The sequence below is a fragment of the Tsukamurella sputi genome (assembly GCF_007858445.1).
Taxonomy (GTDB): Bacteria; Actinomycetota; Actinomycetes; order Mycobacteriales; family Mycobacteriaceae; genus Tsukamurella; species Tsukamurella sputi.
Map to the genome: position 1 here is coordinate 627,562 of NZ_VIGV01000002.1, position 55,525 is coordinate 683,086.

General features: G+C 71.7%; 60 protein-coding genes (1 of these 60 cut by a window edge). 14 read left to right on the forward strand and 46 right to left on the reverse strand.

What is annotated here, in order from left to right; genetic code table 11:
* The 10 genes from FK268_RS08205 to dxr form a co-directional block, all read right to left on the reverse strand.
* A protein-coding gene (locus FK268_RS08205; RefSeq protein ID WP_146432954.1) for a cobyric acid synthase crosses the window boundary here: on the reverse strand, window positions 1-1,015 show its 5' portion. It extends 509 nt beyond the left edge of the window; the window shows 1,015 of its 1,524 coding nt (coding positions 1-1,015); its start codon is at window positions 1,013-1,015; its stop codon lies off the left edge, out of view.
* The gene (gene map / locus FK268_RS08210) at window positions 1,016-1,882 is read right to left on the reverse strand and encodes a type I methionyl aminopeptidase (protein ID WP_146432956.1); all 867 of its coding nucleotides are present in this window, start codon (window positions 1,880-1,882) and stop codon (window positions 1,016-1,018) included. It lies immediately after the preceding gene.
* A gap of 55 nt (window positions 1,883-1,937) precedes the next feature.
* A complete protein-coding gene (locus tag FK268_RS08215) occupies window positions 1,938-2,495 on the reverse strand; it encodes a GNAT family N-acetyltransferase (protein WP_146432958.1) in 558 nt (185 codons plus the stop codon).
* Window positions 2,496-2,664: 169 nt separating this feature from the next.
* On the reverse strand, window positions 2,665-4,491 hold the full coding sequence (locus FK268_RS08220) for a penicillin-binding transpeptidase domain-containing protein (protein ID WP_146433470.1): 1,827 nt from the start codon (window positions 4,489-4,491) through the stop codon (window positions 2,665-2,667).
* 119 nt (window positions 4,492-4,610) lie between these two features.
* The gene (locus FK268_RS08225) at window positions 4,611-5,342 is read right to left on the reverse strand and encodes an SDR family NAD(P)-dependent oxidoreductase (protein ID WP_146432960.1); all 732 of its coding nucleotides are present in this window, start codon (window positions 5,340-5,342) and stop codon (window positions 4,611-4,613) included.
* Window positions 5,343-5,379: 37 nt separating this feature from the next.
* Window positions 5,380-5,856 (reverse strand): DUF456 domain-containing protein, encoded by a 477-nt coding sequence (locus tag FK268_RS08230; protein WP_231706983.1) that lies wholly within the window; start codon window positions 5,854-5,856, stop codon window positions 5,380-5,382.
* A gap of 6 nt (window positions 5,857-5,862) precedes the next feature.
* Window positions 5,863-6,696: a GNAT family N-acetyltransferase gene (locus FK268_RS08235; RefSeq protein ID WP_146432962.1), complete on the reverse strand. Its 834-nt coding sequence runs from the start codon at window positions 6,694-6,696 to the stop codon at window positions 5,863-5,865.
* Between the two features lie 45 nt (window positions 6,697-6,741).
* A complete protein-coding gene (gene ispG, locus FK268_RS08240) occupies window positions 6,742-7,890 on the reverse strand; it encodes a flavodoxin-dependent (E)-4-hydroxy-3-methylbut-2-enyl-diphosphate synthase (RefSeq protein ID WP_146432965.1) in 1,149 nt (382 codons plus the stop codon).
* Between the two features lie 17 nt (window positions 7,891-7,907).
* Window positions 7,908-9,152 (reverse strand): M50 family metallopeptidase, encoded by a 1,245-nt coding sequence (locus FK268_RS08245; RefSeq protein WP_146432967.1) that lies wholly within the window; start codon window positions 9,150-9,152, stop codon window positions 7,908-7,910.
* Between the two features lie 22 nt (window positions 9,153-9,174).
* Window positions 9,175-10,317, reverse strand: a complete 1,143-nt coding sequence (dxr, locus tag FK268_RS08250) for a 1-deoxy-D-xylulose-5-phosphate reductoisomerase (protein WP_146432969.1) — start codon at window positions 10,315-10,317, stop codon at window positions 9,175-9,177.
* A 102-nt stretch (window positions 10,318-10,419) separates the two neighbouring features.
* Between dxr and FK268_RS08255 the strand changes: the two genes are divergently transcribed.
* Entirely contained in the window at window positions 10,420-12,246 is a 1,827-nt protein-coding gene (locus FK268_RS08255; protein WP_146432971.1) for a siderophore-interacting protein, read from the forward strand.
* A 179-nt stretch (window positions 12,247-12,425) separates the two neighbouring features.
* On the opposite strand, the gene FK268_RS08260 is transcribed toward FK268_RS08255, so the two are convergent.
* The gene (locus FK268_RS08260; protein ID WP_146432973.1) at window positions 12,426-12,743 is read right to left on the reverse strand and encodes a DUF952 domain-containing protein; all 318 of its coding nucleotides are present in this window, start codon (window positions 12,741-12,743) and stop codon (window positions 12,426-12,428) included.
* Between the two features lie 119 nt (window positions 12,744-12,862).
* On the opposite strand from FK268_RS08260, the gene FK268_RS08265 reads away from it, so the two are divergent.
* Window positions 12,863-13,126 carry a DUF2631 domain-containing protein gene (locus tag FK268_RS08265; RefSeq protein WP_146432975.1) on the forward strand — a complete coding sequence of 88 codons (264 nt, stop codon included), beginning with the start codon at window positions 12,863-12,865 and terminating at the stop codon, window positions 13,124-13,126.
* A gap of 1 nt (window position 13,127) precedes the next feature.
* Here FK268_RS08265 and rlmN read toward each other — a convergent pair whose 3' ends face one another.
* Complete coding sequence (gene rlmN, locus FK268_RS08270; protein WP_146432977.1) at window positions 13,128-14,240, reverse strand: dual-specificity RNA methyltransferase RlmN; 1,113 nt, start codon at window positions 14,238-14,240, stop codon at window positions 13,128-13,130.
* Window positions 14,241-14,343: 103 nt separating this feature from the next.
* Between rlmN and FK268_RS08275 the strand changes: the two genes are divergently transcribed.
* Both FK268_RS08275 and FK268_RS08280 read left to right on the forward strand, forming a co-directional pair.
* Window positions 14,344-14,778, forward strand: a complete 435-nt coding sequence (locus tag FK268_RS08275; RefSeq protein ID WP_146432979.1) for a LapA family protein — start codon at window positions 14,344-14,346, stop codon at window positions 14,776-14,778.
* A gap of 49 nt (window positions 14,779-14,827) precedes the next feature.
* Window positions 14,828-16,087, forward strand: a complete 1,260-nt coding sequence (locus tag FK268_RS08280) for an MFS transporter (protein ID WP_146432981.1) — start codon at window positions 14,828-14,830, stop codon at window positions 16,085-16,087.
* Window positions 16,088-16,100: 13 nt separating this feature from the next.
* Here FK268_RS08280 and FK268_RS08285 read toward each other — a convergent pair whose 3' ends face one another.
* The 9 genes from FK268_RS08285 to FK268_RS08325 all read right to left on the reverse strand — a co-directional run bounded on the left by FK268_RS08285 (window position 16,101) and on the right by FK268_RS08325 (window position 23,195).
* Window positions 16,101-17,009 carry a phosphatidate cytidylyltransferase gene (locus FK268_RS08285; protein ID WP_438695972.1) on the reverse strand — a complete coding sequence of 303 codons (909 nt, stop codon included), beginning with the start codon at window positions 17,007-17,009 and terminating at the stop codon, window positions 16,101-16,103.
* A gap of 2 nt (window positions 17,010-17,011) precedes the next feature.
* A complete protein-coding gene (gene frr, locus FK268_RS08290; protein WP_146433477.1) occupies window positions 17,012-17,569 on the reverse strand; it encodes a ribosome recycling factor in 558 nt (185 codons plus the stop codon).
* A 46-nt stretch (window positions 17,570-17,615) separates the two neighbouring features.
* Window positions 17,616-18,389, reverse strand: a complete 774-nt coding sequence (pyrH, locus tag FK268_RS08295) for a UMP kinase (RefSeq protein WP_146432983.1) — start codon at window positions 18,387-18,389, stop codon at window positions 17,616-17,618.
* Between the two features lies 1 nt (window position 18,390).
* Complete coding sequence (locus FK268_RS08300) at window positions 18,391-19,314, reverse strand: SGNH/GDSL hydrolase family protein (protein ID WP_146432985.1); 924 nt, start codon at window positions 19,312-19,314, stop codon at window positions 18,391-18,393.
* Between the two features lie 10 nt (window positions 19,315-19,324).
* Window positions 19,325-20,125 carry an AraC family transcriptional regulator gene (locus FK268_RS08305; protein ID WP_146432987.1) on the reverse strand — a complete coding sequence of 267 codons (801 nt, stop codon included), beginning with the start codon at window positions 20,123-20,125 and terminating at the stop codon, window positions 19,325-19,327.
* Window positions 20,098-20,493, reverse strand: coding sequence for a VOC family protein (locus FK268_RS08310; protein WP_146432989.1), 396 nt, complete (start codon window positions 20,491-20,493; stop codon window positions 20,098-20,100). Before FK268_RS08310 ends, FK268_RS08305 begins: the two co-directional genes overlap by 28 nt.
* 120 nt (window positions 20,494-20,613) lie before the next feature.
* Window positions 20,614-21,438, reverse strand: a complete 825-nt coding sequence (gene tsf, locus FK268_RS08315) for a translation elongation factor Ts (RefSeq protein WP_146432991.1) — start codon at window positions 21,436-21,438, stop codon at window positions 20,614-20,616.
* Window positions 21,439-21,482: 44 nt separating this feature from the next.
* Window positions 21,483-22,334 carry a 30S ribosomal protein S2 gene (gene rpsB / locus FK268_RS08320; RefSeq protein WP_146432993.1) on the reverse strand — a complete coding sequence of 284 codons (852 nt, stop codon included), beginning with the start codon at window positions 22,332-22,334 and terminating at the stop codon, window positions 21,483-21,485.
* Window positions 22,335-22,598: 264 nt separating this feature from the next.
* Window positions 22,599-23,195, reverse strand: a complete 597-nt coding sequence (locus FK268_RS08325; RefSeq protein WP_146432995.1) for a TetR/AcrR family transcriptional regulator — start codon at window positions 23,193-23,195, stop codon at window positions 22,599-22,601.
* A gap of 94 nt (window positions 23,196-23,289) precedes the next feature.
* Between FK268_RS08325 and FK268_RS08330 the strand changes: the two genes are divergently transcribed.
* Window positions 23,290-24,774, forward strand: coding sequence for a carboxylesterase/lipase family protein (locus FK268_RS08330; protein ID WP_146432997.1), 1,485 nt, complete (start codon window positions 23,290-23,292; stop codon window positions 24,772-24,774).
* Window positions 24,775-24,792: 18 nt separating this feature from the next.
* A complete protein-coding gene (locus FK268_RS08335) occupies window positions 24,793-25,602 on the forward strand; it encodes an alpha/beta fold hydrolase (RefSeq protein ID WP_146432999.1) in 810 nt (269 codons plus the stop codon).
* On the opposite strand, the gene FK268_RS08340 is transcribed toward FK268_RS08335, so the two are convergent.
* On the reverse strand, window positions 25,591-26,220 hold the full coding sequence (locus FK268_RS08340; RefSeq protein WP_146433001.1) for a TetR/AcrR family transcriptional regulator C-terminal domain-containing protein: 630 nt from the start codon (window positions 26,218-26,220) through the stop codon (window positions 25,591-25,593). The genes FK268_RS08335 and FK268_RS08340 overlap by 12 nt on opposite strands.
* A 57-nt stretch (window positions 26,221-26,277) precedes the next feature.
* Between FK268_RS08340 and FK268_RS08345 the strand changes: the two genes are divergently transcribed.
* Window positions 26,278-27,183 carry a zinc-binding dehydrogenase gene (locus FK268_RS08345; RefSeq protein WP_146433003.1) on the forward strand — a complete coding sequence of 302 codons (906 nt, stop codon included), beginning with the start codon at window positions 26,278-26,280 and terminating at the stop codon, window positions 27,181-27,183.
* Here FK268_RS08345 and FK268_RS08350 read toward each other — a convergent pair.
* Entirely contained in the window at window positions 27,173-28,555 is a 1,383-nt protein-coding gene (locus FK268_RS08350) for a dicarboxylate/amino acid:cation symporter (RefSeq protein ID WP_146433005.1), read from the reverse strand. The genes FK268_RS08345 and FK268_RS08350 overlap by 11 nt on opposite strands.
* Before the next feature lie 225 nt (window positions 28,556-28,780).
* Here FK268_RS08350 and FK268_RS08355 point away from each other — a divergent pair, with 225 nt between their 5' ends.
* From FK268_RS08355 to zwf, 6 genes are all read left to right on the forward strand, one after another.
* A complete protein-coding gene (locus FK268_RS08355) occupies window positions 28,781-29,977 on the forward strand; it encodes a multidrug effflux MFS transporter (protein WP_146433007.1) in 1,197 nt (398 codons plus the stop codon).
* Between the two features lie 10 nt (window positions 29,978-29,987).
* Entirely contained in the window at window positions 29,988-31,055 is a 1,068-nt protein-coding gene (locus tag FK268_RS08360) for a M48 family metallopeptidase (RefSeq protein ID WP_146433010.1), read from the forward strand.
* The gene (locus FK268_RS08365) at window positions 31,052-32,035 is read left to right on the forward strand and encodes a hypothetical protein (protein ID WP_146433012.1); all 984 of its coding nucleotides are present in this window, start codon (window positions 31,052-31,054) and stop codon (window positions 32,033-32,035) included. The genes FK268_RS08360 and FK268_RS08365 overlap by 4 nt, the downstream gene beginning before the upstream one ends.
* 1 nt (window position 32,036) lies before the next feature.
* Window positions 32,037-33,359: a methyltransferase family protein gene (locus FK268_RS08375; RefSeq protein WP_158636072.1), complete on the forward strand. Its 1,323-nt coding sequence runs from the start codon at window positions 32,037-32,039 to the stop codon at window positions 33,357-33,359.
* A gap of 102 nt (window positions 33,360-33,461) precedes the next feature.
* Window positions 33,462-33,965 carry a M23 family metallopeptidase gene (locus FK268_RS08380; protein ID WP_146433018.1) on the forward strand — a complete coding sequence of 168 codons (504 nt, stop codon included), beginning with the start codon at window positions 33,462-33,464 and terminating at the stop codon, window positions 33,963-33,965.
* 60 nt (window positions 33,966-34,025) lie between these two features.
* Window positions 34,026-35,585, forward strand: coding sequence for a glucose-6-phosphate dehydrogenase (gene zwf, locus FK268_RS08385; RefSeq protein ID WP_146433020.1), 1,560 nt, complete (start codon window positions 34,026-34,028; stop codon window positions 35,583-35,585).
* Window positions 35,586-35,589: 4 nt separating this feature from the next.
* Here the strand turns inward: zwf and FK268_RS08390 are convergent, their stop codons facing one another.
* Together FK268_RS08390 and FK268_RS08395 are read right to left on the reverse strand one after the other, a co-directional pair.
* Window positions 35,590-36,486: a tyrosine recombinase XerC gene (locus FK268_RS08390; RefSeq protein ID WP_146433022.1), complete on the reverse strand. Its 897-nt coding sequence runs from the start codon at window positions 36,484-36,486 to the stop codon at window positions 35,590-35,592.
* A gap of 66 nt (window positions 36,487-36,552) precedes the next feature.
* Window positions 36,553-37,836 carry an MFS transporter gene (locus FK268_RS08395; RefSeq protein WP_158636073.1) on the reverse strand — a complete coding sequence of 428 codons (1,284 nt, stop codon included), beginning with the start codon at window positions 37,834-37,836 and terminating at the stop codon, window positions 36,553-36,555.
* Between the two features lie 239 nt (window positions 37,837-38,075).
* Here FK268_RS08395 and FK268_RS08400 point away from each other — a divergent pair, with 239 nt between their 5' ends.
* Complete coding sequence (locus FK268_RS08400) at window positions 38,076-38,624, forward strand: YdeI/OmpD-associated family protein (RefSeq protein WP_146433026.1); 549 nt, start codon at window positions 38,076-38,078, stop codon at window positions 38,622-38,624.
* A gap of 68 nt (window positions 38,625-38,692) precedes the next feature.
* On the opposite strand, the gene FK268_RS25270 is transcribed toward FK268_RS08400, so the two are convergent.
* The 21 genes from FK268_RS25270 to rpsP form a co-directional block, all read right to left on the reverse strand.
* A complete protein-coding gene (locus tag FK268_RS25270; protein ID WP_205124461.1) occupies window positions 38,693-39,895 on the reverse strand; it encodes a mechanosensitive ion channel family protein in 1,203 nt (400 codons plus the stop codon).
* Between the two features lie 172 nt (window positions 39,896-40,067).
* Window positions 40,068-41,234: a DNA-processing protein DprA gene (gene dprA / locus FK268_RS08410; protein ID WP_146433028.1), complete on the reverse strand. Its 1,167-nt coding sequence runs from the start codon at window positions 41,232-41,234 to the stop codon at window positions 40,068-40,070.
* Entirely contained in the window at window positions 41,231-42,751 is a 1,521-nt protein-coding gene (locus tag FK268_RS08415) for a YifB family Mg chelatase-like AAA ATPase (protein WP_146433030.1), read from the reverse strand. The genes dprA and FK268_RS08415 overlap by 4 nt, the downstream gene beginning before the upstream one ends.
* Window positions 42,751-43,119: a YraN family protein gene (locus FK268_RS08420; protein ID WP_146433033.1), complete on the reverse strand. Its 369-nt coding sequence runs from the start codon at window positions 43,117-43,119 to the stop codon at window positions 42,751-42,753. Before FK268_RS08420 ends, FK268_RS08415 begins: the two co-directional genes overlap by 1 nt.
* 172 nt (window positions 43,120-43,291) lie before the next feature.
* Window positions 43,292-43,597 (reverse strand): DUF2469 domain-containing protein, encoded by a 306-nt coding sequence (locus FK268_RS08425; RefSeq protein ID WP_040768524.1) that lies wholly within the window; start codon window positions 43,595-43,597, stop codon window positions 43,292-43,294.
* 43 nt (window positions 43,598-43,640) lie between these two features.
* Window positions 43,641-44,324 (reverse strand): ribonuclease HII, encoded by a 684-nt coding sequence (locus tag FK268_RS08430; protein WP_146433035.1) that lies wholly within the window; start codon window positions 44,322-44,324, stop codon window positions 43,641-43,643.
* A 7-nt stretch (window positions 44,325-44,331) separates the two neighbouring features.
* On the reverse strand, window positions 44,332-45,183 hold the full coding sequence (gene lepB / locus FK268_RS08435) for a signal peptidase I (RefSeq protein WP_231706984.1): 852 nt from the start codon (window positions 45,181-45,183) through the stop codon (window positions 44,332-44,334).
* Window positions 45,184-45,356: 173 nt separating this feature from the next.
* On the reverse strand, window positions 45,357-45,698 hold the full coding sequence (gene rplS, locus FK268_RS08440; RefSeq protein ID WP_019203499.1) for a 50S ribosomal protein L19: 342 nt from the start codon (window positions 45,696-45,698) through the stop codon (window positions 45,357-45,359).
* A gap of 61 nt (window positions 45,699-45,759) precedes the next feature.
* The gene (locus tag FK268_RS08445) at window positions 45,760-46,737 is read right to left on the reverse strand and encodes a hypothetical protein (RefSeq protein ID WP_146433037.1); all 978 of its coding nucleotides are present in this window, start codon (window positions 46,735-46,737) and stop codon (window positions 45,760-45,762) included.
* Between the two features lie 137 nt (window positions 46,738-46,874).
* Window positions 46,875-49,292 carry a Tex family protein gene (locus FK268_RS08450; RefSeq protein WP_146433482.1) on the reverse strand — a complete coding sequence of 806 codons (2,418 nt, stop codon included), beginning with the start codon at window positions 49,290-49,292 and terminating at the stop codon, window positions 46,875-46,877.
* Window position 49,293: 1 nt separating this feature from the next.
* Entirely contained in the window at window positions 49,294-49,713 is a 420-nt protein-coding gene (locus FK268_RS08455; protein ID WP_146433039.1) for a hypothetical protein, read from the reverse strand.
* Window positions 49,697-50,581, reverse strand: coding sequence for a hypothetical protein (locus FK268_RS08460; protein ID WP_146433041.1), 885 nt, complete (start codon window positions 50,579-50,581; stop codon window positions 49,697-49,699). Before FK268_RS08460 ends, FK268_RS08455 begins: the two co-directional genes overlap by 17 nt.
* Window positions 50,578-50,856, reverse strand: a complete 279-nt coding sequence (locus FK268_RS08465) for a hypothetical protein (RefSeq protein ID WP_146433042.1) — start codon at window positions 50,854-50,856, stop codon at window positions 50,578-50,580. The genes FK268_RS08460 and FK268_RS08465 overlap by 4 nt, the downstream gene beginning before the upstream one ends.
* A complete protein-coding gene (locus FK268_RS08470; protein ID WP_158636074.1) occupies window positions 50,853-51,155 on the reverse strand; it encodes a YbaB/EbfC family nucleoid-associated protein in 303 nt (100 codons plus the stop codon). The genes FK268_RS08465 and FK268_RS08470 overlap by 4 nt, the downstream gene beginning before the upstream one ends.
* Window positions 51,156-51,231: 76 nt before the next feature.
* The gene (locus FK268_RS08475) at window positions 51,232-52,371 is read right to left on the reverse strand and encodes a sensor histidine kinase (protein ID WP_146433046.1); all 1,140 of its coding nucleotides are present in this window, start codon (window positions 52,369-52,371) and stop codon (window positions 51,232-51,234) included.
* Entirely contained in the window at window positions 52,368-53,039 is a 672-nt protein-coding gene (locus FK268_RS08480; protein ID WP_146433048.1) for a response regulator transcription factor, read from the reverse strand. Before FK268_RS08480 ends, FK268_RS08475 begins: the two co-directional genes overlap by 4 nt.
* 86 nt (window positions 53,040-53,125) lie before the next feature.
* The gene (locus FK268_RS08485) at window positions 53,126-53,404 is read right to left on the reverse strand and encodes a hypothetical protein (protein WP_146433050.1); all 279 of its coding nucleotides are present in this window, start codon (window positions 53,402-53,404) and stop codon (window positions 53,126-53,128) included.
* Window positions 53,405-53,521: 117 nt separating this feature from the next.
* Window positions 53,522-54,223, reverse strand: coding sequence for a tRNA (guanosine(37)-N1)-methyltransferase TrmD (gene trmD / locus FK268_RS08490; RefSeq protein ID WP_146433052.1), 702 nt, complete (start codon window positions 54,221-54,223; stop codon window positions 53,522-53,524).
* 3 nt (window positions 54,224-54,226) lie between these two features.
* A complete protein-coding gene (rimM, locus tag FK268_RS08495; protein ID WP_146433053.1) occupies window positions 54,227-54,748 on the reverse strand; it encodes a ribosome maturation factor RimM in 522 nt (173 codons plus the stop codon).
* A 4-nt stretch (window positions 54,749-54,752) separates the two neighbouring features.
* Window positions 54,753-55,001 carry an RNA-binding protein gene (locus tag FK268_RS08500; protein ID WP_013126270.1) on the reverse strand — a complete coding sequence of 83 codons (249 nt, stop codon included), beginning with the start codon at window positions 54,999-55,001 and terminating at the stop codon, window positions 54,753-54,755.
* Window positions 55,001-55,468, reverse strand: coding sequence for a 30S ribosomal protein S16 (gene rpsP, locus FK268_RS08505; protein ID WP_146433055.1), 468 nt, complete (start codon window positions 55,466-55,468; stop codon window positions 55,001-55,003). Before rpsP ends, FK268_RS08500 begins: the two co-directional genes overlap by 1 nt.
* Window positions 55,469-55,525: the final 57 nt, after the last annotated feature.

The following is a 55,525-nucleotide window of genomic DNA, read 5'->3' on the forward strand; positions in this document are numbered from 1 at the left end:
TCCCGACGATCGGCCCTCCGGCCTGCGCACGGCGGATCAGCGCGTCGGCGAGGCCGCGGTCGCGGAGCCAGGCGAGGTCGCCGACGGTGCTCTTGGTGCCGGGGAGCACCACCAGATCCGCGGCGGCGACATCGGCCGGGCGGGTGGTCCAGCGCACCGTCAGGCCGGGTTCGCAGGCGAGGGCCTCGACGTCGGTGGTGTTGGAGACGCGCGGCAGGGCGATCGCGGCGACCGTGATCGGGTCCGGAGCGGTCGATCCGCGGCCGACGAGGTCGCTGCTCAGGGCGGCGAGGGAGTCCTCGGCGTCGAGCCAGAGGTCCGTCAGGTACGGGAGCACGCCGAGCGTGGGCCGCTTCGTGATCTGCTCGAGCTGCTCGAGCCCGGGCGTCAGCAGCGAGACGTCGCCCCGGAAGCGGTTGATCAGGAAGCCGTAGACGAGCCGCTGATCGTCGGGCGGCATCACCGCGACGGTGCCCGCGAGGTGGGCGAGCACTCCGCCGCGGTCGATGTCGCCGACGATCAGCGTCGGCAGGTCCGCGGCCCGCGCCAGACCCATGTTGGCGATGTCGGTGGCACGCAGGTTGATCTCGGCGGGGCTGCCGGCGCCCTCGCAGAGCACCACGTCGAAGTCGTCGCGCAGGCCGCGCAGCGTGGTGGTCACCTCGTCGAGCAGCCACTGCCGGCGGGTGACGTAATCGCGCGCGCCCACGTCGCCGACGGGCCGGCCGTGCAGGACCAGTTGGCTGCGACGATCGCTGCCGGGCTTGAGCAGGACGGGGTTGAACCGGGTCGACGGTGCCAGACCGCACGCCAGCGCCTGGGTCGCCTGCGCGCGCCCGATCTCGCCGCTCGTGCCGTCCGGCTCGACGGTGGCGACGGAGTTGTTGGACATGTTCTGCGCCTTGAACGGCGCGACCCGCACGCCCCGTCGGGCGAGCAGGCGGCAGAGCCCGGCCGTGACGGTGGACTTGCCGGCGTCCGAGGTGGCGCCGGCGATCAGCAGCGCCCCGCGCATCTAGGCGGCGTCGCTCGGCAGGGTGAGGATCTCGGCACCGTCGTCGGTCACCACGAGGGTGTGCTCGAACTGCGCGGTCCACTTCTTGTCCGTGGTCGCGACGGTCCAGCCGTCGGGCCAGATCTCGTAGTCGAGGCCGCCGAGGTTGATCATCGGCTCGATGGTGAAGACCATGCCGGGCTCGAGCACCGTCTCGACGTTCGGCTCGTCGTAGTGCAGCACGACGAGGCCGTTGTGGAAGGTCTCGCCGATGCCGTGCCCGGTGAAGTCGCGGACCACGGTGTAGCCGAAGCGGTTCGCGTAGGACTCGATGACGCGGCCCACCACGTTGAGCTCACGTCCCGGCTTGACCGCCTTGATGGCCCGCTCGGTGGCGATGCGGGTGCGCTCGACGAGCAGCCGGTGCTCCTCGGAGACGTCGCCGGCGAGGAAAGTGGCGTTGGTGTCGCCGTGCACGCCGTCGATGTAGGCCGTCACGTCGATGTTGACGATGTCGCCGTCCTCGATCACCGTCGAGTCCGGGATGCCGTGGCAGATCACCTCGTTGAGACTCGTGCAGCAGCTCTTGGGGAACCCGCGGTAGCCCAGCGTCGACGGGTAGGCGCCGTGATCGATCATGTACTCGTGCGCCACCCGGTCGAGGTGATCGGTGGTCACGCCGGGCTGGACCTCGGCGCCCGCCGCCTGTAACGCGTCGGCGGCGATCCGCGAGGCGAGGCGCATCTTCTCGATGGTCTCGGGAGTCTGCACCCACGGCTCGTTGCCCTCGTTCGCGCGGGGCTTGTCGACGTACTCGGGTCGCACGATCTTCGCCGGTACGGCCAGACGGGGCGAGACGGTGCCGGGGACGAGTGCAGCGCGGGTCATCCGCTCAGCGTAATCGGCGCCCTCTGCGGCCGTCCGGCGCCGTCGCCCGGCGGCCTCACGAGGACGTCGGGATCCAGTAGTGACAGAGCGGTTCGAGGAAGTCGTGCTCGATCGCGTAGTCGTCGACGGGGCGGATCCGGGTGAGGACGCCGCCCGCCGATTCGGCGGTGCGACGCGAGCCGGTATTGCTCTCGTCGCAGGTGACGAGGACCTCGGTCACCCCGATCTCACCCGCGCGCCGGACCACCTCGCGCAGCGCTGCCGAGGCGACGCCCTGCCTCCGCGCCGAGGGCCGCACATGGTAGCCGATGTGGCCGCCCAGCTCGGCGAGCAGGTCGTTCAGCACGTGCCGCAACTGGATCCCGCCGAGATACCGATCGCCGCGCACGATCCACCAGGTGGTCGCGGGCACGAGGTCGCCGGCCCGATCCGCCGTGGTCATCGCGGTGAGTCGTTCCACCCAGGTCTCGAAGCCGGACGGCGTCCCCAGATCGAGGTCGCGCGCCGCTGGGCGGCCCGCCCCGGGGTGGTGGGTCACCCCGCCCCACTCCGCGGCGTTGCGCATCCACTCGTCGTGCCAGGCGACGTCCGGCGCAATCAACTCGATGGTCATGCGAACGAGGGTCCCGCGGGCTCATCGGCTCCGCAAACGAATTACCGAGCCCCGCATCGCCGGCCGTGTTCCCGCGGGGACTTCTGACACATCATCGGGTTGCAACCCGATGATCGGTGAAAATCTCCCGCGGGAAGACATCCACCGCGGCCAACGCGGGCCGTCGGGCTCAGTTCGGGGCGGCGGGGACGGGCGCGTCGAAACGGTCGAAGAACTCCTTGGTCACCGCGACGGCGTTGTCCGAGCTGCCACCCAGCACGACGAGGGTCGCGAAGGCCAGATCGCCGCGGTAGCCGACGAACCAGGCGTGCGAGCCACCGTCGACCTCCGCCTCTCCGGTCTTGCCGAGCACGTCCCCCGCGCCGCGAATCAGCTCGGCCGTACCGGACGCGACCACCTCACGCATCATCGCGCGCACACCGTCGGCGGCCTTGGGATCGAGTGGGGGGCGCTCCCCGTCGACCTTGGTGGGCTTGCCGAGGAGCAGCTGCGGGGTGACAGCCCCGCCGTGCGCGACGGAGGCGACGGCCAACGCCATGGCGAACGGGCTGACGAGGACCTCACCCTGGCCGAAGCTGTCCTCCACCTGGTTGACCATGGCCTTGGGCATCGGGTACTGGCCGGAGGAGACCGGCAGGCCGGCGATGGCGTAGTCCGGACCGATCCCGAGTTCGGCGGCGGCCGTGGGCAGGGCCTCGGGCCTCAGCTTGGCGCCGAGGAAGGCGAAGCTGGTGTTGCAGGAGCGGGCGAAGGCGCGCTGCATGGTGACGTCGCCCAGGGCGAAGCGGTTGTAGTTGGGGACCTCGCGCTCGCCGATCGTCAGGGTGCCGGGGCAGGGCACGATGGTGTCCGGGGTGGCGATGCCCGCCGAGATGGCCGCCGTGGCGGTGACGATCTTGCCGGTGGACCCCGGCGGGTACAGGCCGGAGGTGGCGAGCGAGCCGAGCTTGTCGGCCTCCGGATTCTGCGCGACGGCGAGCACGTTACCGGTGGACGGCTGGATCACGACCATCATCGACTGCCGGTCCCGACGGGTGTTCACGGCGGCCTGCGCCGCGGCCTGCGCGATCGGCGAGATGCTCACGGACACGGCCGGTGCCGTCTGCGGCGCGGTGGACGAGAGCGTGGAGACCCGCGCGCCGGTGTCGGCCTGCGCGATCACCTCCCAGCCGTCCTTGCCCGCGAGATCACCGGTGACGTTCTGCTTGATCGACGACATGAGCGCCGGCGCGAAGGTGCGATCGGTGGGCACGAGGTCCGCCTGTTCGACGAGGGTGACCCCCGGCAGGGAGGTCACGTCGCCCGCGAGCCTGCGGAGATCGTCCTGGTTCACCGACGCGACGGTGTACGGGGCGCGCAGCGAGGTGGCCTGCTCGGTGATCTGCACCGGGTCGAGTCCCGGGAGGATGGGTTGGAGCGCCCGGGAGAGCTGACCGGCGACGTCGAGCACCGTCGTGGGCGCGGTGACCTTGGACGCCTCGAGCCGGATGCGGGTGATCACGCCGGGCACCAGCACCGAGCCGCCCGCCGCCGAGTTCACCGGCGCCTTGGCCGCCGGCATCGCGCGCAGCACCATGGTCTGGTTCGCGCCGAGCCGCGGATGCAGCACCGACGGTGCCCACCGCACCCGCCACTGCCCGTTCTCCTGGACACCGGTGAGGGAACCGCGGTAGTCCCAGGTGCGGTTCGAACGCCCCTGCTCGGCCGGGAGATCCCAGACGTACTCGTACTCGACCTCACTCGTGGCGCCGACGGTGCGCACCTGCCCGACCTTGAGCTGGACACCGCGAGCCTGCAGGCCCTCGAACGCGGCCCGCAGGGCCTTCTTCGCGGAGTCGGGCGAGGTGGTGAGGGCAGCGGCAGCGTCGAAGTCCTTGTCGGCCAGGGCCGCACCGAAGCGCACCGCGAGCGGACCGGGGCCGTTGCTCGGCGCCGACGAGCAGCCGCCGGCCGCGACCAGCGCCACGAGGGCGATGATCGCGACGGCGCTGCGCATCGGCTTCTTCACCGGGCCAGGGTATGACGGCGCACCGCCAGTATCCGGTTGCCGCGCTGAGCTGTGACCGGTGAGACGCAGGTGATCGACCGGGCGGCGGGAGCGTGACACGGGAGGCGCTATGTGACCGAGAGGCCACCGTCGACGCAGAGGTTCTGCCCCGTCACGAAGGCCGAGCCCGGCCCGGCCAGGAAGACGGCGGCCGCCGCGAAATCCGACGGTGCGCCGAGGGTACCGGTGTGCGCGCGGCGCCGGAAGTACTCGGAGCGTTCGGGATCGTCGAGCACCGCGGTGGTCATCGGCGTCGCGACGAGGCCCGGCGTCAGCGAGTTGACGGTCACGCCGGACGGCGCCCAGGCCTCGGACTGCGACCGGGTGAGCCCGGCGATGCCGGCCTTCGCGACGCCGTAGACGCCGCTGTTGCCGAAGGCGCGGTGCGCCTGTGTCGACGCGACGTTGATGATCCGGCCCCATCCGCGCGCGGCCATCCGCGGCCCGTAGTGCTGTCCCAGCTGGAAGGGCGCGTCGAGGTTGACCGCGAGGATCTCGCGGTAGAGCGCGTCGTCGATATCGGCGAGGGGCGGGCGCGGGTTGGTCCCGGCGCAGTTGACCAGGATGTCGACGGTGTCGGTCCGGGCGTCGGCCTGCGCTATCAGATCGGCCGCGCCGCGGGCCAGGTCCGCGCTCAGCCCGTCGGGCCCGAGCCGCGCACGGTCCCGTCCGGCCCGCAGCACGCGGGCACCGGCACCGTCGAGCGCCTCCGCGATCGCCGCGCCGATCCCCGAGCTCGCGCCCGTGACCAGCGCCGTGCGCCCGGTGAGGTCGAACAAGGCCGCGGTCTGACGATCCATGGCCGTCACCCTACGGAACGCGCGCTCGTGCGATCACTCAGCTGAGGACGTAGCCGAGCCAGATCGCGATCGCGCAGAGGGCGCCGGCCAGTTCGATGAGGATCAGCAGGCCCGCGGCCCTGGTGGCGGCGAGTGCCGCCCGCCAGCCGGCCCGTGCGTCGCGCAAGCGGATCGCCTCGGCGGCGAAGGTGCCGGCGATGAAACCGATGAGCAGGCCGATCACGGGGATCACGAAGAAGCCCACGATGCCGGCGATCCCGCCGACGACGAGGGACCACTTCCCCACGCCGGCCCGGGCCATCGTGCGGCCGCCGACCAGGTACTTCACACCCCAGGCCAGCACCATCGCCGCCAGCGCGGCGGCGAAGACCCACCACGCGGTGCCACCCGTGCCGATCGCCCAGATCAGGATGCCGAGCGCCACCAGCGACGATCCTGGAAGGAGAGGTACCACGATCCCCAGCAGGCCGATCACCATCACCGCGACGACCGCCACGTACCCCCCTGTGTTCACGAGGTATCAGGTAAGCAGAACGGTGGCGAACGTCGCCACTTGGCGGAAGCCGACGCGTTCGTACGCGCGGCGCGCTGCGACGTTGAAGCTGTTGACGTACAGGCTCGGGAGGCGCCCCGAACGGAGCACCGACTCGGCCACCGCCGCGGTACCGGCGCCGCCGAGTCCCTGCCCACGCAGGTCCGGCCGCACCCACACGCCCTGGATCTGCCCGACGGTCCGCGACACGGCTCCGACCTCGGCCTTGAAGGCGACCTCGGCACCGTCGAACAGGACGAACGCGCGGCCGGCGAGGATCGTGTTGGCCACCCGCCTGCGGTACGCGCGGCCCCCGTCGGCGCCGCACGGGTCGATCCCCACCTCGGAGGTGAACATCGCGATCGAGGCGTCGAGGTACCGGTCGAGCTCGGCCAGCCGCGCGGGACGGACACCGGCGTGCGCGAACGGCGAAGACTCGCTCATGGTCATCAGCGGCTGATCGGGCCGGACCTCGCGGGCCGGACCCCACGATCCTTCGAGCGCCTCCCACAGCGGGAGGACCATGTCGGCCCTGCCGACCACCGAGGCCGCGGTGCGGTGCGCGCGACCGGCGCGGCCCGCGAAGTAGCGCATGTCATCGAGGTCGCCGCGCAGCGGCATGAGGTTCGCGCCGGAGAAGCACAGCGACCCGCCGACGTCGCGATGGGTCCACAGCTCGCCTCCGAGGCGTCCGGGCTCGGTGCCGCACTCCTGGACGCGGCCCGCGACCATGCACGCGGCGACGGGGTCGGCGTCGAGGACGTCGAGCACCTTGGGCAGGTCCCGTGGCGGGACGGGCCGCTCGTGCAGCATCCTCAGCACCGACGCCTCCTCACCCTGACACGGCCCGCGAACGCGGCGGGCCGGCTACGACACCGTGACGACCGGTGTCCCGCTTTCACTATCCCCCGACTCCTCCGCGATGCGCAGGGCTTCCTCGATGAGCGTCTCGACGATCTTGGACTCGGGGACCGTCTTGATGACCTCGCCCTTGACGAAGATCTGTCCCTTGCCGTTACCGGAGGCGACGCCCAGATCGGCCTCGCGTGCCTCGCCGGGGCCGTTGACCACGCAGCCCATGACGGCGACGCGCAGCGGAACCTCCATGCCCTCGAGGCCGGCGGTGACCTCGTTGGCGAGCTTGTAGACGTCGACCTGCGCGCGGCCGCACGACGGGCAGGAGACGATCTCCAGCTTGCGGGGCCGGAGGTTCAGCGACTGCAGGATCGCATCGCCCACCTTGATCTCCTCGGCCGGCGGCGCCGACAGCGAGACGCGGATGGTGTCGCCGATGCCCTCGGCGAGCAGCGCACCGAAGGCGACGGAGCTCTTGATAGTGCCCTGGAACGCGGGCCCGGCCTCGGTCACGCCGAGGTGCAGCGGGTAATCGCACTGCGCGGCGAGCTGGCGGTAGGCCTCGACCATGATCACCGGGTCGTTGTGCTTGACGGAGATCTTGATGTCGCCGAAGCCGTGCTCCTCGAACAGCGACGCCTCCCACAGCGCGGACTCGACGAGGGCCTCGGGGGTGGCCTTGCCGTACTTCTCCATGAGTCGCTTGTCGAGCGAGCCCGCGTTGACGCCGATGCGGATCGGGATGCCCGCGGCGCCGGCGGCCTTCGCGACCTCGCCCACGCGGCCGTCGAACTCCTTGATGTTGCCGGGATTCACGCGCACCGCGGCGCAGCCGGCATCGATCGCGGCGAAGATGTACTTCGGCTGGAAGTGGATGTCGGCGATCACCGGGATGTTCGCCTTCTTGGCGATGATCGGCAGCGCATCGGCGTCCTCCTGCCGGGGGCAGGCGACGCGCACGATGTCGCAGCCCGAGGCGGTGAGCTCGGCGATCTGCTGCAGGGTGGCGTTCACGTCGTGCGTCTTGGTGGTGCACATGGACTGCACCGAGATGGGGCTGTCGCTGCCCACGCCGACACCGCCCACGCTGAGCTGACGGGTCTTGCGGCGCGGAGCCAGAACGGGGACCGGGGCTGCCGGCATTCCCAAACCTACGGACATGTGCTGCTTCTCCGGTTTCAGTTGAAGAGCTTGATCGGATTGACGATGTCGGCGGTGAGGACGAGCAGCATGTACCCGCCCGCCAGCGCCAGCACCACGTACGTGAGCGGCGCGAGTTTCATGTAGTCGACGGGGCCGCCCTTGCGCCCGGTGACCAGGTCGCGCAGCTTCTCGAAGATCACGACCGCCATGTGGCCACCGTCGAAGGGCGGCACCGGCAGCAGGTTGATCAGGCCGAGCATGAGGTTGAGGCCGGCGAGGAGCAGGAAGAAGACGCTCCACATGTCACGCTCGGCGACCTCGCCGCCGATCATCGACGCGCCGACCAGCGACTGCGGGGTGTCGAGTCCGCGCTCCTCGCCCTTGATCGCGCCGATCAGGGCGGGGATCTTCTGCGGTAGCTGACCGATCGCGACGATCGTCTTGTGACCCAGGTCCATCGTGAACGCCGCGGTGCCGCCGACGGCGGTGATCGGGTTGTAGTGGTCGACCACGCCGAGCGTGCCGACGCTGATGCCGATGGTGGGACCGGAGACCTCGACGAGGTCCTTCCCGTCGGCGGAGGGCCGCCACTTCTTACTGGTCACCGGGTCGATGACCACGGTGCGCTGCTGCCCGTCGCGCTCGATGCCGAGCGTGATGGCCCCCGTCGAGGATTGCAGGGCGTTGAAGACGGTATCGGCGTCGACCGCGGTGCCGTTGACCGAGGCGATCACGTCGCCGCGCTGCAGGCCCGCCTGCGCGGCGGGGCTCGGACGACACTCACCCACCGGGCGGCTCGGCTGCTCCTTGGTGGGCTTGGTGGTGGCGTCCGCGACGCAGCCGGTCGCGGCGACCGCGGCCCGCGGCGGCGTGTCGATCGCGGGCAGCCCGGCCGTCACGGCGACGCCGTAGATCAGCAACGCACCGAGGATGAAGTTCATCCCCGGGCCCGCGAACAGCACGAACAGCCGCTTCCACGCGGCCTGCTTGTACATCGCCTTCTCCTGCTCGACGGGCGTCTTCAGCTCGTCGAGCAAGGTCATACCGGCGATGTCGCAGAAGCCGCCCAGCGGCAGGGCCTTGACGCCGTATTCGATCCCGTCGTCTCCCTCGGGCCCCTTCTTCCCCCGGGTCGACCACACAGTGGGCCCGAAGCCGACGAAGTAGCGCCGGACCTTCATCCCGGTGGCCTGCGCCGCCCACATGTGCCCGCACTCGTGCCACGCGATCGACGCGAGGATGCACAGCGCGAACGCCGCGATACCCAGTGCGTACATCATGAGTTCCAGAATACCGGGCCGATCAGACCAGCCCCACCAGCTCGGACGCCCGCCGGCGGGCCCACGCCTCCGCGGCGAGCACGTCCGCGACGTCGCGCGGCTGCGCCTGCCACTGCGCACCGTCGGAGACGACCTGCGCAACGGTGTCGACGATGGCGAGGAAGGAGGTCCGTCCGTCGAGGAAGGCCTGCGCGACGACCTCGTTGGCCGCGTTGAAGACGGCGGTCAGGCTGCCCCCGCGGGTGCCGGCGTCGCGGGCGACGGCGATCGCGGGGAACGCCTCGTCGTCGACGGGCGCGAAGGTCCACGTGTGCGCCTGCGTGAAGTCGCACGCCGCCGAGGCTCCCGGGACGCGATCCGGCCAGCCGAGGGCCAGCGCGATCGGCAGCTTCATCGACGGCGGCGAGGCCTTCGCGATGGTCGCCCCGTCGACGAAGGTGACCATCGAGTGCACGACCGACTGCCGGTGCACGGTCACGTCGATGCGGTCGTAGGGCACACCGAACAACAGGTGCGCCTCGATCACCTCGAGCGCCTTGTTCACGAGCGTCGCGGAGTTCAGCGTGATCATCGGCCCCATGGACCAGGTCGGGTGCTTGCCGGCCTGCTCGGGGGTGACATCGGCCAGCTCGGCACGCGTGCGCCCGAAGAAGGGGCCGCCCGACGCGGTGAGGACGAGCCGGTCCACCTCGGCAGCGGTGCCGCCGCGCAGGCACTGGGCGATCGCGGAGTGCTCGGAATCGACGGGCACGATCTGCCCCTCCGCCGCGCGGGCCAGTACCAGCGAACCGCCCGCGACCAGGGACTCCTTGTTCGCCAGGGCCAGCCGGGCGCCGCTGTCCAGGGCGGCGAGCGTCGGGCCGAGGCCGAGGCTGCCCACGACGCCGTTGAGCACCACGTCCGCCTCGACGGTCTCGACGAGGCGCGTCATCGCGTCGGGGCCGGTGAGCGCGCCGTCGAAACCCGCGGCCCAGGACGGATCCGCGATGCCGATGCGGGCACCGTCGACGCCGGTGGCACGGGCCTGCCGGGCGAGGAGCTCGGGATTGCCCCCGCCGGCGCCGAGGCCGACCACCTCGAACCTGTCGGGGTTCTCGGCGATCACCTCCAGGGCCTGAGTGCCGATGGAGCCGGTGCTGCCGAGGATGAGGACGCGGGTGGTCACTGCGTCAGCCTATCGCCGGGCACACCGGCCCGACGGTCCGCTGCCGCGCCGGTTCCGCAGGGCAGGCTAGCCTTGCACGAACCGGCGAAAGGGACGTCCACGATGGCCAGCACACTCCGCGACGGCGCGGTCTTCCCGATCTGCCTGCGCGAATTCGACGTTCTGCGGGTGTCCGACGTGACCCCGGGGATGCGACGGATCGTGGTGGGCGGCGATGCCATCGGCCCGCACGTCCGCGACGGGGTGCGGTTGCCGGCCGTGCGCAGCACGGGCTTCGACGACGACGTCAAGGTCCTCCTGCCCGACTTGCGCACCGGCGACTTCCCGTTCGAGGTGCCCAGGAACACCGACCAGGGTCGGGTGGACTGGACGGAGGGCTCGTTCGAGCACGCGCGCACCTACACCGTGCGCGAGTTCGACGCCGAGGCCGGTGAGATGACGCTCGACTTCGTGCTGCACGGCACGGGCCTCGCGGCCACCTGGGCGCGCCGCGTCGAGGTGGGCTCGAAGGTGCTCATCGCCGGCCCCAAGCACTCGGCGGCGCTCCCCCGCGACACCGACTGGCTGCTGCTGGCGGGCGACGAGACGGCGCTGCCCGCGATCGGCCGCGCCGTGGAGATGCTGCCCGCCGGCTTCGCGGCGACCGCGGTGATCGAGGTCGCCGAGCCGGGCCATCGCCAGGAGCTCACGACCGAGGGCGACGTCGACATCGTCTGGCTGTACCGCTCGGAGGCCGACGGTGCCTCGCGGCTCGTCGAGGCGGTACGGGAGGTCGCCTGGCGCGGCGAGCGCCCCTTCCTCTGGGTCGCGGGCGAGACACTGGCGATCAAGCCGTTGCGCCAGTGGGCGAAGAACGAGAAGGGCCTCGACAAGAACCGCGTCGAGATCACCGGCTACTGGCGACACCGCGAGGTCGCGACCGTCGAGGGCGACTCCGAGCTCGTCGATACCAGCCAGGACGAGAACATCCTGACCGAGATCCACGAGATGACCGAGTTGCTCCCGCCCTTCGCGGTGCGCGCCGCCGTCACGCTCGGCCTGTTCGCCGCCATCGGCGACGGCGCCGCCACCCCCGACGCGATCGCCGAGACGTGCGGCACCGACGCGCGCGCGACCGGCAAGCTGCTCCGGCACCTCGCTCTCATGGGCTTCGTCGCGCTCGACGAGAACGGGTACCGCCTCACCGGCCGCGGCGAGCTGTTGACCGACCCCGACGAACCGCTCGCTGGCGGCCTTCACCACGACCAGGCGCGAACCCGCCTGGACATGTCCTTCGTGCACCTCGTCGACGCCGTCCGGACCGGCACCGCGGCGCCCTTCGAGGGCTCCGACGTGCGCCGGGTCCGGGCGGACGACGAGAACCTCGCCGAGCAGCTGCACTCCGCCGCCAGCCGGTGGGCCACCTACCGTGCGCCGGCCCTGCCCGAGGCGGTCGACTTCTTCGCGGTGCGTTCCGTCGCGGTCGTCGGCGACGGCGCCGGGGTGTACGCCGACAACCTGGCCCGCCTGCTCCCGGACGTGAGCGTCGCGATCGTCGGCATGCCCAGCACCGTCGAACGCGAGATCGCCGTCGTCGCGCCCGAGCGCCGCGACCGCGTGACCGCCGCTCCCGGCACCGTCTTCGCCCCGCTGCCGCAGCGCTACGACCTGGTCGTGGCCATCGACCTGCTGCAGACGCTGCCGGACGCCGACGCCGAGCTCCTCGTCCGGTCGTTGCGCGGCAGCGCCGGCCGCGTGGCCTTCGTGGGGAACGTGCTCGACCCGTCGACCACCGACGATCACGAGACGGAGGACGACCTGCGGAATCTGTGCCTGCACGGCGGAGGCCTCCGGACGGCCGACGAGCTCGCCGCGCTCGCGGGCGACGGCGCGCACCGCATCGCACCGCTCGGCTGGGGCACGTTCGTCGTCGAATACACAGGAGCCTGACGGGGCGCGTCAGTCCACGATCTCGTAGCGGTGCCCACCATCCGGCAACACATCCGGATCGGCCTCGCCCCAGTAGTCGGGGAACGAGTAACTCGGCTCAGCCACATCGGCACCTCCACTCGCCGTGGTGACGGTGGATCGTCGGTCCGACAGGTTCTCGACCCGAGTCCGGGCCGGGATCAGTCCGGCGACACGGCCTCGACGCCGACCACGGCGGTCACGGGGATCGGGCCGTAGATGTGCGGGAACAGCTCCTCGACGCCAGGCGCGGGCGGCTCGTACCGCACGTCCAGGCCGGTCGGATCGACGGTCAGCAGGACGAGCTGCTCGACGGGGACGTCGGCGTAGAACCGCTCCCGGACGCCGCGCCACTGCTCGGCGGTCGAGCAGTGCACGAAGCCGACCTCGGCGAGAGTCGCCCCTCGCGTCGAGACCGCGTACTCGCCCGCGGCGCGGGCGGTGTCCCAGTCGGACACCAGAGCGAGGTGGAAGATCACCGCGCCACGGTACCGAGAATCCCCGCCCCTCGTACGACGCACGGTCGTAGCGGGATAGGATTCATCCGTATCCCGGGCCCCGGCCCGGTGCTCAGCGGAAGCGATGAAGGAGAACTCGAGTGGCAACCACCGACCTGGAGCGTCAGAGCACTTCGAAGGTCGACGTCGCCGACGTCCCGTCGCGCGACTGGGGCTGGAGCGGTAACGCACCCGGCGCGGCACGGGTCGCCGGTGTGCTGTTCGCCGGTTTCCTGCTGCTCATGACGCACGGCAACCACCAGGGCAAGACCGAGGACATCTTCCTCGTCGGCTTCGCCGTGGCGATCCTGGGCATCATCCTGATCCAGTGGCTGGTCACCCGCCGCCGCAAGTGGAAGTACTGAGCTACTTCTCCTCGGCGGCCAGCTGACCGCAGGCCGCCGCGATCTCCTGGCCCCGGGTGTCGCGCACGGTGCACGACACGCCCTGCGCGATCACCCGGCGCACGAACTCGTCCTGCCGGTCCTTCGGCGACGCGTCCCATTCGCTGCCCGGTGTCGGGTTCAGCGGGATCAGGTTGACGTGCGCGAACTGGCCGAGCTTCTTCCGCAGCTTGTCCCCCAGCATGTCGGCGCGCCAGGGCTGATCGTTCACGTCGCGGATCAGCGCGTACTCGATGGACACCCGACGGCCGGTCCTGTCCGCGTAGTACCGCGCGGCCTCCAGCACCTCCTGCACGCTCCACCGGTTGTTCACCGGCACGAGGGTGTCGCGAAGCTCGTCGTCGGGGGTGTGCAGCGAGACGGCCAGCGTGACCGACAGTCCCTCGTCGGCCAGCTTCCGGATGGCGGGCGCCAGGCCCACCGTGCTGACGGTGACGTGCCGCTGCGAGATGCCCAGCCCCTCCGGCGCGGGTGAGGTGATGCGGCGCACCGCCTGCACCACCCGCTTGTAGTTGGCGAGCGGCTCCCCCATGCCCATGAAGACGACGTTCGACAGTCGGCCCGGGCCGCCCGCGACGTCGCCGTCCTGCATGGCTCTCGCCGCGCTGCGCACCTGGTCGACGATCTCCGCGGTCGACAGGTTGCGGTCGAGACCACCCTGCCCGGTCGCGCAGAACGGGCAGGCCATGCCGCAGCCCGCCTGGCTGGAGATGCACAGCGTGGCCCGGTCGGTGTACCGCATGAGCACCGACTCCAGCAGCGTGCCGTCGTGCAGGCGCCAGAGCGTCTTGCGCGTGGTTCCGCTGTCGGTGGCGATGTGCCGCACGGGCGTCATCAGTTCGGGCAGCAGCGCCTCGCCGACGGCGCCGCGCGCGCCGGCGGGCAGGTCGGTCATCGTCGCGGCATCGGCCTCGAGGCGGCCGTAGTAGTGCCGGGCGAGCTGGTTCGCGCGGAAGGCCGGCAGGCCGAGGTCCTTGACCGCGGTCTTGAGCTCGTCATCGGTGAGGTCGGCGAGGTGGCGCGGGGGCTTACCGCGCTTGGGTGCATCGAATACCAGGGGCAGGGAGGTGCTCATAACTCCTCCATCCTCCCACGTCGGCGCCACTTCGCCGACCAGCGTGATCCGAGCCACCGCGCGCCGGGTGTCGCGCCCCGCCACGAGGTGGCAGGATGACGCCATGCCCAAGGACGAAGACCGCGTTCGCGACAGCGAAGAGACGTCGGGAGTTCCCTCCCCGACCGCCTCCGACGCGCCGAACCTGCCCGTCGAGCAGACCGCCCCAGCGAACGGCGACGACGCTCCCGGCACCGGCGCGACGGCCCCGTCGAAGCGGCGGGTGGACACCCGCGACGCCTACGAGCAGGTCAAGCACACCCGCTCGGCTGCACTGTGGACCGGTCTCGTGGGCGGCGCCGTCGTGCTGCTGCTCCTGCTGGTCTTCATCGTGCAGAACCAGCAGAACACCGAGATCAACCTGATCTTCTGGACCGCGACGCTGCCGCTGGGCGTCTCGCTTCTGATCGCGGCGATCGGCGGCGCGCTGCTCGTCGGCCTCGCGGGCGCACTGCGGATCCTGCAGCTGCGCCGCGCGGCGAAGAAGCTCCAGGACTGACGCTCACCCGCGGCGCACGCGACGCGCTGCCGATGAAACGATGGACCCCATGCGTGCATGGGTCGTCTGGTCGGTCGCGACTCTCGCCTACGTGGTCGGCGTACTGCAGCGGACGTCCTTCGGCGTCTCCGGGACCGAGGCCGGCGAGCGGTTCGGCGCGGCGCCCGCGACGCTGTCCGCGTTCGTCGTGCTCCAGCTCGTGGTGTACGCGGGCATGCAGATCCCGGCCGGGCTCATGCTCGACCGGTTCGGCTCGCGGCGCCTGATCTTCACGGGCGCGCTGGTCATGGCCCTCGGACAGATGACGCTGGCACTCACCGGATCACTGCCCGTCGCGATCGCCGGCCGGGTGGCGGTCGGCGTCGGCGACGCCCTGACCTTCGTCTCGGTGCTGCGCCTCGTCCCCGCGTGGTTCCCCGTCCGGCGGATCCCCCTGGTGACCCAGCTGACCGGCATGACGGGGCAGCTCGGACAGATCCTCTCCGCCGTACCGTTCCTCGCCCTCCTCCACGCCTCGGGGTGGACGCCCGCCTACCTCGCCGCGTCGAGTCTCGGCCTGATCGCCGCGGTCGCGGTGCTGGCGGTGGTGCGCGACGCACCGGCCGACCGGGTCGCGCCGCGCGTCACCGTGCGCGCCGCCGACATCCCCGGCATCCTCCGCTCCACGTGGATGCACCCGGGCACCCGGCTGGGCTTCTTCACGCACATGGGCGCGATGTTCTCCGTCACGGCGTTCATGCTCATGTGGGGCGTGCCGTACCTGACGCTCGGCCAGGGCCTCTCGTCCGCGACGGCCGGCGCGATCGTCAGTTTCGGTGTCGCGGCGACTCTCGCCTCGGGACCGGTGATCGGCTACCTCACCGGCCGCTTCCCGCTGCGCCGCTCATGGATGGTGATCGGGATCATCCTCGGCAGCGCGGCGGTCTGGACGGCGGTCCTGGTCCGTGACGAGCCCTCGCCCGTGTGGCTGCTCACGCTGCTGGTGCTCGTGATCTCCGTCGGAGGGCCCAGCTCCGCGATCGGCTTCGACTACGCCCGCTCGTTCAACACCACCAGGGTGCTGGGCACGGCGCAGGGCATGGTGAACATCGGCGGCTTCCTCGCGAGCCTCGTGCTGATCCAGGCGATGGGCGCGGTGATGGGATCGGGAGCCGGCCTGACCTTCGAGGGCTTCCGCGCGGCGTGGACGGTGCAGTACCCGCTGTGGGCGATCGCCCTGGTGGGCGTGATCGTCACCCGCCGGAAAGCCCGACGGCGCGAGGGCGTCGCGCCCCGGCCGCTGCGCGAGGCCGTCCGCCGCCGCCGCTGACCGCGGCGCGGAGCTAGGAGCCCATCAGCGCGGTCAGTGCCGCCCACACCACGACCGCGCTCGGCAGCAGCGAGTCGAGGCGGTCCATCAGGCCACCGTGGCCGGGCAGCAGAGTGCCCATGTCCTTGATCCCCAGGTCGCGCTTGACCTGCGATTCGAGCAGATCCCCCAGCGTCGCGGTGATCACCACGACGGGGCCGAGCAGCAGGCCCCAGACCGGGTTCACGTCGAGCAGGAACTTCAGTACCAGCACCGCACCGATCGCCCCGGCCACCATCGACCCGGCGAAGCCCTCCCAGGACTTCTTCGGGCTGATCGCGGGCACCATCGGGTGCTTGCCGAAGACCACGCCCGCGGCGTAGCCGCCCACGTCCGAGCACACCACGAGCAGCACCAGCGCTACGACGCGCTGCGGTCCCCGGTCGTCCGGGAGCACCAGCATCGCGCCGAAGGATGCGAACAGCGGGATCCAGGCGAGCACGAAGACCGTGGTCGAGATGTCGCGCGTGAACGAGTTCGGCGCTGCGGTGCTCTGATGCCCCAGCAGTCGCCAGACGGTCGCGACCAGCACGGTGGCGACGAAGGCCGCCAGCACCCCCTCCGGTCCCAGTGGCCAGCTCAGCCAGATGATGGCCTGCCCACCGATCAGCATCGGCCACAGCTCGAGGTTCGTGCCCGCGGCGCGGAACCGCTTGACCACCTCCCAGGTGGCGACGGCGACCGCCGCGGCCACGAGCGGCACCCACAGGTGCGGCGCGAAGTACAGGATCGCGACGATCATCGCGCCGAGGCTCACGCCGACGCCGATCGCGGCCGGGAGATTGCGGCCGGCGCTGATCTTGCGCTTCCCGGACTCCTGCCCTGCCTCGGGGGTGCCCGCTGCGGGATCGTCGGAGCCGACCGAGTCGGGGGTTTCCGGCACGGCTAGACCTCCATCAGATCGGCTTCCTTGCGCGCCACGAGGTCCTCGATCTGGGCGACGTACTTGGCCGTCGTCTTGTCGAGTTCCTTCTCGGCGCGGGCCACGTCGTCCTCGCCGGCGTCGCCGTCCTTGACGATCTTCGCCAGCTGATCGTTGGCCTTGCGGCGCACGTTGCGGATGGAGACCTTCGCGTCCTCACCCTTGCCCTTGACCTGCTTGACCAGATCCTTGCGGCGCTCCTCGGTGAGCTGCGGGATGCCCACGCGGATCAGCTGGCCGTCGTTGGTCGGGTTCACGCCGAGGTCGGAGTTGCGGATCGCGGTCTCGATGTTGCCGAGCTGGTTCGCCTCGTAGGGCTTGATCACCACGAGCCGCGCCTCGGGCGTGGTGATCGAGCTGATCTGGGTGATCGGGGTGGGCGAGCCGTAGTAGTCCACGACCACCTTGGAGAACATCGCCGGGTTCGCGCGACCGGTGCGGATCGACTGGAAGTCCTCCCGGGCCACCGAGACGGCCTTCTCCATCTTCTCCTCGGCGTCGAAGAGCGTTTCGTCGATCACTTGGGTCACACGTCCTTTGCTGTGAAATGAATGGTCGGATCCGGCGTCAGGGCCGGACGAGGGTGCCGATCTTGTCGCCCGCGACGGCGCGGGCGATGTTGCCCTCCTCCAGGAGATTGAACACCAGCATCGGCATCTTGTTGTCCATGCAGAGGCTGAAGGCGGTCGCGTCGGCCACCTTCAGGCCCTTCTCCAGGGCGGCGCGGTGCGTGATCTCGTCGAAGAGCGTCGCATCGGGGTTGGTCCGCGGATCGCTGTCGTAGACACCGTCGACCGCCTTCGCCATGAGCACCACCTCGGCGCCGATCTCGAGCGCGCGCTGCGCAGCGGTGGTGTCGGTGGAGAAGTAGGGCATGCCCATGCCTGCGCCGAAGATCACCACGCGCCCCTTCTCGAGGTGGCGCTTGGCGCGCAGCGGCAGGTAGGGCTCGGCGACCTGGCCCATGGTGATGGCGGTCTGCACGCGGGTGTCCACGCCCTCCTTCTGCAGGAAGTCCTGCAGCGCGAGGCAGTTCATGACGGTGCCGAGCATGCCCATGTAGTCCGAGCGGGCGCGGTCCATGCCGCGGTTCTGCAGTTCGGCGCCGCGGAAGAAGTTGCCGCCGCCGATGACCACGGCGATCTCGTGGCCGCTCCGCGCGACCTCGGCGATCTGCTGCGCCACCGTGGTCACCACATCGGGGTCGAGCCCCACTTCCCCGCCGCCGAACATCTCTCCGCCCAGCTTGAGCAGCACGCGCTTGTAACCGCGCCGCACCTGTGTCTCCGTCGCGTCCTGATCCGTCTGCTGTTCCTGGGCCGTGTCCGTCACGACGACCATCCTATGCGGGCGGCGCAGTTCCTCGGAGCCGGTCCTCGATCAGGTTGCCCAATGCACGCTGTCCGGCGGTCGTCGGATGCAATCCGTTGGCCTCCGGCTCCTGTGCCTTGAGCTTGAAACCGCCGATCCGGACGTACGGATCCTTCTCGCAGGCGGTGCGGTCCATCGGCGGCTGGACGTACATGACCCGACGGTCCGCCGCCACCTCGCGGATGAGGCGGTCGACGCTGCGGTACCAGGTGCGCCAGTGCTCGACGTTCTCCACCGGCACCCCCGCGCGGTCCAGGCAGGCGCGGTCGGGCGGACCGTCGAGCGGGAAGAGCGGGAGGTAGCCGACGAGGACGATCCGCACGTCCGGCGCGGCCGCCTTCTTGATCGCGTCGACGGTGGCGGCGTACTGGGCGCGCACGAAGTTCCAGCCCTGCGAGCCGGGCAGGTCCTGGGTGGCGGACGCGCCGCAGCGGTCGTCGGGGTCGCCGAAGCAGTGCACGACGATGTTGCCGAAACCCAGGGAGTTCGCCCCGATGATCACCGTCACCAACCGGGTGAAGGGGCCCACGCCGTACAGCTGCGGCGAGGTGTTCGGCTTCGGCGAGGGCTGCGTCAGGTCGTCGAGCGTGGCGCCCGAGCACGCGCGGTCCGTGAAGGAGTAGGGCTGCAGGCGCTGGGCCAGGACGTGACCGAGATCGTCGCCGTTGCGGGCGCAGAGGTCCATGGGCCGCATCTTGGCGCGCGAGCCCGAGGCGGCGTAGCTGTCGCCCATGGAGACGTACTGGGCGCCACCGGGCAGGTCGGGGATGTAACTGGTGGCGTTGGTCTGGTAATGCACGTAGCCGCTGCCGCCGCCGATGCGCGTCGACGCCCCGACCGCCAGCACGAGGCACGCGACGAGGGCGATTGCGATCGCACGACGGATCCAGGACACCCCGGCGAGACTACACAGGCGTGAACTCGCTCCTGCGTCGAGCGAGGTACGCCGACGGCGACAGGCCGAGGAAAGCGCGCATGTCGCGGCTCAGGTGCGCCTGATCGGCGTATCCGGCGCGCACCGCGACCTCCGCGGCGGGCGCACCCGCCTCGAGCGCGCGACGGGCGGCGTCGAAGCGCATGAGCCGGGCCGCCTGCTTGATCCCCATGCCGAACTCGGCGGTGAACCGCGTCGCGAGGTACCGGGCGGACCACCCCGAGCGTTCGGTCAGCTCGGCGACGGTGACGTCGCCCCGGCGGGCCGTCAGGAGGGCCCACGCGGCCGCGGCGTCCGGCTGGACCTCCCGTTCCGAGGTAGCGAACCGGGCCAGTACCCGTGCGGCGGCCTCGGCGCGGGCGTCCGGCGGGGCCGCCGCCACCTCGTCGGCGAGTGCCGCGGCGAGCCCCGGGTGCAAAGCGTCGAGTTCGACGGCCTCTCCCCCCAGCTCGGCCGCGGGCGCGCCGGTGAGAGCCCGCACCAGGCTGGGGCGCACGTCGACCTGGACGCCGCGCTGCAGGCCGTCGTGGTGCACCAGGTAGGGCGCGGGGTGCATGCCGGACAGGCACGTGCGGAAGGTGGTCCGCTCGGGCAGGCCCGGTCCGGTGAGGTCCAGCCCGTGCCCGAGGTCGACGATGAGCGTGAGCACCGGCGACGGGACGGCGAGGTGCGTGCCCGGTCGCCGGTCGGCGATGTCGTAGGCGTACGCGCGGGCGCACCCCGTCGACGCCGGCCCGGCTGCGCTCAGCCCGCGTAGGTACCGAAACTCCACGTGTTGCCCTCCGGGTCGGCGATGGAGAAGCCCCGCGATCCATAGTCCTCCTCGCGCATCTCCCGCACCAGGCGGGCGCCCAGATCCTGGGCGCGGGCGAACACCGCATCGGGGTCGGTGACGACGACGTAGAGGTTGCCGCTGCCCGTGGCGGCGGAGAAGGTGCTGTCCTGTTTGCACGCGCTGTGGACCATCACGCGGCCGCCGTCGGGCCAGAGCATCTCGGAGTGGATCACCTCCCCGTCGCGGTCTCCCTCGACCAGGACGCCGTCCTCGAAGCCGAGCCGCCGCAGCCATTCCCGGGCCGCGAGGGCGTCGTCGTAGGTCAGTCCGGGCCAGATGTTCGTGTCCTTGCGTGTCGTGTTCATGCCTTCAAGACTCGCAGCCCACCCCCGGCCGGGCTTGAAGAAATCCGCACGACGCCGGAAACGACGAGGGCCGGACAGTCACGAGGACTGTCCGGCCCGAGCCGTGTGCGAGGCGGAGGACTACTCCTGGCCGACCTCGAAGCGGGTGAAGGCGAGGACCTTCGTACCGGCCTCGTCGAGCACCTGCTGGACGGACTTCTTGTTGTCCGTCACCGAGGGCTGATCCGGCAGAACGGTGTCCTTGTAGTAGGCCACGGTCTTGCCCTCGACGATCTTCGGCAGCGCCTGCTCCGGCTTGCCCTCGGCGCGCGCGGTCTCCTCGGCGATACGACGCTCGTTCTCGATGACGTCGGCCGGAACCTCGTCCCGGCTGGCGTACTTCGCCTTGAGCGCGGCGACCTGCATGCCGGCGCCGCGAGCGGCCTCGGCAGCGGCGTCACCCTCGCCCGAGAACGAGACCAGCACGCCCACGGCGGGCGGCAGGTCCGAGCTGCGCTTGTGCAGGTAGACGGCGGTCGGGCCGTCGTAGCGCGCGATGCGGCGCAGCACGAGCTTCTCGCCCAGCTTGGCCGACGCGGCCTCGATGCGCGACGCGACGGTCTCGCCCTCGAGCGGCAGCTCGAGCACGGCCTCGACGGTGGCGGCGTCCGACGCGGCGGCGGCCGCGACGATCGCATCGGCCAGCTCCTGGAACTCCGCGTTCTTCGCCACGAAGTCGGTCTCGGAGTTGAGCTCGATCAGCACGCCGTCCTTGGCGGCCACGAGGCCCTCGGCGGTGGAACGACCGGCACGCTTGCCGACGTCCTTCGCGCCCTTGATGCGCAGCACCTCGACGGCCTTGTCGAAATCGCCGTCGGTCTCGGTGAGCGCGTTCTTGCAGTCCATCATCCCCGACCCGGTGAGGTCGCGGAGACGCTTGACGTCAGCGGCGGTGTAGTTCGCCATGGATGCGGCTCCTGTTCGTTGAAGGGAAGTGCGACCGGACGCAGTTACTCGGCGGCCGGGGTCTCGGTGGCCGGAGCCTCGGTCGCAGCGGCGGCCTCGGCCGCGGGGGCCTCGGCGGCGACGGTGGCGGACTCGAGAAGCTCCTGCTCCCACTCGGCGAGGGGCTCGCCGGCGCCGGCCTCGGGCTTGGCATCGCCGGTGGCGACGCCCGCACGGGCCTGCACGCCCTCGGCCACGGCCGAAGCCACGACCTTGGTCAGCAGAGCAGCGGAGCGGATGGCGTCGTCGTTACCCGGGATCGGGTAGTCGACGAGGTCGGGATCGCAGTTGGTGTCGAGGATCGCGATGACCGGAATACCCAGCTTGCGAGCCTCGCCCACGGCGATGTGCTCCTTGTTGGTGTCCACGACCCAGATGGCCGAGGGGACCTTGGCCATGTCGCGGATGCCGCCGAGGGTGCGCTCGAGCTTGTTCTTCTCACGCGTGAGCATGAGGATTTCCTTCTTGGTGCGACCCTCGAAGCCACCGGTCTGCTCCATGGTCTCCAGCTCCTTCATGCGCTGAAGACGCTTGTGGACCGTCTGGAAGTTGGTGAGCATGCCGCCCAGCCAGCGCTGGTTCACGTAGGGCATGCCGACACGGGTGGCCTCTTCGGCGATCGACTCCTGGGCCTGCTTCTTGGTACCGACGAAGAGGACGGTGCCACCGTGGGCGACGGTCTCCTTGACGAACTCGTAGGCCTTGTCGATGTAGGTCAGCGTCTGCTGCAGATCGATGATGTAGATGCCGTTGCGGTCGGTGAAGATGAATCGCTTCATCTTCGGGTTCCACCGACGGGTCTGATGACCGAAGTGCGCGCCGCTGTCCAGCAGCTGCTTCATGGTAACGACTGCCATGATGCCTCTTTCGTAGTTGCAGTTGTACACGCCGCGACGACCCTCGTTACCGCTGGTCGGCGGACGAGAGGCGATGCGCGGTGTCCTGGTGTTCCGCCGCACTGCACTCCTTCGAGGAAGGAGACCGCGCTGTACGGCACGCCGTGGGCGCTGGGGAACACGCGTAGTCACTCCGCCATCCGGACGGAGCGCAAGGGCAAGTGTACGCCCGCACCGTCGACCTGCGAAATCGTCGCGAAGAAGCAGGTGGCAACCCCGACGAGGTCAGCTCACGAACAGGTCGTCGAGGTGGCGGTCGATGGCGGCGAGCGCCGCGTCCGGGGTGATCACCCCCAGCTCGAGAAGGGGCGTCAGGCCAGTGAGCGCCAGCACCCGGTCCGTCTCGATCGACGGTGCGCGGCCGGCCGCGATGCGACCGTCGGCGATCGCCTGCCGGATCAGCACCTCGACCTGGGCGCGTCCCTGCCGCATCCCCTCCCCGGTGCGAGCACGCACGTTCTCGTCGTGCAGCGCCTCGAGGACGTAGGCGGCGTTCATCCGGCTCGTGACACGCGCATCCTCGTGGAGCGGCAGCATCTCGACGAGGGTGAGCCGCAGGACGTCGCGCGGATGCGGAGCGGGCCCCAGATCCGCCAGCGCCCGCGCGACGCGCGCTCCGGTCCGCTCGGCTGCGAAGTCCATGGCGAAGGCCAGCATCTGCTGCCGGGAGGCGAAGTAGTGCTGCAGCTGACCGTGCGACATCCCCGCCTCCTTCGCCACCTCGCGCAGACTCAGCCTCTGCACCCCCGAGGCGTCCACGACCCGCCACAGCGCACGGGCGATCTCCTCGCGGCGCTCCTGGTGATCGACCTGTTTCGGCACGGCACTTCCTCCCGGTCATTCCAATACACTTGAAATAATACATATGGCTGATAACGTCGGAGTGAGAGACGCGCTGCAGCCGAAGGGAGCCGACATGCAGGATCGACCGAGGGTCACGACGACGGAGGGCGTCGTCGAGGGCAGGCGCGTCGGTGACACCGTCGCCTTCCGGGGGATCCCGTACGCGCAGCCGCCCGTCGGGCCGCTCCGCTTCGCCGCTCCCGAGCCGGTCACCCGCTGGGAGGGCGTGCTGCCGGCACTCGACTTCGGTCCCCCGCCGCCGCAATCCGGGCCAGGACCGCAGGCGGAGGCGTCGGACGACGCGAACTGGCTCACCGTCAACGTGTGCACGCCGGATCCGGGACGATCCGGGCTGCCCGTCCTGGTGTGGATCTGCTGCGGCGGCTACATGGCCGGGACGGCCGCGGATCCCATGTTCGACCCGACCGCCCTCGCGAGCGAGGGGCTCGTGGTCGTGAGCGTTCAGTGCCGGATGGGCGCGGAGGGCTTCGCACTGCTCGACGGCGCACCGTCGAACCGGGGCCTGCTCGACCAGATCGCCGCGCTCGAGTGGATCCGCCGGAACATCGCCGCGTTCGGTGGGGCCCCGGATACGGTCACCATCGCCGGCACGTCCGGCGGCGCGGGCTCGGTCGCCGCGCTGCTCGCGATCCCCCGCGCGCGTTCGCTGTTCCGCAGGGCCATCACCCACTCGGTCCCCGGCCTGCACATCACCCCGACACTGGCGTCGGAGGTCACCGCCGCGCTCGCGGAGCGCCTGGGCGTGACACCGACCGCGGACGGTTTCGCCGAGGTCGCCCCACAGCGCCTGGCCGAGGAGGTGACGGCGCTCTGCGTGGACGCGCCGGCGCACCGCGACCGGTGGGGCCGCCTCTCCCAGCTGGGGATCGTCGTGTGCCCCGTCATCGACGGGGATCTGCTGCCGCAGACCCCGTGGGAGGCGCTGGCCGACGGGAGCGCCGCGGGCATCGACCTGCTCGCCGGGCACATGCGCGACGAGTTCCGCCTGTTCAGCGTCATGATGGGGCTGCGCGGCACCTTCACCGAGCAGCAGGCGAACCGGGCGCTCGAGGCCTTCGCGCCCGGCGATCCCGACGACTACCGCGCCGCGTACCCGGACGCGACCGCGGAACAGATGATGGAGATCGTCTCCTCCGACGCCACCTTCCGCATGCCGACGGTGCTGCTCGCGGAGGCGAACGCGGAGGCCGGCGGCACCACGTACCTGTTCGAGATCCGCTGGGAGACCCAGGTGTACGGCGCCTGCCACAGCATCGATGTCCCGCTCGCCTTCGGGACGCCGGACTGCCCGACGGGACGCCTGCTCTTCGGCGACGATCCCGCGCCCGCTGTGCGCGCGTTGTCGGACGAGTTGCTCGGCGCATGGGTCCGGTTCTGCCACACCGGCGATCCGGGCTGGCCCCGCTTCGACGCCGAACGCCGGAGCACCCGCCTCCTGGACGACCCGTCGACGACGGCGCCGTACCCGGAGGAGCCTTCGCGCCGCCTCTGGCACGGCCGTCCGCCGGCGCCCTTCGCGCCGGTCCCATCGCACTGACGGCCCGGGGAGAGCGTCATGCGCGAGCCCGTCCACGTGACCGCCTGGCAGCCCACCGATCCCGGTCGCCGGGACGCGGTGCCCGCGGTGTTCGTGCACGGCGTCTTCACCTGGGGCGACGACGATGCCTACGGGTTCGCCGCGCAGCGCCCGCTGGCCGACGACCGACCCCTGCTCCTGATGGACCGGCGCGGCTACGGCCGCTCGCCCGACACGGACCGCAGCGATTTCGACACCGACGCAGACGATCTCGTCGCACTCCTCGACGACCAGCCGGCCGGCGCGCACCTCGTCGGCCACTCGAACGGCGGGCTCGCCGCCATGCTCGCCGCGGCGCGACGGCCGGACGCCGTCCGCTCGCTCGCGCTGATCCAGCCGTCGGCGCTGCGGGCCGCCGCGGACCACCCCGCGGTGCGCGCCCTACTCGCCCGGGACGGCGAGGCCGGCGCCCCGCCGCCTCCGGAGATCGACCCGGTCGAGTTCCTGCGCCTGTCGACGGAGGGCATGGGGATGACGATGCCTGCGCCCACACCGGAGCGCCTGCGCGCGGCCCGGACGTCGATGCGCGAGCGCCCGGTGTGGGAGGCGGATCCGCCGCTGGCGCCGCTGGCCGCCGCGCCGTGGCCCGCGCTCGTCATCACCGGCACCTGGGACGACGCCCCCGAGGAGTACCGGCGCTACGCGGGCGAACCCCTGCTGGCCTGCGCGGACGCCGTGGCGGCGCGGATCGACGCCCGGCACCTGCGCGTCCCCGGGTACTACCCGCACACGCAGCGCCCCGACGCGGTGAACGCCGCGCTCCGCGCGCTGTGGGCCTCAGCCGAGTAACCGCGCGGCGAGGCCGTCGATAAGGAATCGCACGGCGTCGTCGAACCGCTCGTCGGGCGGGCCCCACGCGGTCGGCCCCGCCTGGGCCGCGAGCGGGTACTCCGCCGCTCCGACGGCCGCGGCCCGCGCATCCGGGTCGTAGCCCGGCAGGGGCGCACCGTCGGGCCCGAAGACCTCCTGCTCCTCGATGACGAAGCCGACCACCAGATCCCGCAGACTCGACATCGCGAGCGCCGCATCGCGCAGCGGGAATCCCGCGTCGACCAGCAGCCGCAGGGGCCGCTCGCTCGCCCGGACCACCGCGACGTCGGTGAACTTGGAGCCGCTGAAGACCCGCGCGCCGTCGGTGTGGGCGCGCAGGACGGTCCGCAGGCGGCGGGCACCGTCGAGCAGTTCGGCGCGCCAGTCCGCCGGGACCGGGCCGACGGGGAGCGCGCGCCGCATGAGCTCGGTCGCCATCTCGTCGAGCAGGTCGCGCTTGGAGGCGAAGTGCCAGTACAGCGCGGGCGCCTTCACCTCGAGCCGGTCGGCGATGCGGCGCAGCGTCAGGCTCTCGACGCCCACCTCGTCGAGCACGGCCAGCGCCGCGGTCACCACGTCCGCCCGGTTCAATCCCACGCCTCCACCTTAACGATGTTAAGCTCGAGAGCGATTTAACGTTGTTAAGGAGATGTCATGAAGGCAGTACTCGCCACCTACTCCGATGCGCCGACCTGGGCGGACGCCCCCGAACCCGCAACCGGCCCCGGCCTGGTCACCGTCGCCATGCGCGCGGTCGCGCTCCACAACCTCGCGCGCGGCGTCGCGGACGGACGGCACTACGCCTCCCCCGCGGACCCGGGTTTCGTCATCGGGGTCGACGGGGTGGGCGTCACCGCGGAGGGCCGCCGCGTCTACGTCTCCGCGCCCGGCACCTGCGCGGAGACGGTGTCCGTCCCGGAAGCGGCGCTCGTCGACGTCCCGGACGCGCTCGACGACCTGCAGGCCGCCGCCGCGGTGAACGCGGTGATGTCGTCGTGGATGGCGATGACGGTCCGCACCCGCGTCCGGCCGGGACAGACCGTGCTGGTGCTCGGGGCGACGGGCGGCTCGGGCCGGCCGGCCGTGGCGGTCGCCCGCCATCTGGGCGCGCGGGTGATCGCGGCGGGGCGGAACACGGCCGTACTGGACGCCGTCGGCGCCGATGCGACCGTCGACCTGGGCGCCCCGGAGTCCGAGATCGCGGAGGCGCTGCGGGCCGAGAAGATCGACGTGGTGATCGACTACCTGTGGGGCCGCTCGGCGGAGCTGACGCTGGCCGCGCTGGAGAAGCGGGGTCCGGCCGAGTTCGTGCAGATCGGCACGATGGCGGGTGCGGAGATCGCGCTGCCCGGCGCGCTGCTGCGCTCGACCGACATCCGGCTGCTGGGCAGCGGTTTCGGGGCGTTCACCGCGGCGGAGGTCGCCGCAGCGCGCCCGGCGATCCTCGACGCGGCGGTCGAGCTGGGGATCGAGATCGATGTCACCGCCGTGCCCGCGGAGTCCGTCGCCGAGATCTGGCGGGCGGACACCGCGGGCCGGCGGGTGGTGCTCACGCTGTAGCGGGAACCCTCTCGGTCACCTCGGCGACGGGCTCGGCGGACTCGTCCGCGTAGACGTCCTTGCGGGGCGCGTTGTAGGCGTCCTCGTCGAGGATGCCCTCCTGCTTGGCGACGATCGTCGGGACGAGCGCCTGGCCGGTCACGTTGAGCGCGGTGCGCCCCATGTCGACGATCGGCTCGACGGCCAGCAGCAGCCCGACGCCCGCGAGCGGCAACCCGAGGGTGGACAGAGTGAGCGTCAGCATCACGGTGGCGCCGGTGGTGCCCGCCGTCGCGGCGGAGCCGATCACCGAGACGATCACGATGAGCAGATAGTCGGTGAAGTCGAGCGGCACGTGGAAGAACTGCGCCACGAAGATCGCCGCGATCGCCGGGTAGATCGCCGCGCAGCCGTCCATCTTCGTGGTCGCGCCCAGCGGCACGGCGAAGGAGGCGTACTCGCGCGGCACGCCGAGGTTCCGCTCGGTGACGCGCTCGGTCACGGGCAGGGTGCCGATCGAGCTGCGGGAGACGAAACCGAGCTGCGCGGCCGGCCAGACGCCGCTGAAGAACTGCTTCACCGAGAGGCCGTGCGCCTTGATGATCAGCGGGTACACCACCAGCCCCACGATCAGCAGGCCCAGGTAGATCGCGCCCGTGAAGACGCCCAGGGAACCGATGGCGTCCCATCCGTAGGTCGCGACGGCGGTGCCGATGAGCGCGGCGGTGCCGATCGGCGCGAGGCGGATGATCCACCACAGCACCTTCTGGATGATGGCGAGCAGCGAGGTGTTGAAGGTGATGAAGGGCTCGGCCTTGTCGCCCACCTTGAGCGCCGCGATGCCGATCGCGGCCGCCACGACGAGCACCTGCAGCACGTTGAAGCTGAGCGAGACGGAACCGTCGGAGGCCTTGGCCTGCAGGCCCAGGAAGTTCGACGGGACCAGGCCGGTCAGGAAGGCCCACCAGGACCCCGTGCTCGACGGCGCCTTGCCGTCCCCCGTCACGGTGGTGTGCGCCCCGGGCTGCAGCACCAGGCCGAGGATGATGCCGATGATCACCGAGATGAAGGCGGTGATCGCGAACCACAGCAGCGTCTTGCCGGCCAGGCGCGCCGCGTTGGTCACGTTGCGCAGGTTGGCGATCGACGCGATGACCGCGGTCACCACGAGCGGCACCACGGCGACGGTCAGCAGCTTGACGTAGCTGGAGCCGATCGTCTTGAGGGTGCCGACCAGCCAGTTGACGTTGCCGTCGGCGGCCGGCGCCATGCTGCGGGCCAGCAGGCCCAGCAGCACGCCGGCGACGAGACCGACGATGATCTGGAAGCCGAAGTTCTTCAGCAGGGGCGGGATTCGAGAGGGCTTCTGCGCAGGGGTGACGGCAGAGGACATAGTCGTGTCCTTAGACATAGGGGCCCGGATGCGGGCGGAGAAGGCGTGCGGGAACGGGACGGATCAGCGGCGACAGAGCGCGCTGGCCGTCTGCACCTGGTCGACGAACCGTCGACTCGTGAGGAGGCACTGCACCCGACGAATGCTACGCCCCGTCGCGGAAGCGTCGAACCACGGCCCGGGCCGGATTTTCGCCGGGCCGGGCACCTGCGGTTGGATCGACGGGTGTCAGATTCTCGCGCGAACTCTCCGGGAAACCTGCGGCTGGCCCTCATCCTGGGCTCGCTGTCGGCGTTCGGCCCCATCACGACCGATCTCTACCTCCCCGCCCTGCCCGCCGCGGCCGCGGATCTCGGCGCCTCGCAACCCGCGATCCAGGCGACGCTCACCGCGTGCCTGATCGGCCTCGCGGTGGGCCAGATCTTCGTCGGCCCTTTGTCGGACTCGATCGGCCGGCGCCCCCCGATGATCGCGGGGATGGCACTGTTCATCGTCAGCTCGCTGCTGTGCGCGCTGGCCCCGTCGGTGTACCTGCTGGACGCCGCACGGCTGCTGCAGGGGACGGCCGGCGCCGCGGGGATCGTGCTGAGCCTCGCCATCGTCCGGGACCTGTTCGACGGTGTCGCCGCCGCCCGGATGATCTCCGCGCTGATGGCGGTCGGCGGTGTGGCCCCGATCGTCGCGCCGCTCGCGGGTGCGCAGCTCCTGCGGTTCACCGAGTGGCGCGGCCTGTTCGTGGTGCTGGCCGTGCTCGGGGTGGCGCTGCTCGCGATCGCGGTCGTCTCGGTGCCGGAGACGTTGCCGGCGGCGGACCGTCGGCCGGTGGGCTGGGCATCGGTGGCGGGCGGTTTCGCTTCGCTCGCCCGGGACCGGCGCTTCGTGGCGCTCACGCTGACCGGCGGCCTGGCCTTCGCGGCGATGTTCGCCTACATCTCCACCTCGGCCTTCGTCTTCCAGAGCCACTACGGCTACTCCGAATCGGAGTTCAGCCTGGTCTTCGCCGTGAACGCCGTGGGGCTGCTCGTGACCAACCTGGTCGCCGGGCGGCTGGTGGGCCGCGTCCCCGTGGCCACGCTGGTCCGGATCGGCCTGGCCGGCATGACGATCGGGGCGGTCGCGTCGCTGGCCGCGCTCTCCGCGGGACATCCGCCGCTGGTCATCGCGTCGCTGTTCGTCACCGTCTCGAGCCTCGGCCTCGTCATGCCGACGGTGTCGGCGCTCGCCCTGGACGACCACGGCGACCTGGCCGGCACCGCCTCCGCGGCGCTGGGTGCGGCCCGCATGGTGCTGGGCGGCGTCGCGGCCCTGTTCGCCGGGATCGGCGGCGACCCGGTCGTGCTCGGCACGGTGATGGTGCTGTGCGCGCTGGGTGCCGCCGCGTCCTTCGTGATCGCCAAGCGAACGCCAACCGCGACCCGGTAACGTGGCCGACATGACCGATTCAGTGTCCCGAAGCTATCGTTCGCTGCCCGGAATCAGCACTCGTGCGTGGGAGCACCCAGCGGACCGCGCCGCGCTCGTCGCGCTGCGCAGTCTCAAGGGCTTCGACACCGTGCTCAAGGCGATCTCCGCCCTGCTGCGCGAGCGCCAGCACCGGCTCCTGTACCTCGCCTCGGCGGTGCGCGTGGACGACAGGCAGTTCCGTGACCTGCACGAGATGCTGGAGGACTGCGCCCGCGTGCTGGACACGGACGTCGTCCCCGAGATGTACGTCGTGCAGAACCCCACGGTGAACGCCCTGACGATCGGCATGGACAGGCCCTTCATCGTGATCAACACCGGCCTGCTCGAGCTCCTCGACGCGGAGGAGAAGCGCTTCGTGATCGGCCACGAGCTCGGCCACGCCCTGTCCGGCCACGCCGTGTACCGCACGATGCTCATGCACCTCATGCGGCTCGCGGGCACCTTCGGGCTGATCCCCATCGGCGGCTGGGCCCTGCGGGCCCTCGTCGCGGCACTCATGGAGTGGCAGCGCAAGTCCGAGCTGTCGGGCGACCGGGCGGGCCTGCTCTGTGTGCAGGACCCCGATGTCGCGATGCGCGTGCACATGAAGACCGCGGGCGGCACCCAGCTCGGCGAGATGGACACGCAGCGCTTCCTCGCCCAGGCGGCGGAGTACGAGCGCACCGGCGACCTGCGCGACGGCGTGCTCAAGCTGCTCAACCTCGAGCTGCAGTCGCACCCGTTCTCGGTGCTCCGCGCCGCCGACCTGAACCGCTGGGTCGAGCGGGGCGACTACGGCCGCATCATCGGCGGCGAGTACCCCCGTCGGGACGACGACGACAAGGCCAGCCCCGCCGACGAGTTCAAGACCGCCGCGCGCACCTACAAGGACGGCTTCGACGCCTCGGCCGACCCGCTCATCACCACGCTGCGCGATTTCGGTGCGTCGGCGGTGAACACCGTCGGGCAGGGGGTCACCGACGTCGCGACCGGCGTCGGCCGCAAGATCGACGAGTGGCGGCGCAACTCGGCCCGCAAGTACGACGAGGGCGAGTGAGCGCTCCCCCGCCCGAGGGCCCTGCGGACGGGGCCGAGGACGAGCCCGCGCGCGACGCGCCGGTGCCGCTGAGCCGACGCCCCGCGGTGCTGACGATGCTGGCGCTCATCGTGGTCTGCATCCTCGGCAGCCTGCTCATGCGTGCCATGAACGGCTGGCTCAACCAGACCTCGGTGTTCTACGTCGGGCTGCCCGCGTTGCTGGCCGCGCTGCTGGTGATCTCCCGCCCGTCGACCAGCGCCTACGGCATCGTGCTCAAGGGCACCACGCTGTTCCTGCTGATCGCCGCGATCTTCGCCGGCGAGGGCGTGGTGTGCATCCTGTTCGCCGCTCCCCTCGTCTACGCGGTCGCCCTGCTCGTCGCGGCCCTGATCAACGCCGGCCGCACGTCGGGCCGCAACGCGCCCGCCGTCGTCGTGCCCGCGATCCTGCTGGCCGTCGCGTCGACCGAGGGCGCGGTGCCCGCCCTGACCCTGCCGGCCGAGAACACCGTCGTCGCCGAGCGGATCGTGGCCGCCTCACCCGAGCAGGTCCGCGCGGCCCTCGCCGGATCGCTGCGGTTCGCGGAGCCCACGGGTCTCCTGGCACTGGGCTTCCCGCGACCGCTCGAGGACCACTCCGAGGGCCTGGCGCCGGGGGCCGCGCGGCACATCGTCTTCAGCGGCGCGCCGCGGCGCGCGGCTCCCCTGCACGGGCACCACTGGGGCACGGCCCCGTCGACCCTGACGCTGCGCGTGGCCGCGGCGGGCGATCGCTCCGTGGACTACGTCGCGGAGAAGGACGCCACCCCGATCGCCACCTGGCTCACCTGGCGGGCCTCGACGGTGCGCTGGGAGCCCGCCGACGGAGGCACGCGGGTCTCCTGGTCACTGACTTTCGACCGGCGTCTCGCGCCCGCGGCCTACTGGACTCCGCTGGAACGGACTGTCGCCCAGCGGGCGGCGGATTACCTCGTCGGCTCTCTCGCCCTCCCCGGCTGACGTGCGCACCGCGCTGCCGCTGGAGTTCCTGCGCCCCGCCGTGGCCCTGGTCCCGTGGCTGCTCGCGGCGGCCGCGGCGGTCACCGCCGATCGGCGACGCCGGGCCGGCGCTGCCCTCGGCGCGCTCTGGAACGCGGTGGCACTGGTCGCGGTGAACGCCGTCGCGGTCCAGGCGGGCTGGTGGTCCTTCGGCAGCCCCGACCATCCGGTGGACGGATCGAGCTGGTCCGGCGTCCCGATCGACGTCGTGCTCGGCTGGGCCGTCCTGTGGGGCGCGGTGCCGGTGCTGCTGGGCGCGGTGGTGCGGCCCGCACTCACCGCGGCGATCCTCGTCGGCGCGGACCTGATCGCGATGGCCGCGCTGGAGCCGCTCGTCGTGCTCGGGCGCGCGTGGCTGTGGGGCGAGGCGCTCGCCGTCACGCTCGCGCTCGTTCCCGGGCTGGTGCTGGGCGAACTGACGGCGCGCGGGCGGGCCGTGCGGGTGCGTTCCTGGCTGCAGACGGTGCTGTTCACGGCGATCCTCGCCTGGTGCCTGCCGTCAGCCGCGCTGGCCTTCGCCGGCCGACCGTGGGGCGAGGCGCTCGCCGCGTGGCCGCGAACGGTGCTGTCGCTGTGGGTGCAGGCCGGCCTCCTGCTCGCGATCGTCGCCCAGCGCGCGGTCGCGGAGTTCGCCGATTACGGCGGCACGCCCTTCCCGTGGGATCCCCCGTCGCACCTGGCCCGGACGGGGCCGTACGCCTACGTGGCGAATCCGATGCAGGCGTGTGCCGCGGCGATCCTGCTCGTCGAGGCCGCGGCCCTGCTGGAGTGGCGGCTCGCCGCGGCGACGGTGGTGGCGGTCGCGTTCTCCGCGGGTCTGGCCGCCCTGCACGAGGACGGCGAGCTCGAGCGCCGGTTCGGGCCGGCGTGGCGCGACTACCGGCGTGCGGTCCCCGCCTGGCGTCCGCGGTTGCACCCCGTCGACGGTGGCGGGCGCGCCGAGCTGTGGGTCTCCGCGACGTGCGGGGTGTGCGCCCCGGTCGGCGCGTGGTTCGCGCGGCGGGCCCCGGAGCAGTTACGGATCCGCGCCGCGGAGGAGCACCCGGCGGGCCTGCGCCGCGTGTACTACGTCCGCGCCGCGACCGAGACTCCTCACGGGGACGATCGTCCCGCCGCGTCGGCGTCGGGGCTCGCCGCGATCGGCCGCGGCCTCGAACACCTCGGCCTGGGGTGGGCGGTCGTCGGCTGGGTACTCCGGGCGCCCGTGCTGTCCCCGCTCCTGCAGGTCACGGTCGATGCGCTCGGCGGCGGGCCGCGGCGGCTCGACGGAGATGCCCGTTCGTAGTCCCGGCGGTGCCGTGTCAACCCCCTGTGGAAACAGCGGATCGCTCCACAGGGTGGGGCGCACGGCCCGGTTTCCGGCGGCGGCGTGCGGCACCGTCGGGGCATGCGCACCGTCCGTTCCGTCGTACTCGCCCTCGTCGTCGCGCTCGGCGCCGCGCCACCCACCGCGGCCGCCGGCGACTACGACTGGCCGCTGGACCCGCGGCCGTCGGTCGCCCGCCCGTTCGCGAACCCGGACAAGCGGTGGCAGCCGGGCCACCGCGGCGCCGATCTCGCCGCCGTCCCCGGCCAGACGGTGTACGCCGCCGGGGCCGGGCGGGTACATCACGTCGGCCGCGTCGACGACCGCATCGTGGTCTCCGTGCTGCATCCGAACGGTCTCCTCACCACCTACGAGCCGATCGAGGATCCGATGGTCCGCGCGGGCGACGAGGTGGGGATCGGATCGCCGTTGGGCCGCGTCGCTGCGGGCCACGAGGGCTGCCCTGCGGCGGCGTGCCTGCACTGGGGCCTGCGACGGGGCGCGGGACACGCCGCCGAGTACTTCGATCCGCTGCTCCTCGTCGGCGCCGCGCCGGTGCGGCTGCTGCCCGACGCAGCGGGATGAATCGGACCCGTTCGCCGCGCCGTCGCGCGCGGACCGTCGGAGAATGCGACGATTCCTCCCGTGACGGACGCGAGCACGCCAGAATCGACCCAGGACGACGCGAAAGCGGAACGGCTTCAGGAGGCACAGACGATCGCGTACCCCAGCGGCTCCACGCGGCGCTCCCGCACGGCCCCGCAGGACGATCCCACGCTGGTGGTGCTGTTCGGCGCCACCGGCGATCTCGCGCGGCGAAAGCTGCTGTGCGGCCTGGGCTATCTGGCGGTGTCCGGCCTCGCGCCCGATATGCGCGTGATCGGTACCAGCCTCGACGACATGACCGACGACGAATTCCGCACCTTCGCCAAGAAGGCGATCGACGAGCTCGGTGCCCGTAAGCTCACCGCCGAGCAGTGGGAACTCTTCGCGCCCAAGCTCTCCTACGTCAACACCTCCGCCGGGCCCGAGGCGCTGGCCGACGCGGTCGCGGCGAAGGAGCAGGAGCTGGCCGACGCGGACGCGCGGGGCGACCGCGAGAGGGTGCGCCGCCTCTACTACCTCAGCGTGCCGCCCAAGGCCGCGACCAAGGTGATCGAGACGCTGAACACCGCAGGTCTCGTGGACCGTTCGCGGGTGATCATGGAGAAGCCCTTCGGTGAGGATCTGGAGTCGGCGCTCGCCCTCAACGACGAGGTGCACAAGACCTTCAAAGAGAAGCAGATCTTCCGGATCGATCACTTCCTCGGCAAGGAGGCGGCCCAGAACATCTTGGCCTTCCGCTTCGCGAACGGCCTGTTCGAGCCGATCTGGAACCGCAACTTCATCGACCACGTGCAGATCGACATCCCGGAATCGCTGGGCCTCGACGCGCGCGCCGCGTTCTACGAGCCCACCGGCGCGTACAAGGACATGGTGGTCACGCACCTGTTCCAGGTGATGGCCTTCGTCGCGATGGAGCCGCCGACGGCCCTGGAACCGCGCGCGATCTCCGAGGAGAAGAACAAGGTCTTCCGGTCGCTGGAGCCGATCCGGCCCGACGACGTGATCCGCGGCCAGTACGCCGGGTACCGGCAGGAGAAGGGCGTCGACCCCGAGTCCGACACCGAGACCTTCATCGCGCTCAAGGCGCGGATCGACAACTGGCGCTGGGCCGGTGTCCCCTTCTACCTGCGCACCGGCAAGAAGCTCGCGCAGGGCATGCGGATCATCTCGATCGCCTTCAAGGAGGCGCCCAAGTCGATGTTCCCGGCCGGCTCGGGCATCGGGCAGCAGGGCCCCGACCACCTGACCTTCGACCTGGCCGACGAGTCCAAGGTCTCGCTGTCCTTCTACGGCAAGCGCCCCGGCCCCGGCATGCGCCTGTCGAAGCTGTCCATGCAGTTCTCCACCGAGGACACCGAGCAGGCCGACGACGTGCTCGAGGCCTACGAGCGACTCATCCTCGACGCGATCCACGGCGATCACACGCTGTTCACCACCGCCGAGGGCATCGAATCGCTGTGGGAACGCTCGATCCCGCTGCTCGACGATCCGCCGCCGGTGCGCCAGTACGAGCCGGGCTCGTGGGGACCGAACTCGATCCACCAGCTGATCGCGCCGAACGCCTGGCGCCTGCCCTTCGAACGCAGCTGGCGGGACTAGTCCGTCAGGCCCGCGGGTGTGCCTGCTCGTGCGCGGCCCGCAGCCGGGCGACGGAGACGTGCGTGTAGAGCTGCGTGGTCGCCAGCGAGGAATGGCCGAGGAGCTCCTGCACGACGCGCAGATCCGCACCACCGTCGAGCAGGTGGGTGGCGGCGGTGTGCCGGAGCCCGTGCGGCGCCACCTCGCGCCCGCCCGGCACCGAACCGGTGACCTGGTGCACGACGGTCCGCGCCTGCCGCGGGTCGAGCCGCCCGCCGCGCGCCCCGAGGAACAGGGCGCTGCCGGAACGCTCGGTGACCAGCCCGGGCCGGGCATCGTCGAGCCAGCGGCGCAGGGCGGCCCCGGCGGGCGCGCCGAAGGGCACGGTCCGCTCCTTGTCGCCCTTGCCGATCACGGTGAGTACGCGCCGCCCGTGGTCCACGGAGCCGAGGTCGAGCCCGCACAGCTCGCTCACGCGGATCCCCGTGGCGTAGAGGGTCTCCGCGATCGCGAGGTCGCGGACGGCGATCGGATCGCCCTCCGCCGCGCCGGAGGCCGCGTTGCGCAGAGCCTGCCCGGCGTCGTCGGAGGAGAGCACCGCGGGGAGCGTGCGGTGCGCGCGCGGCGCCTTGAGCCGCACGCCCGGGTCGGTCTGCAGGTACCCGCGGCGGGCGGCCCAGGCGGTGTAGGTGCGGGCCGACGAGGCCTGTCGCGCGAGGGTGGTCCGCGCGGCGCCGGCTGCCGCGCGCTCCCCGAGCCAGGCGCGCAGGGTGGCCAGGTCCAGACGGTCCGCCGCCACCCCCCGCTCCGCCGCGAAGGCGAGCAGAGCGGTCAGGTCGGCGAGGTAGGCCCGCACGGTGTGCTCGCTGCGGCCGCGCTCGAGCCGCAGGTACGTCTCGTACTCCGCCAGCGCGTCGGTCATGGCCCCAGCCTAGGCCCGGAAGTGGCCCCGGCCCGGGAGCGAACCGGTCGGAACCCACGCGCCGGATCAGCGCGGGAGCGGCGCGTGCGCCGTCTCGCGGCAGCGGTGCACCACGGGTAGCGCGATCAGGTGGAGCAGCACGAGGTAGAGCGGGAAGGCCGTGTCGAGACCGCGCTCGTGCAGCGCCGTACCGATCGCGGGAACGGTGCCGCCGAAGATCGCGGTGGCGAGGGCGAAGGCGGTGCCCGTGGCGAGCACGCGGATCCGCGCCGGGAACATCTCGGCGAGGGCGGTGCCGAGGCCCGCCATCATCACCGCGGTGATCGCCATTCCGGCGCACTGCACCGCCAGCACGGTGAGGAAGCCTTCCGAGATCACCAGGAACAACGGCACGGTGCACACCGCCCCGACGAGGAGGGAGGCGTACATCATCGGCTTGCGCCCGATCCGGTCGGACAGCAGCCCGAGCGGGATCTGGATGATGCCGTAGACCACGAAGGCGATCGCCGAGATCGTCACGGCGCTCTCCTTGTTCAGACCGGCGGTGAGGATCGCCCAGGTGGGGACGAAGGTGCTCCAGGCGTAGAAGACCGCGGCCGTCGACGACGCGAGCACGAAGGCGCGACCGAAGTCGCCGCGGTGTCCGGCGAGGATCTCGCGGTACGGGCTCTCGCCGGCTGCGGGGGCGTCGGCGTCCTGGAGCGTCTCCTCGGCGCTGCGGCGGATCCACCACGCGACCACCGCGAGGGCCGCGCCCAGGAGGAACGGGACGCGCCAAGCCCATTCCGCCATGGCACCTGCCCCGACCGACTCGACGAGGATCGTGATGGCGAGCAGGCACAGGACCTTGCCAACGCTCGAGCCGACGTTGACGATGCTCCCGTAGGCGCCGCGGCGGTCGGCGGGCGCCGATTCGACGAGGAAGGCCGTGGCGGTGGACAGCTCGCCGCCGGTCGACAGTCCCTGGATCAGGCGGGCGCCCACCAGGATCACGGGCGCGAGCACGCCCACCTGCGCGTACGTCGGCGCGAGGCCGATCATCAGGCTGCCGAACCCCATCATCGCGACGCCGACCGCCAGCGTCGGCTTCCGTCCGTACCGGTCGGCCATGCGCCCCATCAGCACGCCGCCGATCGGCCGCGCGAGGAATCCGACGGCGAACACCGTGAACGTCGCCAGCAGGGGCACGACCGATTCGGCGTCGCCCGGGAAGAACTGGCGGGAGAAGTAGATCGCGAGGAAGGAGTAGGCGCTCCAGTCGAAGTATTCGACGAGGTGCCCCACCGACCCGGTGAGGACCTGCGTGCGCCGCCGGGCGCCGACGCCGGCGGACACCCCGGTCTCAGTCACCGTGCCGCGCTCGGCCGCTGAGCCGCTCGCCGAGAGCATGCACCATGATGCGGTTCCTCTCCACCGTCGACGGCGCGGATATCGCGCGGGGACAAGGATACCGACCGTTGCCCCAACTGACGAAGGGTGCCCTCACCTCCGCCGCGGGCGGGATCGGTCACGAATCGAGAAGCCCGACGGTCGGGGACGCTCGTAGTCTTCTGGAAGACGCCGAAGCACGCCGCCCCGAGGAGATTCCGATGACCGCCACCGCCGATCCCGTTCGTTTCACCGCCCCCGCCGAGGCCCGCGGCGAGCGGACCCTCGTCCGGCTGCCCGCCGAGGCCAGCGCCGCACTCCCGTCGCGGGGGCAGGTGGCCGTCGTCGGCAGGCTGAACGGCGCGGACTTCCGCACCGTCGTCGAACCGGACGGCCGGAAGGGCCATTGGATCGCCCTCGACGACACTCCGGTGACGGCGGGCGACGAGGTCGCGCTGGAGATCGCACCGGTCAGGGACTGGCCCGAGCCGGAGGTGCCCGCCGACCTGCGGGCGGCACTCGACACCGCTCCGGACACCGCCGACGTGTGGACCGGCATCACGTCCATGGCCAGGTGGGAGTGGGTGCGGTGGATCGGTGCCACGCGCAGCCCTGCGACCCGCGCCAAGCGGGTGGAGGTGACGATCGACAAGATGCGGGGCGGCAAGCGGCGGCCGTGCTGCTTCGACCTGTCCTCGTGCACCGACCCGGATCTGATGCGCAACGGCGCCCTGATCGGTCCCGAGGCCGCCGCGAGCGGCTCGGCGTAGCAGTCCGGGCCCGCACCCCGCGGGGCCGGCCCGCGACGTCGCGAACCGGCCCCGGCGGTGTGTCAGCGCTACTGCGGCGGGTTCTGCCCGCCCTGGCGACCCGGATCCTGGGGATCCCGGCCGGGCCACCGGTCGGGGTCGGGCCCCGGCTGCCAACCCTGCGGCCAGCCCTGGTGCTCGGAACCCGGCTGACCGGCGTGCTGCGCGGTGTGCGGTTCCGCGCTCTGCTGCCAGCCCTGGGCGTAGCCGGGCGCGCTGTGCTGCGGCGCCCGCCCGCCGTACTGGTGCTGGCCGGGCTGGTGCTGGCCGGGAGGCTGCGCCGGAAGTCCGACGGTGGGCGGCTGCCCGCCCTGCGCGCCGAAGGGCTCACCGATGTCCGGGGTGTGCTGTGCCCCCGATGCCTGCGGCGGCAGGCCCGACGGCGGCTGCTGCGCCCCGAAGGGCGCCTGCGGCTGCGGATTCTGCGCCTGGGGCGGCAGCGGGGCCTGGTACGACGGAACCTGCGCCGGGTAGTCGCCCGCCGCCGGCTCCTGGGGACGGCGCACCTGTTCGGACCGCGAGTCGTCCCGCGCGGTGGCATCGCGCTCGGCGCGACGGGCCGGGATCTCCGCCTCGACCTTCGTCAGCCAGCCCTCCCAGCGCTGCTGCATGGGCCGTACCAGACCTCCGCCGACACCCACCACGACCACGCCGCCGATCGTCGCGAGCACGGCGACCAGGACAGGTGTGGTGACGGTGGTCGCGACACCGATCTGATTGAGGGCGGCGATGATTCCTGCGCCCCAGACGAACAACGAGGCGATCGTCGCGAGCAGCGGACCGTAGGAGGCGCTGCCGAGCGCGCCGCCCACGATGTCCTTCACCGCCTTCGCGATGGCGGCGACGATCACGATGATGAGGATCGCGATGAACAGCTTGGGCAGCCAGGCGACGAACCGTGAGAGCAGGTCGCCGATCGGATTCGGCCCGAAGACCCCGATCGCGAGTTGCAGCGTGATGAGCAGGACCGCGTAGTACACGACCTTGGCGAGCAGGGTCGAGGCGTCGTAGTCGCTCTTCGCGAGCACGCTCTGCAGGCCGCTGCGCTCGGCGAGCCGGTCGAAACCGACCTTGGCGAGGATCTTCGAGATGATCTTCGAGAGGACCTTCGCGATGATCCAGCCGATCACCAGGATGACCAGGAAGGCGGCCAGTTTGGGGACGAAGGTCGCGACGGAGCTCCAGGCGTCGGAGAGGCCGGCGCCGTAGTCGATGGCGAGTTGGGAGGTCATGGGTACACCTCTCGATCGGCGATACCCGGGCGCGCCGAACGCGGGCGGGTATCCACGGGAAGATTCGGGGACCACGCCGGTTGCTGGACACCGCCACCCTGGGCCCAACCCTAAGCACTTCGGCGCGTGTTCTCGCGTCAACACTCTCGACGCGCGGGATGTTATAACACATTCACGACATATCGGCCGGCCGCGCGAGCCGCCACAGCGCGCCCTGGCTGGTGACGAGCCCCTTGAGCTCGAGGCGCGCCAGGTGCACCATCACTGCCCGCGCGGGAAGTCCGGAGGCGGTCGCGATCTCGGGCACGGACAGCGACGATCGCGCGGGCAGCGCGTCGTGCACCCGCAGCTCGGGTCCGTCCAGCACGTCGGTGGGCCGTGCGGGCACGTCCAGTTCGAGGGCCAGTTCCCCCATCCGGCCCACCTCCTCGATCACCTCGCCGGACCGGGTGACGAGTACCGCCGCCTTCTCGCGGATCAGCTGGTGGCACGTGACGGAGGTCGCGACGTTCACGGGTCCGGGCACCGCACACACCGGTACCCCGCGCCGCTTCGCCCACGTGGCGGTGTTCTTGGTGCCGGACCGGAAGCCCGCCTCCACCACCACTACTCCGCCGGTACTGATGCCCACGATCCGGTTCCGATTGAGGAAACGATGCCGTCCGGGCACCGTTCCCGGCGGGTACTCCGAGACCAGGGCGCCCTCCTCGGCGATCCGCCGGAACAGGCCTGCGTGTCCCGCCGGATAGGGCCTGTCCAGGCCACCGGCGAGGAAGGCCACGGAGGATCCGCCGGCGGCGAGCGCGGCGCGGTGGGCGACACCGTCGATCCCGTAGGCCCCACCCGAGACGATCGTGAAGCCCTCGGCCACGAGATCGCTCGCGAACTCGTCCGTCACGCGCTCGCCGTACTGCGACGGCGCCCGGGTTCCGACGATGGAGACGGATCGCTCCAGCAACTCGTCGAGCCGGCCCTTCCCGACGATCCACAGCGCGGTCGGGCGCAGTTCGCGCACCTCGTCGTCGTGGTCGGTGTCCTCGGACGGCGATCGCTCGACGAGGCGTTGGAAGGGGAGGGTCGGCCACTCGTCGTCGGCGGGCGTCACCAGTCGTCCGCCCAGGTGCGCCATGTGTGCGAGATCGGCCGCCGCCCGGTCCGTGCCGTAGCGACCGGCCGTCGCGTCGGCGACGCTCTCGAAGCCGTCGGGGAACTCGCGTCTGCGCACCATGGCTGCGGCGGACACGGCGCCCACCATGTCGATCAGCGCGACCAGCGGCCCGCAGGGCGGCTCGGCCACCCGGCTCAGGTACGCCCACGCGCGGCGTTCGTCGTCGTTCATGTCCACCCCTTGTCCCGGAACTGCAGGGCCTGCAGCACCTCGCTCTCCCCCGGCCGGTCCATCCCCAGCAGGTCGCCGACGGTCCAGGACACCCGCAGGCAGCGATCGGCGCCGCGGGCGGTGATCTCGCCCTTGCGCAGGCAGTGCTCCAGTGGGCGCAGCGCCTTGGCGGAGAGCCGGAACCGGCGCCGCAGCACCATGCCGGGTACCTCGGAGTTGGTGAGCCAGCCCTCCGCACCCCACCGTTCGGCCGCGGCCGCCCGCGCGGCGCGCACGCGGGCGCCCACCGTCGCGCTCGACTCCTCGACGGTGTCGGCCGCGTGCAGTGCGCCCGTCGTCGGCGGGTCCATCCGCACCCACAGGTCCACACGGTCCAGGAGCGGCCCGGACAGGCGTCCCAGGTACCGCCGGCGGACCGTCGCCGAGCAGGTGCAGTCGTTCTCGCGCGCCGGTGCGCAGGGGCAGGGATTCGCCGCCATCACCAGCAGGAACCGGGACGGGTACTTCACCACACCGTCCCTGCGCGCGAGCCGGATCTGCCCCTCCTCCAACGGCGTCCGCAGCGCCTCGAGGGACCGTGGCCCCATCTCGGCGCACTCGTCGAGGAAGAGCACCCCGCGGTGCGCGAGCGACACCGCCCCGGGCCGGGCCAACCCGCTCCCGCCCCCGACGAGCGCGCTCACCGACGAGGTCTGGTGCGGCGCGACGAACGGCGGCAGCGTGATCAGGGGCCGGTCGGCGCTCAGACTGCCCGCGATGGAGTGGATGGCGCTCACCTCCAAGGCCTCACGGCGGCCGAGCGCGGGCATGATCCCCGGCAGCCGGGAGGCCAGCATCGTCTTCCCGATCCCCGGCGGCCCCGTCATCATGACGTGGTGCCCGCCCGCGGCGGCCACTTCCAGCGCGTACTTCGCCAGCGGCTGGCCGACCACGTCGGCGAGGTCCGGCGCCGCCGGATCGGCATCGTCGGCGACGAGCGGGCTCGGACCCGCGAGCGGCGTGTCCCCCGCCAGCCAGGCGATCACCTCCGCGAGGTGCGCCGCCCCCAACACCTCGATCCCGTCGATCAGGCCCGCCTCGTCCACGTTCGCGAGCGGCACGACCGCCCGGCGGAAGCCGGACTCCTTGGCCGCCAGCACCGCCGGCAGCACGCCCCGCACCGCTCGGACACGACCGTCGAGGGCGAGCTCACCGAGCAGGACGGCACCGTCGGTCCGCCCGGACGGCACCTTCTCGGCCGCCAGGAGAATCGCGACCGCGAGCGGCAGGTCGTACACCGAGCCCACCTTCGGCAGCGTCGCCGGCGACAGAGCGACGGTGACGCGGGTGTCCGGGAACTTGAGTCCCACGTTGACGATGGCCGCCCTGATCCGATCGCGGGACTCCTTGAGCACCGCATCCGGCAGGCCCACCAGGTGCACCGCGGGAAGGCCCGGTCCGATGCAGCCCTCGATCTCGACCACGGCACCGTCGACCCCGGTGATCGCGACGGAGTGCACCTTGCTCAGCGCGGACATCACGCCACCCCCGCCCGGTACTCGAGCGTGACCGGTCCTCCGGGCGGCGTGAAGACGGAGGCCACGTCGATGCGGACCTGCGCGAAGGCGCCCTCCGTCTCGGCCAGCCAGCGCGAGGTGAGCGCGCGCAACTGCGCGACCTTCCTGGGGGTGACAGCGTCGAACCCGGTGCCGAAGGACGTCCCCGATCGCGTCTTCACCTCGACGATCGCGAGCAGCCCGTCCGGGGCGCGGGCGATCACGTCCAACTCCCCGCGCAGCCCGCCACCCGAGTAGCGCCAGTTCCGCGCCAGCACCGTCCACCCGCGGTCCGTCAGGTAGTCGCAGACCACATCCTCGCCCGCACGTCCCGTCTCGTTGTTCCCCATGCGCCGATCCTGCCGCCGGAACAGCACAGGCACCGCCGGCGAAGGCGGTGCCTGTGGAGGAAACAAATTATGTACGCAAATGTGTGGAGGAAGCGCTCCACGGCACGCTCGGCGTCGGACGCAACGCCCACGAACGCGCCGCGCCGCGCCGGTCGATCAGCGCAGGCCGGGACTACTCCGGAAGGCGCAGCTCCGGCTTGTCGAGCTCCTCGATGTTGACGTCCTTGAACGTCACCACGCGCGCCTGCTTCAGGAACCGCGCCGGCCGGTACATGTCCCACACCCAGGCGTCGGTCATCCGCACCTCGAAGTACACCTCGCCGTCCGCGTTGCGCGGGATCAGGTCGACTCCGTTGGCCAGGTAGAACCGGCGCTCCGTCTCCACCACGTAGGTGAACTGACTCAGCACGTCCTTGTACTCGCGGTACATGGACAGCTCCATCGCGGTCTCGTACTTCTCGAGATCCTCAGCGCTCACGTCGTCCTCCTCACCAGATGTCACCAGTCGTAACCGCTCCAGATTACCGCGCCGCAGCGGAAGTACTCACCGACGCGGCCAGCGCCGCCCGCACGTTCTGATACCGCATACGGTGCTGGCTGCTCGGCCCCAGCTCCCCCAGCGCCGCCATGTGGACCGCCGTCGAGTAGCCCTTGTGCACCGCGAAGCCGTACCCCGGGAAGTCGCCGTCGAGTTCCGTCATGACCCGATCGCGCGTCACCTTGGCCAGCACGCTGGCGGCCGCGATGCACGAGGCCGAGGCGTCGCCGCCGATCACCGGGAGCGAGGGAACCCCCAGGCCGGGCACGGTGAAACCGTCGATCAGCACGTACCCGGGCCGCACCTGCAGGCCCGCCACCGCGCGACGCATCCCCATGATGTTGGCCACGTGCACCCCGATCCGGTCGATCTCCGGCGCCGGGATGGACACCACGGACCAGCTCACCGCGAGTTCCAGGATCTTCGGATACAGCTGCTCGCGGGCGTTCTCCGTGAGCTTCTTCGAGTCGTCCAGGCGTGCCAGCGAGGACGGGATCCGAGCGGGCAGGATGCAGGCGGCCACCGTCATCGGTCCCGCACAGGCGCCGCGCCCGGCCTCGTCGATCCCCGCGACGGGCCCGAGCCCCGCCCGGCCGAGCACCGTCTCCAGCGTGCTCAAGCCCGACGATGCCCGCACCACCGGCCGCGGAGGCCATCGGTCGCGCATGCGCCCCCTAGCCCTGCTGCGGGTTGATCGAATCCACGCTCTGCCAGCGGCTGAACGGGAAGATGATCGCGACCACCTTGCCGCGGATGTCGGCCTTGGGAACCGTGCCCTGCAGCTGATCCTCCAGGTGATAGCGCGAGTCCGCCGACGCCATCCGGTTGTCGCCCATGACGAAGACGTTGCCGTCAGGAACGGTGACCGGCCCGAAGGGCTTACCCCAGCACGCGTCCTGCTCCTTGGCGAAGGTCTTCGCGTTCTCCGCGATGTACGGCTCCACGAGCTTGCGGCCGTTCACGGTGACACCGGTCTCGGGCCGACATTCGATCTTCTGCCCGCCGACGGCGACGACCCGCTTGACAAGGTCGTTCTCGTTGGGCGGCTGCAGTCCCACGTAGGACAGCGCCTCCTGGATGCCGCGGATCACGGTGTTGCTCGAGCGCACCGGCTGCACCGGGTCGAGCCCCCAGGACTCGGTGGGACCGCGGAAGACGATCACGTCGCCCGGCTTCGGATCGCCGGCGAAGTAGCTGATCTTCTGCGTGACGATCCGGTCGCCGGTGCAGCCGGCGCAGCCGATGAGCGTGGGCTCCATCGACTCCGACGGCACGTACCACTGTCGGCCGACGAAGGTCTGCAGGCAGAAACTGAGCACCAGCGCGACCAGCACGATGGCGCCGATCTCCAGCGGCCAGTTGGTCCTCTTGTCCTTCTTCCCGCCGGACGAGCGCCGCCCCTTCCGGGTGTTCGCGTCGTCGGTGCCGTTCTCCTCGCCCGACGATGCCGGCGCGGCATGGCGACCGCCCGTACGTGGGGAATCGCTGGGCTCGGGAGTCTCCGGGGAGTTCGTCTGCTCGGGCACGGGTACACACTACCGAGCAGGGCCGTGCACCGACCCCGCCACCGACCCGCGTGCCGAACGAACCGTGCGCGTGAGTACGACACGGACAGACGAGCGCCCCACGGTCCGCAGGGACTCGTGGGGCGCTCGGGAGTGCTCCGCGGCGGTCACATGGACCGCCGGAGGCGCTGGGGTCAGCGCTTCTCCTTGATCTTGGCGGCCTTGCCACGCAGGTCGCGCAGGTAGTACAGCTTCGCGCGACGGACGTCACCACGGGTGAGGACGTCGATCTTGGCGATGTTCGGGGAGTGCACGGGGAAGGTGCGCTCCACACCGACGCCGAAGGACACCTTGCGCACGGTGAAGGTCTCGCGCACGCCGCCACCCTGGCGGCGGATCACGACGCCCTTGAACACCTGGACGCGCTCCTTGCTGCCCTCGATGACCTTGACGTGCACGTCAAGGGTGTCGCCGGGGCGGAAGTCGGGCACATCGCTGCGCAGGGACTGCTGGTCAATGAAGTCGAGCGTGTTCATCGCTGGATCATCCGTTTCTTACATGTCTTCGCGAGCAGAGGACCCTGGCGGCCCGTCGCGACTACTGCCGCGGGGGTTCGACCGGTTCGTACTCCTGTCGTGCCGGCTGCTCGGCAGCCGGATACACCCGGGCAGCACGTAGCCCGGGCAACCTGTTGATTGTGCCAGATCGGCGTCGGTTTTTCGAAATCGTCAGGCGACGGGCCATGGACCGGGGCCGACGAGGCGGTGCCGGCGCGGGCACGACGGTGCGGTCCAGCTCCTTCTCCGTGTCCTCGCGCAGCTGCGGCAGCAGATCCGGGCGGCCGGCCATCAGGTCCTGCACCGCGATCTTCGCGCGGATCAAGGGCCGGCGGAGACGGCGCTCGCGGCGTAGGGCCCGGAGCATGCGCCGCGAGTCGTGGTCGTAGCGCCAGCGGGCCCACGGGGCGCCCGGTCGGGACAGCCGGATCGCGCCGACGAGCAGCAGCGGGAAGAAGAACAGTCCGATCAGCCCGGTCCAGATCTTGCCCTTGAGGAGCACGATCGCCGCTGTGCCGAGACTGATCACACCGAACCCGATCTGCGCGGCCCGCTCCGGCGAATCCCGGAAGCCCGCGAAGTCCACCAGGTCCAGCGGCCGCAGCCCCAGGAGCAGCAGGCCGCTCATGGCGATCGCCACGAACACCGCGTCGACCGACGCGCGCCCCTCCTCCTGCCAGTAGACGTCCCGGAGGTAGAGGATGAGCGCGAACTCGTCGAGGATCAGCGCGGCCCCCAGCCCGAAGACGGCCGCGAGCACCGCGGCGGTCGTCTGCGTCGCCTTGTCGAAGTTCGCGATGAGGCCGATCGCCGAGCCCAGGCACAGCACCACGCCGAACACCATGTGGTGCAGGTGCAGGCCGCCGGGCGTCACGTTGCCGAACCACCACCGCACCTTCGCCCGGATCAACCGCACGCTGATCCGGATCCCCATGAAGCCCACGATCAGCCCGACGCAGAAGGCGAACAGCGGCAGCCGTCCCGCCTCCACGATGTCGCGCGCGAACCAGGTGGACATGCCTCCAACCTAGCGTCGCGCACCGTCGCCCCAGGTCGGAACGCTGCCGCCGGTCCAGTCATCCGCACACGCGGCACGTCCGCGGATGTCGTCCCGCGCACGGGCCGCGACGGTGCGTACGCGGCGCGTGCGCGGGACTACTTGCCGAAGCCGGCCTTGCGGAGCGCGTCCGCCATCGAGCCCGACGGCGCCGACTGCCCTCCGCCGCGCGACGCAGTGCGGTTCTGGCCGCCGCGCTGGCCCTGGCCGCGGTTGTGACCTCCCGGCTGTCCGCCGCGCGGGCCGCCGCCGCGCTGCCCGCCGCGGTCACCACCGCGCTGCGCTCCCCCGCCGCGCGGGACGCGCTCCTTCGGTGCGGCCTCGTCGTTCAGGCGCAGCGACAGGCCGATGCGCTGGCGTTCGACGTCCACGTCGACCACCTTGACCTTGACGACCTGGCCGGACTTGACCACCTCGTGCGGATCGGAGACGTACCGGTCCGACATCGCCGAGACGTGCACGAGGCCGTCCTGGTGCACGCCCACGTCGACGAAGGCACCGAAGGCCGCGACATTGGTGACCACGCCCTCGAGCACCATGCCGGGCTTGAGGTCGGAGACCTTCTCGACACCGGCCGCGAACGTCGCGGTGGTGAACGCGGGACGCGGATCGCGCCCGGGCTTCTCCAGTTCGGCCAGGATGTCGGTCACCGTCGGGACGCCGAAGCGCTCGTCGGCCAGGTCCGCGGCGATGTCGGCGGGCCGCAGCTTCGCCAGCGCGGCGCTGTTGCCGATCAGCTCGGCGAGCTGCAGCCCGGAGCGGTCCAGGATCTTCCGGACCACGGGGTAGGCCTCGGGGTGGACGCCGGAGGCGTCGAGCGGGTCGTCGCCGCCGCGGATGCGGAGGAAGCCCGCACACTGCTCGAAGGCCTTGGGGCCCAGCCGCGGCACGTCGAGCAGGCCCTTGCGGCTGCGGAAGGCGCCCGCGCCGTCACGATGCGCGACGATCGCGGCGGCCAGGTTCTCGGTGACGCCGGAGACCCGGGCGAGCAGCGGCGCGGAGGCGGTGTTGAGGTCGACGCCGACGGCGTTCACCGCGTCCTCCACCACCGCGTCGAGCGACTTCGCGAGGCTGGCCTGCGAGACGTCGTGCTGGTACTGGCCCACGCCGATCGACTTGGGATCGATCTTCACCAGCTCGGCCAGCGGGTCCTGCAGGCGGCGCGCGATGGACACGGCGCCGCGGAGCGAGACGTCCATGTCCGGCAGTTCCTGCGAGGCGTACTCCGATGCCGAGTAGATCGACGCCCCGGCCTCGCTGACCACGGCCTTCGCGGGCACCTTGCCGCCGGCGGCGCGGATCTCGCCGAGCAGTTCCGTGGTCAGGGCGTCGGTCTCGCGCGACGCGGTGCCGTTGCCGATGGCCACCAGCTCCACGTCGTGCCGGGCGATCAGCGCCGCGAGCAGCGCCTTGGACTTGTCCCACTGGTTCTGCGGCTGGTGCGGGTAGATGATCAGCGTGTCCAGCACCTTGCCGGTGCCATCGACCACGGCCGTCTTCACGCCGTTGCGGAAGCCCGGGTCCAGGCCCAGGGTCGGGCGGGTGCCCGCGGGGGCGGCCAGCAGCAGGTCCTTGAGGTTGGTGGCGAAGACGTGCACGGCGTCGTCCTCGGCGCGCTGGCGCAGGCGGGTCCGGGCGTCGACGGTGGCGGAGACCATCAGCTTGGTGCGCCAGGCCCACCGCGCGACGGTGCCGAGCCACTTGTCGGCCGGTCGGCCCTGGTTCGAGATCCCCAGCGTCGCGGCGACCATCGACTCGTAGTCGGCGTCCTCGCCACCGTCGAACTGCAGCGTGAGCACCTCCTCCTTCTCACCGCGCAGCACGGCCAGCACGCGGTGCGAGGGCATCTGATCCAGCGGCTCGGAGAACTCGAAGTAGTCCCGGAACTTCTGTGCCTTCTGCGGGTCGGCGCCCTCGCGCACGCCGGTGCGCAGCGTCGAGTCCGTCCAGAACTTCTCCCGGACGGTGCCCACCAGCTCGGCGTCCTCCGCGGCGCGCTCGACCAGGATGTGCCGCGCGCCCTCCAGCGCCGCCGCCGCGTCGGCGACGTTCTCGCCGAGGAACTCGGCCGCCAGCTCCTCGGGGACCAGCGTCGGATCGTCCAGCAGGCGCTCCGCGAGCGGCTGCAGGCCGTTCTCCCGCGCGATCTGCGCCTTGGTGCGCCGCTTGACCTTGTACGGCAGGTAGATGTCCTCGACGCGGGCCTTCGTCTCGGCCGCGAGCAGCGCCTCCCGCAGCTGCGGCGTCAGCTTGCCCTGCTCCTCGATCGAGGCGAGCACGGCGGCGCGACGGTCGTCGAGTTCGCGCAGGTAGCCGAGGCGCTCCTCGAGCGTGCGCAGCTGCGCGTCATCGAGGCTGCCGGTGACCTCCTTGCGGTACCGGGCGATGAACGGCACCGTCGACCCCTCGTCCAGCAGCGCGATGGCCGCGGCCACCTGGTTCTCCCCCACCGCGAGCTCCTCGGCGATGCGGGCGGACACGGACTTCAGTGGTGCGCTCGAATTCACCCGCGCCACCCTACCGGCGGGCACCGACGAGTTCGGCGATCACCGGCTCCGTCGCGCCGCACACCATGACCGCCTCGTACGCGACATCGGCCAGACCGACGCCGCCGTCGCGCACGAGGAAGTACAGCGCGGTGAGCACCCGGGCGGACTGGAATCCCAGGATGTAGCCGGTGTGATCGCCGTCGAGCCGACGGGCGTGCGCCTCACGATCGCACCGGTCGGCGCCGGCCGCCAGCGCATCGGCGGTGGCCCGCCGGGAGCCGGGCGCGCGACGTTCGTCCAGCAGGATCTCGCCCGCGTGGTCGAGCGCGGGATCGGCGGCGCGGTCGAGTGCGCTCGCCACGAGGGCGACGCCCGCGGCGTGGCGGCGCTCCGCCGGCACCGCGGCGGCGGCGTCGGCGAGGTCCGGCAGGCTATTCGAGCGGTGCATCGGCGTCCTCCCATCCGGTGGTCCAGGCGTCGGCCGACCAGCTCGGCGCGAAGCCGGCCCCGCGCAGGTACTCGCACACGTCGGGCGGCGGCTCGGCGACGCCGACCACCGGCCCGGGCGCGAAGCCGTGGACCACGCAGAAGGTGGCGATCGACAACTCGGGCCAGACCTCGTTACCCGCCGCGAGCTCGCCGTCGCGCAGGACCACCCCGGGCCGCAGGTAGCCGTCGAGCTCGGTGGTGCCGATCAGGCGCCACGGCCGGCCCGCCTCGTCGGAGACCTCGGCGACGGCCAGCCGCACCCAGCCGCGGGCTGGCCCGTCCACCGCACCGCACAGTTCCCGCAGCCGGAGGTCGAGGTCCTGGCGCGCCGCGACGGGGACGCTGTACCGGGCGGCGCGATGCTCGCCCGCGGCACCGAGGCCCCTGCCGAGCATGCCCAGACCCGCCATGGGTGCCATACCGCCGAGGGCGGCACCGTGCGCGGCGCCGAGGTCGGCGGCTCGGCGACGGGCCTCCTCCGCAGCGTCCTCGGTCTCGGCGCGCCCGCGCTCGTCCGCGACGTCCGCCGCCTCGTCCGCACTCGGATCACCGGGTGGGCGACCGCCGCGCGCCTCGAGCCGGGCGACCGCGGTGCGCGCGGCGACGTCCGTCATGCGGGCCCGGGTGTCCTCGACGAGGCGCGCGTGATCGGCGGTCAGGCCCGCCCGGGCGACGTCCAGATCGGCCGCGTCCACCAGCGCCCCGGACGGCGCCGCGACGCCCAGCCGGGCGGCGACCCGCCGCGCCTCATCGTGCGCAGCGAGGTAGTGCTCGGCGATCGGCACGTACGGCCGTGGCTCCTGCGGCCAGAACGACGGATCGGTCACCGGACGGCCTCGATGGCGGAGGCCGACGATCGGTCGGTGCCGGTCACGGCGTGAGCCCGCCCCCGGATCCGGTCGGCGAGCGCCCGCAGATCGGCCACCGCCACGGCGTGCAGCTCGGCCGCCAGCGCATCGGACGCGGCGGGCGCCGCACCGAGGGCGCGCGCGTACGGATCGTCGGGCAGGGGCAGCGGGGCGGGTGCGGTCAGCGCGTCCGCGAGCGCGTCGACGATCCGCGCTTCCCGCTCCCAGGCCGACGGGTCCATCTCGAACATCATCGCGGCACCCGGGTCAGTTCGGCGCGCCGCTCGTAGTGCTCGCGGAGCGTGGCCGCGGCGCGTGCGGCGAGCTCGGCGATCAAGGGCCCCAGCCGTTCCGGCGGATGCGCCCGCGGCGTCCCGGGCGCCAGATCGACCGCGACGACGTGCCCCCGCACGTCCACGGTCACGGCGACGGCACGATCCTGCGAGCGCGCCGTGACGCGGGCGGTGCGGAACTCCTCGTCGAGCCGCGCGAGCTCGGCCTCGCGGCGCTCGACCTCCGCGAGCAGCGCGGCGGGACCACTGATCTCGGCCATGATTCCCCCGAATCCGCGGACGCCCCCACGTCCGCTCGGCTCCATCATGCCGGTCCGGGCACCGCCGGGGACGGATTCACCGATTCCCGATCACCGCGGGCAGCTCGACGCGCAACCGGGTGCCGCCGTGCGGCGAATCCTCGACCCGCACGGAACCCCCGTGCGCACGCACGATCTCCGCCACGATCGCGAGCCCGAGCCCCGATCCGCCGACCTCGCGCGAGCGCGCGTCGTCGAGCCGCTGGAAGGGCGTGAACACGCGGTCGCGATCCGCCTCCGCGATCCCGGGACCGTCGTCGTCGACGCGCAGCACCACCGCGCCGTCGAACTCGCCGATCCTCACCGTCACCTCGGAGCGCGCGTGCCGTGCGGCGTTGTCGACGAGGTTCTGCATCATCCTCGCGAGCTGGGTGCGCGAGCCCATCACCAGCACTGCGAGATCCCCGTCGACCGCGTAGGCGGCGCGCGCCGGCGCCCGCACGTCGGCCATGACCTCGAACAGCGGCAGCATCTCCCGGCGCGGCCGCTCTCCGGCTTCCAGCCGGGCGAGGGTCAACAGGTCGACGGCCACCTCCTGCAGGTGCTCGAGATCGCCGAGCGCCTCGCGGACCGCCTTCGCCGGATCCACGTGATCGGGGTACGTCGCGGCGACCTCGAGATCGGCACGCACGGCGCCGATCGGCCCGCGCAACTCGTGCGCGGCGTCGGCGACGAACCGGAGCTGCCGTACTGAGGACTCCTCGAGCATCGCCAGGGTGTCGTTCATGGTGCGGGCCAGACGGGCGATCTCGTCGCCGCCGGCGGGCTCCGGCACGCGCAGGCTGAGGTCGCCCGCGGACAGTTCGCGGAACCGCTGCTCGATCGCACCCACGGGGCGCAGCGCCCGCCCCGCCACGAGCCACGCGATCATCCCCGTGACCAGGCCCGCGACGGGCGCGGTGGCGAGCACGCCGATCTTGCCCCACTGCGAGAGCGCGTCGCGCAGTTGGACGGTGATGCCGTTCCCTTGGTCCGGCACGGCCGTCCCGGGAGGGACGCCCGTGGGGCCCCACTGCGGTCCGCCCGGGGCAGGCATGTCGGTCACCGGCACCGTCTCCCCCAGAACGACGTCCGTGAGCAACCAGACGATCGCGAGAGCCACGATCGCGTAGGCGACGAAGACGATCACGCCGGTGAGGACGGCGAGGCGCATGCGCACCGAGCCGAGGCGCCTCACGGGCGGACCCGGTAGCCGTAGCCGCGCAGCGTCTCGATCGACGCGGTCCCGAACGGGGCGTCGACCTTGCGGCGCAGCGCGCTGATGTGCACCTCGATGCGGTTGTCGGCGACATCCGCGGCCTCGTCCCACACGGACGCGGCGAGGTCGGTCTTGGACACCGGCCGTCCCGGCTGCCTGGCCAGTGTCGCGAGCATCTCGAACTCCTTGGCCGTCAGCGCGATCGAGGTCCCGCCCCGTGCGACCGTGCGCGCGGCGACGTCCAGCTCCAGGTCGCCCACGACGAGCACCACGGGTCGTGGCGCCCGCGCCCGGCGCAGCAGCGTGCGCAGTCGTGCCAGAAGTACCACGTAGGAGAAGGGTTTGGTGAGGTAGTCGTCGGCGCCCGCGTCGAGCCCGTCCGCCTCGTCGTACTCGCCGTCCTTCGCGGTCAGCATGAGCACGGGCGTCCAGTCCTCGCGGGCGCGCAGCGCACGGACCACCTGGTGGCCGTTGCGCAGGGGCATCTGGACATCGAGGACGATCACGTCGAAGCGGGTCACCTCCGCCGCCAGCAGGGCGGCCGCACCGTCGGTGGCGGTCTCCACCGCGTACCCCTCGCAGCCGAGGCCCTCCGCGAGGCCGCGGACGAGCCGCTGGTCGTCGTCGGCGATCAGGATCCGTGGCACGGCCCCTCCTTCGTGCGGCGCGGGCGGCACCGTCCGCCCGGATCGGGTTCGACGGTACCGGCCGCAGCCGTCCGGTCTTTGCAGTACTACCGGCCTGTCGCGCCTCCCACGATCCTGCCCGCGGCGTCTCGGACGGTGCCGTCGGCGTCGATGGTGAAGGTCGCGCCGCCGGTGGCCGGCAGCCGACTACACGGCACCTCCCTCGCCGCCTCACCGTGCAGGCCGGTCGTCCCGCAGATCGGGGCCCCGGGCTCGGGGGCGGTGGTGTCGCCGCCGGCGAGGGCGGAACCCGCGCCGAGGGCGGTTCCGCCCACGATCGCGACGCCGCCGAGGATGGCGAGGACGGTGCGGCGGATGCTGCTCATATCGGTACTCCCTGTGGGTCGCTCGGCCGGTGGCCGGTCGAAGCGCTCGCTTCGATGACACCACGATGCGAGAGCACCGCTGAGATGCACCTGAAGCGACCTGAAGCCGCCTTCAGGTCAGGAGGTCTGCGCAGGTGGGAGCAGATCGGGACGACGGTCCGCGGTGCGCGCGAGGGACTGCTCGCGCCGCCACCGCGCGACCTTGGCGTGATCGCCGGAGAGCAGGACGGGCGGCACCGTCAGGTCGCGCCAGGTCTCGGGACGGGTGTACGAGGGCCCCTCGAGGAGGCCACCGGCACCGTCGGAGAAGGAGTCGTCCTGATGGCTGAGCTTGTTGCCGAGCACGCCGGGGATGAGCCGGCCGAAGGCCTCCACCATCACGAGCACCGCGACCTCGCCGCCGATGAGGACGTAGTCGCCGATGGAAACCTCGACCACTCGCACGCGTTTGGCGGCGTCGTCGAAAACGCGCTGATCGATGCCCTCGTACCGGCCGCAGGCGAAGACGATGTGCTTCTCCTGCGCCCAGTCGTGGGCCATGGCCTGGGTGAACGGCACGCCCGCGGGCGTGGGGACCACGAGCAGGGCGTCGTCGGGGCAGACCTCGTCGAGCGCGGGACCCCAGACGGTGGGCTTCATGACCATGCCGGGCCCGCCGCCGTAGGGCGAGTCGTCGACGGCCTTGTGCACGTCGTGGGTCCAGTCACGCAGGTCGTGCACGCCGAACTCGAGCAGTCCCTTGTCGACGGCCTTACCGAGCAGCGCCTGCCGCAGCGGCGCGAGGTACTCGGGGAAGATCGTGACCACGTCGATGCGCATGCGCTACTCCGGGTCGAGGAGGCCCTCGGGGGCGTCCACCAGGACGACGCCGCCCGCGATGTCGATCTCGGGGACGATCGCGGTGACGAACGGGATGAGGATCTCGCGGCCGTCGGGCGCCTTCACCGACAGCAGCTCACCGCCGGGCGCGTGCAGCACCTCGGCGATCGTGCCGACCTCGGCGCCGTCCGTCGTGCGGACGGCGAGGCCCTCGAGTTCGTGGTCGTAGAACTCGTCCGGATCATCGCCGGAGGAGACATCGGCGGAATCGATGACGAACAACGTGCCGCGCAGCTCGTCGGCGGCGGTGCGGTCGTTCACGCCCTCCAGACGCACGAGCAGCCTCCCGGAATGATTCCGGGAGGCTGCCACGGTGTACGTCTGCGTGCGCGTCTCACGGGGGCGACGTCCGGTGAGGACGGCGCCGTCCGCGAAGCGGAGCTCGGGCGAATCGGTGCGCACCTCCACGACGAGTTCGCCGCGGATGCCGTGCGACTTGGCGACGCGGCCGATCACGAGCTCCATCGGGTCAGCGGACCCGATCGGTGTCGACGACGTCGATCCGGATGCCCTTGCCACCGATGCCGGTGACGAGGGTGCGCAGGGCGGTGGCGGTCCGGCCGCTGCGGCCGATGACCTTGCCCAGGTCGTCCGGGTTCACGTGGACCTCGATCACGCGGCCGCGACGGCCGGTGATGAGGTCGACGCGAACATCGTCCGGGTTCGACACGATGCCGCGCACGAGGTGCTCGACGGCATCTGCGACGACGGCGCTCATTACTCGCCCTCGGCCGGAGCCTCAGCGGCGGCCTCGGCCGGAGCCTCAGCAGCCTCGGCGGGGGCCTCGTCGGCCTTCTTCTCCGCCTTCTTCTTGGGCGTGGTGGCGGCCGCGGCGGGCTCCTTGTCGGCCTCGGCCAGCGCGGCGTTGAAGAGGTCCAGCTTGGACGGCTTCTCAGCGGCGGTCTTGAGGGTGCCCTCGGCGCCCGGGAGGCCCTTGAACTTCTGCCAGTCGCCGGTGATCTTCAGGAGGGCGAGAACCGGCTCGGTCGGCTGCGCGCCGACACCCAGCCAGTACTGCACGCGCTCCGAGTCGATCTGGATGAGCGACGGCTCCTCCTTGGGGTGGTACTTGCCGATCGACTCGATCGCGCGGCCGTTGCGGCGGGTGCGCGAGTCGGCGATGACGACGCGGTACTGCGGGTTGCGGATCTTGCCGAGCCGCGTGAGCTTGATCTTGACAGCCATGTGCTGTGTCCTTCGTTCGTAGTCACGTGTGCAATTCAGCGATGCGTCAGGATGAAC

What these genes read in the sequence shown, in the direction of transcription:
- map (WP_146432956.1), bottom strand. Translation starts at nt 1,882, where the DNA reads ATGACCCGCGCTGCACTCGTCCCCGGCACCGTCTCGCCCCGTCTGGCC.
- FK268_RS08215 (WP_146432958.1), bottom strand. Translation starts at nt 2,495, where the DNA reads ATGACCATCGAGTTGATTGCGCCGGACGTCGCCTGGCACGACGAGTGG.
- FK268_RS08220 (WP_146433470.1), bottom strand. Translation starts at nt 4,491, where the DNA reads ATGCGCAGCGCCGTCGCGATCATCGCCCTCGTGGCGCTGGTCGCGGCC.
- FK268_RS08225 (WP_146432960.1), bottom strand. Translation starts at nt 5,342, where the DNA reads ATGGATCGTCAGACCGCGGCCTTGTTCGACCTCACCGGGCGCACGGCG.
- ispG (WP_146432965.1), bottom strand. Translation starts at nt 7,890, where the DNA reads ATGTCCGTAGGTTTGGGAATGCCGGCAGCCCCGGTCCCCGTTCTGGCT.
- FK268_RS08245 (WP_146432967.1), bottom strand. Translation starts at nt 9,152, where the DNA reads ATGATGTACGCACTGGGTATCGCGGCGTTCGCGCTGTGCATCCTCGCG.
- FK268_RS08255 (WP_146432971.1), top strand. Translation starts at nt 10,420, where the DNA reads ATGGCCAGCACACTCCGCGACGGCGCGGTCTTCCCGATCTGCCTGCGC.
- rlmN (WP_146432977.1), bottom strand. Translation starts at nt 14,240, where the DNA reads ATGAGCACCTCCCTGCCCCTGGTATTCGATGCACCCAAGCGCGGTAAG.
- FK268_RS08275 (WP_146432979.1), top strand. Translation starts at nt 14,344, where the DNA reads ATGCCCAAGGACGAAGACCGCGTTCGCGACAGCGAAGAGACGTCGGGA.
- FK268_RS08280 (WP_146432981.1), top strand. Translation starts at nt 14,828, where the DNA reads ATGCGTGCATGGGTCGTCTGGTCGGTCGCGACTCTCGCCTACGTGGTC.
- pyrH (WP_146432983.1), bottom strand. Translation starts at nt 18,389, where the DNA reads ATGGTCGTCGTGACGGACACGGCCCAGGAACAGCAGACGGATCAGGAC.
- FK268_RS08310 (WP_146432989.1), bottom strand. Translation starts at nt 20,493, where the DNA reads ATGAACACGACACGCAAGGACACGAACATCTGGCCCGGACTGACCTAC.
- tsf (WP_146432991.1), bottom strand. Translation starts at nt 21,438, where the DNA reads ATGGCGAACTACACCGCCGCTGACGTCAAGCGTCTCCGCGACCTCACC.
- rpsB (WP_146432993.1), bottom strand. Translation starts at nt 22,334, where the DNA reads ATGGCAGTCGTTACCATGAAGCAGCTGCTGGACAGCGGCGCGCACTTC.
- FK268_RS08330 (WP_146432997.1), top strand. Translation starts at nt 23,290, where the DNA reads ATGCAGGATCGACCGAGGGTCACGACGACGGAGGGCGTCGTCGAGGGC.
- FK268_RS08335 (WP_146432999.1), top strand. Translation starts at nt 24,793, where the DNA reads ATGCGCGAGCCCGTCCACGTGACCGCCTGGCAGCCCACCGATCCCGGT.
- FK268_RS08345 (WP_146433003.1), top strand. Translation starts at nt 26,278, where the DNA reads ATGAAGGCAGTACTCGCCACCTACTCCGATGCGCCGACCTGGGCGGAC.
- FK268_RS08350 (WP_146433005.1), bottom strand. Translation starts at nt 28,555, where the DNA reads ATGTCCTCTGCCGTCACCCCTGCGCAGAAGCCCTCTCGAATCCCGCCC.
- FK268_RS08360 (WP_146433010.1), top strand. Translation starts at nt 29,988, where the DNA reads ATGACCGATTCAGTGTCCCGAAGCTATCGTTCGCTGCCCGGAATCAGC.
- FK268_RS08380 (WP_146433018.1), top strand. Translation starts at nt 33,462, where the DNA reads ATGCGCACCGTCCGTTCCGTCGTACTCGCCCTCGTCGTCGCGCTCGGC.
- FK268_RS08390 (WP_146433022.1), bottom strand. Translation starts at nt 36,486, where the DNA reads ATGACCGACGCGCTGGCGGAGTACGAGACGTACCTGCGGCTCGAGCGC.
- FK268_RS08400 (WP_146433026.1), top strand. Translation starts at nt 38,076, where the DNA reads ATGACCGCCACCGCCGATCCCGTTCGTTTCACCGCCCCCGCCGAGGCC.
- FK268_RS25270 (WP_205124461.1), bottom strand. Translation starts at nt 39,895, where the DNA reads ATGACCTCCCAACTCGCCATCGACTACGGCGCCGGCCTCTCCGACGCC.
- dprA (WP_146433028.1), bottom strand. Translation starts at nt 41,234, where the DNA reads ATGAACGACGACGAACGCCGCGCGTGGGCGTACCTGAGCCGGGTGGCC.
- FK268_RS08415 (WP_146433030.1), bottom strand. Translation starts at nt 42,751, where the DNA reads ATGTCCGCGCTGAGCAAGGTGCACTCCGTCGCGATCACCGGGGTCGAC.
- FK268_RS08420 (WP_146433033.1), bottom strand. Translation starts at nt 43,119, where the DNA reads ATGGGGAACAACGAGACGGGACGTGCGGGCGAGGATGTGGTCTGCGAC.
- FK268_RS08430 (WP_146433035.1), bottom strand. Translation starts at nt 44,324, where the DNA reads ATGCGCGACCGATGGCCTCCGCGGCCGGTGGTGCGGGCATCGTCGGGC.
- rplS (WP_019203499.1), bottom strand. Translation starts at nt 45,698, where the DNA reads ATGAACACGCTCGACTTCATTGACCAGCAGTCCCTGCGCAGCGATGTG.
- FK268_RS08445 (WP_146433037.1), bottom strand. Translation starts at nt 46,737, where the DNA reads ATGTCCACCTGGTTCGCGCGCGACATCGTGGAGGCGGGACGGCTGCCG.
- FK268_RS08455 (WP_146433039.1), bottom strand. Translation starts at nt 49,713, where the DNA reads ATGCACCGCTCGAATAGCCTGCCGGACCTCGCCGACGCCGCCGCCGCG.
- FK268_RS08465 (WP_146433042.1), bottom strand. Translation starts at nt 50,856, where the DNA reads ATGATGTTCGAGATGGACCCGTCGGCCTGGGAGCGGGAAGCGCGGATC.
- FK268_RS08470 (WP_158636074.1), bottom strand. Translation starts at nt 51,155, where the DNA reads ATGGCCGAGATCAGTGGTCCCGCCGCGCTGCTCGCGGAGGTCGAGCGC.
- FK268_RS08485 (WP_146433050.1), bottom strand. Translation starts at nt 53,404, where the DNA reads ATGAGCAGCATCCGCCGCACCGTCCTCGCCATCCTCGGCGGCGTCGCG.
- trmD (WP_146433052.1), bottom strand. Translation starts at nt 54,223, where the DNA reads ATGCGCATCGACGTGGTCACGATCTTCCCCGAGTACCTCGCGCCGCTG.
- rimM (WP_146433053.1), bottom strand. Translation starts at nt 54,748, where the DNA reads ATGGAGCTCGTGATCGGCCGCGTCGCCAAGTCGCACGGCATCCGCGGC.
- FK268_RS08500 (WP_013126270.1), bottom strand. Translation starts at nt 55,001, where the DNA reads ATGAGCGCCGTCGTCGCAGATGCCGTCGAGCACCTCGTGCGCGGCATC.
- rpsP (WP_146433055.1), bottom strand. Translation starts at nt 55,468, where the DNA reads ATGGCTGTCAAGATCAAGCTCACGCGGCTCGGCAAGATCCGCAACCCG.